Below are 56,948 nucleotides of genomic sequence, written 5' to 3' on the forward strand. Positions count from 1 at the left end.
GATGTCGGGCGAGCTGACCGTCACCGCGGCCCCCGGGAACGACACGACTCCGCCGGACACGTCGGCGTCGGTGTCGGGTACGAAGGACGCTTCCGGGAGCTACGTCGGCAGTGCGACGGTGACGGTGTCGGCTTCGGATGCGGAGTCGGGTGTGGCGAAGGTCGAGTATGCGCTCGATGGTGGGGCGTATGTGGTTTATTCGGCGCCGGTGCAGGTGGGCAGTGTGGGTGATCACACGGTGTCGTACCGGGCGACGGACGAGGCGGGTAACGCGTCGGCGGTGAAGTCGGTGTCGTTCACGGTGGTGGCGGCTCCGTCGCAGGACACGACTCCGCCGGACACGTCGGCGTCGGTGTCGGGTACGAAGAACGCTTCCGGGAGCTACGTCGGCAGTGCGACGGTGACGGTGACGGCTTCGGACTCCGGTTCGGGCGTGGCCGGTGTCGAGTACTCGCTCGACGGCGGCCCCTACCTGCCGTACTCCGCGCCGGTCGCGGTGAACAGAGCGGGCAGCCACACCTTCCTGTACCGGGCGACCGACAAGGCCGGCAACACGTCCACGGCGAAGTCGCTGTCCCTCACCGTCGTCGACAGCAAGCCGCCCACCGACTGCCCCGAGAAGGACGACCGTTCCACGGTGTTCGTCGGCTCGGTCAACACGGGCATCCCCGACCGCGTGACGACGAACGGCTGCACGATCAACGAGCTGATCGAGGACCACCGGGCCTGGAGCAGTCACGGTGCGTTCGTCTCCCACGTCGAGAAGGTCGTCGCGGCCCTCCGGCGCGAGGGCGTCGTCGACCAGCGGGAGGCCGGCCAGATCAAGAAGGCAGCCGGCCGCTGCGACGTCGGCAAGCCGGACACCGCTCGTACGGAACAGTGAGGTGACGGCGGGGGCCGCGATCCCCGCCCGATCCGTGAGGGCTCGGCGGGCGTGAGAGCGCGCCCGCCGTAGCGACCCGGGCGACGGCGATCGCAGGGCAACAGGGCCCGATGGGGTGGAGCCGGCCGGCTCCACCCCATCGGGCCTCCCCGTTGTCACGGCCGCCAGGAGCCCTCCAGCGGGTCGTGCCATGGCCGCGAGGCCCGGTACACGCTCCTCCGCAGAGGGACTTCAAACCGGCTTTGTCCATTGCGAGATGAAAGTACATCGGACTACTGCACAAGTTCTTTCGTGTTCGGTACCACGGTGCTACGGTCCTTTTGAAAGTCGCGCCCCGAAGTGCCGGGTGTGCGTACGACTCCGGCGACGACGGGAGGGGCGGCGTGAGGCGCATGACAGCTCGACCGGCCAATGTCCATCAGGCCAGGCTGCTCCGCCTGCTGCGCGACCTCGGTCCGCAGTCCCGGGTCGCTCTGGGCGACCAGGTCGACCTGTCGCGCTCCAAGCTCGCGGTCGAGATCGAGCGGTTGCTGGAGACGGGCCTCGTCGTCCAGGACGGTCTCGCCGCTTCCCGCGGCGGCCGCCGCTCGCACAACGTCCGGATAGCCCCCTCGCTGCGGTTCCTCGGCGTGGACATCGGTGCCACCTCCGTGGACGTCGCGGTCACCAACGCGGAGCTGGGCGTCCTCGGCCACCTGTCCGAGCCGCTGGACGTGCGTGAGGGCCCGGTGGCCGTGTTCGAGCGGGTGCTCGCCCTGGCCGCCAAGCTGCGCGAGGCCGGGCTGGCGGAGCACTTCGACGGCGCCGGGATCGGCGTGCCGGGGCCCGTCCGGTTCCCCGAGGGGGTCCCCGTCGCACCACCGATCATGCCCGGCTGGGACGGCTTCCCCGTCCGCGAGGCGCTGAGCCAGGAGCTCGGCTGCCCCGTCCTCGTCGACAACGACGTGAACCTGATGGCCCTCGGCGAGCAGCAGGCCGGTGTCGCCCGGTCCGTACGTGACTTCCTGTGCGTCAAGATCGGGACCGGCATCGGCTGCGGCATCGTGGTCGGCGGCGAGGTCCACCGCGGTGTCACGGGCAGTGCCGGCGACATCGGCCACATCCAGGTGGACCCGGAAGGGCCGCCCTGCGCCTGCGGCAACACCGGGTGCCTGGAGGCGCACTTCGGCGGCAACGCCCTGGTGCGCGACGCGACCACGCTCGCCGAGGCGGGCCGCTCGCCGGAGTTGGCCGGGCGGCTCGAGGCGGCCGGGCGGCTGACCCCTGAGGACGTGTCGGCAGCCGCCGGCGCCGGGGACGCCGCGGCCCTCGAACTGATCCGCATGGGCGGAAGCCGTACCGGTCAGGTCATCGCGGGCCTGGTCAGCTTCTTCAACCCGGGCCTGGTGGTCATCGGGGGAGGGCTCACCGGGCTGGGGCACACGCTCCTGGCCAGCATCCGCACCCAGGTCTACCGGCAGTCCCTGCCGCTGGCGACCGGCAACCTGCCGATCGTCCTCGGCGAGCTCGGTCAGATCGCCGGCGTCGTCGGCGCCACGCGACTGATCAGCGACCACATCTTCTCACCGGCCTGACGCGCCCCCGCGCGGCCGGAATCCGTTCCCGGTGAACGGACGCGTTCCCGCGCGTCCGTTGCCCGCGCCCATCCGCATCCCAGGAGCGCCTATGGACAGTCAGAACGGCTCGCCCACCATCGGGGTGGGCATGGTCGGATACGCCTTCATGGGCCGCGCGCACTCACACGCCTGGCGCACTGCCGCCTGTGCCTTCGATCTGCCCCTGCGCCCGGTCATGGCCGCCCTCGCCGGACGCGAGCGAGCCGCCTTGGAGGAGGCCGCCCGACGTCAGGCCTGGGCCGCGACCGAGACCGACTGGCGGGCCCTGATCGCCCGCCCCGACGTTCAGCTGGTGGACATCTGCACCCCCGGCTCCAGCCACGCCGAGATCGCGATCGCGGCGCTGCAGGCCGGCAAGCACGTGTTGTGCGAGAAACCGCTCGCCAACACCGTCGAGGAGGCGGAGGCGATGGCCGCGGCCGCGGCCGCGGCCGCGCGTCGGGGCGTGCGCTCCATGGTGGGGTTCAGCTACCGGCGCACACCGGCGCTCGCCCTCGCCCGGCGGCTGATCGCCGAGGGCCGCCTCGGCAGTCTGCGGCACGTGCGGGCACAGTATCTCCAGGACTGGATCGTGGATCCGGAGTTCCCGCTGGTGTGGCGGCTGCAGCGCGAGCACGCCGGCTCCGGCGCGCTGGGCGACCTCGGCGCCCACATCGTCGACCTCGCCCAGTTCCTCGTCGGGGAGCGGCTGTCGGGAGTCTCCGCCCTGACCGAGACCTTCGTCCGCGAACGCCCGCTGCCCACGGCGTCGTCGGGGCTGGCGGCCGTCGCCGACGGGACGGCGCCGCGCGGACCCGTCACGGTGGACGACACCGCGCTGTTCACCGGACGGTTTCCGTCGGGCGCGGTCGCGTCCTTCGAGGCCACCCGGGTCGCCGCCGGCCGGAAGAACGCCCTGCGCATCGAGATCAACGGCGACCGGGGCAGCATCGCCTTCGACCTGGAGCGCCTCAACGAACTGGACTTCCACGACCACACCGAGCCGCCCACGACGGCGGGCTTCCGGCGGATCCTGGTCACCGAGCCGGACCATCCCTATCTCGAGGGGTGGTGGCCCGCGGGCCACGGGCTCGGCTACGACCACACCTTCGTGCACCAGGTGCGCGACCTGGTGCACGCCATCACCGAGGGCCGGGACCCGGAGCCGTCCTTCGCCGACGGACTGCAGGTGCAACGAGTGCTGGCCGCGGTGGAGCGCAGCGCCGCGAACGACAGCGTGTGGACGCCCGTCGCCCCCACGGGAGTTCCGCAGACGAGGCCGACGCTGCCGGCCGGGACCGACGCCCCCGTCGTGGTCCTTCCCTGACCGTACTCCGCGACGTCGGGCCCACCCCCGTGGCCCGGCCGTCGCCGTGCACCTCGCGTAGCCGGACGCCCGCAACCGAGGTACACGTTCCCTGCGCGAAGGAGGATTCCAAGGAAACTCCCGATGGAAATCCGATCGGCCGAACAGGTTTCATGCGCCGGCCGAAAAGGCCGGTTGTGACTCAACGGTGTCAATTGCCGCACGGCGGACGCCGGAGAAATCCGGGGCGTGTTCGGCCATGCGCTCCGGAAATACCCGCCTGCCTCCTCGCGGGGTTCGCGTGCCATTCCCGTGAGGAGTTTCGCGAGCCTCCGGGGGTGCGGTGGGCCGGCCCGCGTCGGTCCCGCGTTTCCCGAGGCAGGCGGACTGCGGCCAGGGTGCGCGGCATCCCGCCGCGCCGGTGAAGGCGAACCAGGCCCCGGCATTCCCGCCGTACGCCGACGCCGATTGTGCAATGCGTTAAACAGGAGTTGCCGCTTCTGGCCACGAAGGGCTCGGAAGGTTCGTGAACCCTTCTCAAACAACGTCGCGAGAACTACCTTCCTCTCAGCCCGCCGGGCGACAGGGAAAATGTCCGACCGGAACCGTCCGAGTCCCCTCGGGGCCTCCTCGCCGAGGTCGTCCGTGAGGAAGCAACTGATAGGCGACAGCGATTAATTGACGTTCCGTCATGTGCTCTGGAGGGCCGGCGGACATCGCATCGGAGGGAGACCCATGAGTGCCCCGCTGCTCGAGATGCAAGGCGTCGTCAAGGAGTTCCCCGGCGTCCGGGCGCTCGACGGCGTCGACCTCGACGTGGTCGCCGGAGAAGTGCACTGCCTGCTCGGCCAGAACGGGGCCGGCAAATCCACGCTCATCAAGGTCCTCGCCGGCGCCCACCAGCCCGACGAGGGACACATCGCCTGGGAGGGCGAACCGGTGACGCTCCCGACCCCGACGGCCGCCATGCGCCACGGGATCGCCACCATCTACCAGGAACTCGACCTGGCCGACGGCCTGTCGGTGGCGGAGAACGTCTACCTGGGACACGAGCAGTCCCGGCTGGGGTTCGCCCAGCGCTCGCGGATGCACGACGCCGCCCGGCAACTCCTGCGCAGGCTCGGGCACCCGGAGATCCCCGTCACGCGCGAGGTGGGTGAGCTCTCCGCGGCCGGCAAGCAGCTCGTGTCCATGGCACGTGCGCTCTCGCACGAGGCGAGGCTCATCATCATGGACGAGCCGTCCGCCGTCCTCGCCCATGACGAGGTGGACAACCTCTTCCGCATCATCGGCGACCTCACCGCGGCCGGCGTGGCGGTCGTCTACATCTCCCATCGCATGGACGAGATCCGCCGGATCGGGGACCGCGTCACCGTCCTCAAGGACGGCCGCACGGTCGCCCGGGGGCTGCCCGCGCGCAGCACCCCCACCTCCGAGCTGGTCTCGCTGATGACCGGCCGCACCGTCGAGTACGCCTTCCCGCCGAGGCCCCAGGGCCCCGACCCGGACGAGCGGCCGGTGCTCCTGGAGGTCGAACACCTCAGCCGTCCGGGGGAGTTCCACGACGTCTCCTTCACCGTCCGGGCCGGCGAGATCGTCGGACTGGCGGGCCTGGTCGGCTCCGGCCGGTCGGAGATCCTCGAAACGGTCTACGGAGCCCGGCGTCCGGCCTCCGGGCGCGTCCGCGTGGCCGGATCCGCCCTCCGGCCCGGCAGCATCACCGCCGCCGTCCGGGCGGGCCTCGGACTCGCACCGGAGGAGCGCAAGAGCCAGGCGCTGTTCCTGCACTCCTCCATCGCCCACAACGTGTCCATGTCCTCGCTGCGACGGTTCGCCCGTGCCGGCCTCGTCGACGCCCGCACCGAGCTGAGCGCCACGACGGACGCGGTCCGCAGGCTCGACCTGCGGCCCCCCGACCCGACCCGGCCGGTGCGCACGCTGTCCGGCGGCAACCAGCAGAAGGCCGTCGTCGCCCGCTGGCTGCTCACCGACTGCCGGCTGCTGCTGCTCGACGAGCCCACCCGCGGAGTGGACGTCGGGGCGCGGGCGGAGCTCTACGCGCTCATCCGGCGGCTCGCCGATTCGGGAGTCGGCGTGCTCCTCGTCTCCAGCGAGGTGCCCGAGGTCCTCGGCCTCGCCGACCGCGTCCTCGTCATGCGCGAAGGGCGGGTGGTCCGCGAGGCCGGCGCCCTGGACCTCGACGAATCGAAAGTGCTCGACCTCGTCATGGAAGGGAGCTCCGTGTGAGCCAGCAGACCAGTCCCCCCGGCGGGAGCGGTCCGCTGCCCGCCACCGGCCAGGGATCCCCGGCCGGACCCGTCCGGCAGACCGGCTCGTCCCCGGGCAGGGGCAGCGGCAGACCCGCCTTCCTCGGGCACATGGGCCGGGTGCGCAACCTCGGCCTGTTCGTCGTCCTCGTCCTGCTGTGCGTCGTCGGCGCGCTGAGCTCGGACAACTTCGCGACCAGCCAGAACGCCCTGGTCATCCTCACCAGCGCGGCCGTCATCGGGGTCATCACGATCGGCCAGACCTTCGTCATCATCGGGGGCGGCATCGACCTGTCCGTCGGCGCGATCGTGGCGCTCGGATCCGTCTGGTGCACCACCGTGGCCACCCAGTCCTTCGGATTCGGCGGCATGGTCTTCTGCGCGCTCGCCGTGGGCGCGGTCGTCGGTCTCGTCAACGGCCTGATCATCGCCTACGGCAACATCGTGGCGTTCATCGTCACGATCGCCATGATGGCGAGCGCCCGCGGACTGGCCGAGCGGATCTCCGACCGGCAGTCCCAGGTGGTCACGGTCGAGTCGTTCAACTCCCTCGCCTCCACCCGGTTCCTCGGCATCCCGCTGCTGGTCCACATCCTGGCGGTGGCCGTGCTCGTCGGCTGGGTCCTGCTCAACCGCACCACCTTCGGCCGCCGGACGTTCGCCATCGGCGGCAACCAGGAGGCCGCGCGCCTCGCCGGCCTCGACGTGCGCCGCCACACCGTGATGCTCTACGCCCTGTCGGGCCTGTGCTGCGGCATCGCCGCGATCATGCTGACCGCGCGGACCACCTCCGGGGCCAGCAACCTCGGCGACCTCTACGAATTGGACTCGATCGCCGCGGTGATCATCGGCGGAACCCTGCTGACCGGCGGCCGTGGCTCGCTCGTCGGCTCGATCCTGGGCGTCCTCGTGTTCACCACGATCACCAACATCTTCGTGCTGAACAACCTCACCACCGACATCCAGCAGATCGCCAAGGGCCTGATCATCGTCGCCGCCGTGCTGATCCAGCGGCGCGGCCGGAGAACCGCCACCCCGTAGCGGCGGCGCGGACGGCGGACCGGCCCCGCTGCCGCCGCCCGCGCCGCCCCCGGCCCAGCCGCGCGGCACGTCCGCATCGACCACGGCAGGCACGACCCAGGCAGGACCCCCGTGACTGGAAGGACTGACGAGATGGACAAGCGCGGACTCGGCGGACTGGACCGCAGAAGGCTCCTCCTCGGCGGCGCCGTACTCGGCGGCGGAGCCCTGATCGCCGGCTGCACCAGCAACCAGAGCGACGCCTCCACGAGCGACGTGAACGCGGCGGGCAAGGCCGGCACCGACAACGACAAGCCGGGCAAGCCGGTGTCGATCGGCTTCTCGGCCCCGGCAGCCGACCACGGCTGGATGGCGGCGATCACCAAGAACGCCATGGCCCAGGCGAAGCAGTACTCCGACGTGCACTTCGAGGCCGTCGAGGGCACCAACGACGTCAACGCGCAGATCAGCCAGGTCCAGACGCTGATCGGCAAGAAGGTGGACGCCCTGGTGATCCTGCCCTTCGACGGCAAGGCGCTCACCGCCGTGGCCCAGCAGGCGATGGACGCGGGCATCCCCGTCATCAACGTCGACCGTGTCTTCGACACGCCCCTCGCGTACCGGTCGTGGGTCGGCGGCGACAACTTCGGCATGGGTCTCAACGCCGGCCTCTACATCGGCAGGACCCTCAAGGCCAAGGGCGTCTCGGCGCCCGTGATCGGCGAGATCGCCGGCATCGACAACCTCGAACTCACCAGGCAGCGCAGCGCCGGGTTCAGGCGGGGCCTGGCCAAGTACGGCTTCCACGTGGGGATCCGGCAGGCCGCGAACTTCACCGCGGACTCGGGTCAGCAGGTCATGAGCAACGTACTGCAGGCACGCTCGCACCTCGACGCGGTGTGGAACCACGACGACGACCAGGGCATCGGCGTCGAGGCGGCCATCAAGCAGGCGAACCGGAGCGAGTTCTTCATGGTCGGCGGCGCCGGATCCAAGCACGCCATGCAGGAGATCAAGGCCGACAACTCCGTGCTCAAGGCCACGGTCGTCTACCCGTCCAACATGTCCGCCTCGGCGGTCAGGCTCGCCCGGCTCGTCGCCCAGCACAAGGGCATGAGCGACCTCGTCGGGCAGGACCTGCCGTCCTCACTGACCCTGTTCTCCGCGACGGTGACCAAGGAGAACGTCGACCAGTACCTTCCCGGCGCCTTCAGCTGAGCCGGCATCCACCGCCCCCGAGAGCACACGAAAGGTTGATGATGTCCCGCAGAGGTATCGTCGCGCTGCTGTCGGCGGCCGCTCTGGCCCTGCCGCTCGCGGCCACCAGCGCCACCACCGCACACGCCGCGGCCCCCGCGTTCAACGTGCTGGTGTTCTCCAGGACCACCGGCTACCGGCACGCCTCCATCCCCGACGGGATCGCGGCGATCGAGAAGCTCGGCCAGGAGCACGGCTTCGCGGTCGACGCGACGGAGGACGCCACCCGGTTCAACGACGCCGACCTGGCGAAGTACCAGGCGGTCGTCTTCCTCTCCACCACGGGCGACCCGCTCGACCAGCAGTCCGAGAAGGACGCCTTCCAGCGCTACATCGAGCACGGCGGCGGCTTCGTCGGCATCCACGCCGCCGCCGACTCCGGCTACACCTGGGCCTGGTACGGCGGCCTGGTCGGCGCCTACTTCAGGGACCACCCGGCGATCCAGCAGGCGACCGTGAACGTCGTGGGCCAGGGCACCGCGGCCACCAAGGGCCTGCCGAACCGCTGGACCCGCACCGACGAGTGGTACAACTACCGCTCCGACCCCCGCCCGGACGTGCGTGTCCTGGCCACGCTGGACGAGCGGACGTACAACCCGGTCGGCTACAGCGGCGGCTCGATGGGCGCGGACCACCCCATCTCGTGGTGCCACCCGTACGACGGGGGCCGGTCCTTCTACACCGGCATGGGCCACACGTCGGAGAGCTACACCGACCCGCTGTTCCTGTCGCACATCCTCGGCGGCATCGAGATGACGGCCGGTGCGGCGAGGTTCAACTGCGACCCGGAGAGCACCGGCTGAGCGGCGGCCACGTGCCCCGGCGCGCCCGCCGCCCGAGGGGCGCGCCGGACCCGTGCCCCACCCGCGTGCCCTGACGCCGGGCGGCCGGCCGCAGGGGAGCGCACACGGGTGACGGGGGACAGCGACATCGACAGCGAGGAACGAGCAAGCGGGGCGCGACCGCGCCCGGCCGACGGAGGTGACGAGATGCCAGATGAGCGCAGTCGCACGGGTGTCTGGTTGGCGGGGGCGCGTGGATCGGTGGCCACCACGGTCGTCGCCGGCACGGCCGCTCTGCGGGCGGGGCTGGTGGGGCCGACCGGATGCGTCACCGAGCAGCCGGGGTTCCCCGACGCCGGCCTGCCCGCCCTGTCCGACCTGGTCTTCGGCGGGCACGACGTGGCCTGCACGCCGCTGCCGAAGCGGGCCGAACAACTGGTCGCGGCCGGGGTCCTGCCCCACGGGCTGCCCACTCTCGTCCACGACGACCTGGCCGCCGCCGACGCCGAGATACGCCCGGCCCCGCTCCCGGACCGCGACATGAGCCAGTCGGACGCCGCCGAGGCGATACGCGCCGACATCGACGCCTTCCGCGAGCGGCACGGCCTGGCACGGGTGGTCGTCGTCAACGTGTCCTCGACCGAACCGGTCGTCCCGGAGCACCCGGCGCACGTCTCGGCCGAAGCCCTGCGTGCCGCGCTCGCCGCCGGTGAGGACGTGCTGCCGCCCAGCTCCCTGTACGCCCTGGCCGCGATCGACGCCGGGTGCGCCCACGTCGACTTCACGCCGTCCCCCGGCATGCGGATCCCGGCCCTGGAGGAACTGGCCGAGGACGCCGGCCTGCCGTACGCCGGGAACGACGGCAAGACGGGGGAGACCCTGCTGAAGGCGACCCTCGGACCGATGTTCGCCGCCCGGGGCCTGCGGGTGCGGACCTGGTCCGGCACCAACCTGCTCGGCGGCGGCGACGGCGAGACGCTCGCCGATCCGGCCGCGATGGCCAGCAAGGCGGTCTCCAAACAGCGGGTGCTCGCGGAGACGCTGGGACACCCGGTCGAGGGCGAGGTCCACATCGACTACGTGCCCTCCCTCGGCGACTGGAAGACCGCCTGGGACCACGTGACGTTCGAGGGGTTCCTCGGGGTGCGGATGAACCTGCAGTTCACCTGGGCCGGCTGTGACTCGGCACTCGCCGCGCCGCTGGTGCTGGACCTGGCCCGGCTGGCGGCCCGGGCTCATGAGCGGGGGATCTCCGGTCCCCTCGGCGGGCTGGCCTTCTTCTTCAAGGATCCCGTCGGCAGCGGTGAGCACGCCGTGATGGGCCAGTACGAGACACTGCGGACCTTCGCCGCCGGGCTCGGGGGCCGGCGGTGATCCGCCCGTCCGCGCTCCGGTTCGGCCCGGGACCCGACCGGCGAGCGGGCGGGCACCCGGGGTCGTGCAACGACCCGGCCGGCGCCCCACGTCCCGGATCCGCGGCCCGCGCGCCCGCTCCGCCCGCGAGGCCCTCGCCGGGCCGGCGTCTGCGGGACCTGGCCGAACTGGTACGCGCCCCGGCCGCGTTCACCGTGCCGGGGGACGTCCTCGCGGGAGCGGCCGCCGGGGGCCGCCGCCCGGACACGTCCGTGGCCGGTCTGGCCGCCTCTTCGGTCTGCCTGTACTGGGCCGGGATGGCGCTCAACGACTGGGCCGACCGCGACCTGGACGCCGTCGAACGTCCCGAGCGGCCGATCCCCTCCGGCCGTGTGAGCGCACCCGTCGCCCTGGGCACCGCCGTCACCCTGACCGCGGTCTCCCTCGGCCTGGCCGCGGCCGCCGAAGGCCTCCGCGCGCTGACGGTCGCGGTGCCCCTCGCGGCGACCGTCTGGGGCTACGACCTGTGGGCCAAGTCCCGCCCGTCGGGCCCCGCGGTGATGGCGGCCGCCCGGGGACTCGACGTACTGCTCGGTGTCCGCGCGGGCCGGATGCGGCCCGCCCTCCCGGCGGCCGCGACCGTCGCCGGGCACACCCTCGCCGTCACCGCGCTCAGCCGCGCCGAGGTCACGGGAGCGGAACCGTGGCTGCCCGGGGTGACACTCGCCGTCACCGGCGCCGTCGCGGCCGTGACGGCACTGCGCCACGGCCCGGCGCGGCAGGGCAGGGGCCGCGGGCACCGACTGGCCGTCGCGGCCGGGCTCGTCACGTACGCCGCGACCGCCGGCCGCGCCCAGGCACGGGCCGTCGCCGATCCCTCGCCGGGAAAGGTCCGCGGGGCCGTCGGCGCGGGGATCCTCGGCCTGATCCCGCTCCAGACCGCGCTCACCGCGGGCGCGGGCTCCGTCCGCTCCGCGCTTCCGCTCGCCGCGGTCTTTCCGCTGGCCCGATCCCTGTCCAGGCGGGTGTCCCCGACATGACCGAACCGCGTCCTCGCGACAACACGCCCGCCGAGCCCGTCCTGCGCTACGGGTTCGGCACCAACGGCTTCTCCAACCACCGGCTGGAGGACGCGCTCGCCGTCATCGCCGACCTGGGCTACGACGGTGCGGCGCTCACCCTCGACCACCACCACCTCGACCCGTTCGCGCCCGGCCTGGCCGCGCGGACGGCGGCCCTCGCCGACCGCCTCGACCGTCTCGGGCTCAGTGTGGTGATCGAGACCGGAGCCCGATACCTGCTGGATCCCTGGCACAAGCACGAGCCCACCCTGCTCGCGGCCGAAGGACGGGAGCGCAGGGTGGACTTCCTGCGCCGGGCCGTGGCCGTCGGCGCCGACCTCGGCGCGCAGGCCGTCTCCTTCTGGGCCGGCGTCCGGCCCGCGGCGCTCGACCCGCGGACGGCCTGGGACCGGCTGGTCGCCGGATGCGCCGAGGTCGTCGAGGCGGCGGAGAAGGCGGGCGTCCTCCTGGGCTTCGAACCCGAACCGGGGATGCTCGTGGAGTCCGTCGACGAGTACACCGGGCTGGCCGCGGCGCTCGGCGACCCGGCCCCGTTCGGCCTGACCCTCGACATCGGCCACTGCCGCTGCCTGGAGCCGTACCCGGTGCCCGAGTGCGTGCGCCGGGCCGGGAACCGGCTGGTCAACGTACAGATCGACGACATGCGCCGGGGCACCCACGAGCATCTGGAGTTCGGTGGCGGCGAGATCGACTTCCCGCCCGTCCTCCGCGCCCTCGACGAGGTCGGCTACCGCGGGCTGGTCGCCGTCGAACTGCCCCGGCACAGCCACGACGCGCCGGGCGTGGCCCGCCGGTCCCTGGACTTCCTGCGCTCGTGCGACCCGGCGGTCCGTCGTGAGGAGGAGATGGCATGACACCCGACCACCTCAGAACCGCCCTGACCGAGCGGATGACCGAGGAGGGCGGACGGTGGCTCGCCGGCGCGTGCGCCTCGGTCGCCGCCGAACCCGAAGTCGTCCGCGGCCTGTTCCCCCTGGTCGGACGCCGATGCGGACGCGGCCCGCTGGACCCCGCCGTCCCGCACGGGTGGACGGTGGACGACGCGGCCCGCGCCCTGCTGCTGACCGCCGTCCCGCTGACCGGCACCCCGTTGCTGGAGGAGATCGGGGAGCTCTACCGGAGCGGTGACGCGGCGGAACGGCGCGCCGTGCTGCGCGGCCTGCCGCTGCTGCCCGTCGGCGACGGCGCGCTGCCCCTGGTACGCGACGCCCTGCGCACCAACGACACGCGGCTGATCGCGGCGGCCCTCGGTGACTACGCGACCGACCACCTGGACGCGGAAAGCTACCGCCAAGGCGTGCTCAAGTGCGTCTTCACCGGTATCCCGCTGACTGCGCTGCCCGGCCTGCCCGGCCGGGCGGACATCCAACTGGCCCGCATGATGGCCGGGTTCGCCCAGGAGCGGACCGCCGCGGGACGCGAGGTGCCCACCGACATCGGGCCGGTCCTCGCGCTCTTCCCGGACGTACGGGTGCCCCGCCACCGGGAACGCGCGGACGTCCGCTCCGCGACCACCGACCGTCCCAGCCCCCGGGAGGCGTGATGCGTATCTTCGACCCGCACATCCACATGACCTCGCGCACCACCGACGACTACGAGGCGATGCACGCGGCCGGCGTACGCGCCCTGGTGGAGCCCGCGTTCTGGCTCGGCCAGCCGCGCACCTCCGTGGGCAGCTTCCTGGACTACTTCGACTCGCTCATCGGCTGGGAGCCGTTCCGGGCCGCCCAGTTCGGGATCCGCCACCACTGCACCGTCGCCCTCAACCCCAAGGAGGCCAACGACCCGCGCTGCGCCGAGGTCCTCCAGCACCTGCCGCGCTACCTGCTCAAGGACGGCGTGGTCGCCGTCGGCGAGATCGGCTACGACTCGATGACGCCCGAGGAGGACGAGGCGTTCGCCGCCCAGCTGCAGCTCGCTCTCACCCACGACCTGCCGGCACTGGTCCACACGCCGCACCGCGACAAGGCCGCGGGCGTCGAGCGCACCCTCGCCGTGGTGAAGGAGTCGGGACTCGCCCCGGAGCGCGTCGTCGTCGACCACCTCAACGAAGTGACGGTACGTCAGGTCGTGGACTCGGGCTGCTGGATGGGGTTCTCCATCTATCCCGACACCAAGATGGACGAGCGCCGCATGGTCGCCGTGCTGCGGGAGTTCGGCACCGAGCGGATCCTCGTCAACTCGGCCGCGGACTGGGGGAGGAGTGACCCGCTGAAGACACGGCGGACCGGGGACGCCATGCTCGCCGCGGGCTTCACTCCCGACGACGTGGACACCGTCCTGTGGCGCAACCCCGTCGCCTTCTACGGCCAGAGCGGCAAGCTGGAGCTGGACGGCTCGGGCACGCCCGGCACCGACGCCACTTTCGAGGGCAACTCCGTGCTGCGCGGCGTCCGGGCGGAGGTGTAGCCGTGCGTCTGCACCACCCCGACGGCACCGTCGTCCACCTCGCGTACTGCACCAACGTCCACCCCGCCGAGGACTTCGACGGGGTGCTCGCCCAACTGGCGCGGCACGCCCAGCCGGTACGCGAGCGGCTGGGGGTGCCCGTCCTCGGCCTGGGCCTGTGGCTGGCCCGCGACGCCGCGGCGGCCCTCGCCGCGGACGACGGCGCGGTCGCGAGGCTCCGCCGGGAGCTCACCGCCCGCGGCCTGGAGGTGGTCACGCTCAACGGCTTCCCCTACCGCGGCTTCCACGACCCCGTCGTCAAGCACGCCGTCTACCGGCCGGACTGGACCACCCCCGAGAGGTTGCACTACACCCTCGACCTCGCCCGTGTGCTTGCGGCACTGCTCCCCGAGGACGCCGCGTACGGCAGCGTGTCCACCGTGCCGCTGGGCTGGCGGACCCCGTGGACGGCCGGGCAGGCGGACGAGGCCGCCCGTGCCCTCGACTCGCTGGCCGGCGGCCTGGCGGCCCTGGCCGGTGACACGGGCCGGACGATCAAGGCCGGCCTGGAACCCGAGCCGGGCTGCGTCGTCGAGACCACCGCCCAGGCTGCCCGGCACCTCGCCCGCGTGGACACCGACCGCATCGGGATCTGCCTGGACGCCTGCCATCTGGCGGTCGGCTTCGAGGATCCGGCCGCCGCACTCGCCCGCCTGGACGCGGCCGGACTCACGGTGGTCAAGACCCAGGCCTCCTGCGCCCTGCAGGCCGGCGACCCGTCCGATCCGGCGACGCGGGCGGCTCTGGCCGCCTTCACCGAGCCGCGCTTCCTGCACCAGGTCCGGGAACGAGGGGCCCCGCCCCTGGCCGTGGACGACCTGGACGCCGCCCTGGCCGGGGGACTGCCCGCCCGCGACCCCTGGCGAGTCCACTACCACGTGCCGCTGCACGCCGACCCGGAACCCCCGTTGACCACGACGCGCCCCGAACTGGAGGCGACCCTCGCCGCCCTGCTCGGCCAGGACACCGCCCGCACCGCGCACGTGGAGGCCGAGACCTACACCTGGGGGGTGCTCCCCGAGGATCGCCGGCCGGAGGGCCCCGGAGCCCTCGCCGACGGCATAGCCGCCGAACTGGCCTTCACCCGCGACCACCTGGTCTCCCTCGGCCTGAAGGAGGTCGCCCCGTGAGCCCCGCACCCCTGCTCGTCCTCGACGTGGTGGGTCTCACCCCCCGGCTGCTCGCCCACATGCCCCGGCTGCGCGCCCTGGGCGAGTCGGGCTTCACCGCACGTCTGGACACCGCGTTCCCCGCCGTCACCTGCACCGTGCAGTCCACCCTGCTCACCGGGCAGCCCGCCACCGGCCACGGCATCGTCGGCAACGGCTGGTACTTCCGCGACCTCGGCGAGGTGCTGCTGTGGCGGCAGCACAACGCGCTCGTCGGCGGGGAGAAGCTGTGGGACGCGGCACGGCGCGCCCATCCCGGCTACCGCGTCGCCAATGTCTGCTGGTGGTACGCCATGGGCGCCGACGTCGACCTCACCGTCACCCCGCGGCCGATCTACTACTCCGACGGCCGCAAGGAGCCCGACTGCTACACCCACCCCCCGCAGCTGCACGACGAACTCACCGCCAAGCTCGGCACCTTCCCGCTGTTCACCTACTGGGGGCCGACCGCCTCCATCACCTCCTCCCGATGGATCGTCGACGCCGCCCGGCACATCCTCGCCACCCAGGCACCCGACCTCAGCCTCGTCTACGTCCCCCACCTCGACTACGACCTGCAGCGCCACGGACCCGACGATCCTCGTGCCGCCGCGGCGGCGGCCGAGGTCGACCGGGTCCTCGCCCCGCTGCTGGACGACGCGGCCGAGCGCTCGGTCACCGTGGTCGCCCTGTCCGAGTACGGCATCACCGACGTCTCCAGGGCGGTGGACGTCAACCGGGTGCTGCGCCGGGCCGGGCTGCTGCACGTCCACACCCAGGACGGCATGGAATACCTCGACCCGTGGACGTCGGCCGCCTTCGCCGTCGCCGATCACCAGGTCGCCCACGTCTACGTGGCGGACCCCGCCGACACCGAACGCGTCCGCGAACTGCTGGCCGGCACCGACGGCGTGGCCGAGGTGCTCACCGAGGCCGGCAAGAAGGCGTACGGCGTCGACCACCCGCGCGCGGGGGACCTCGTCGCCGTCGCCGAGCCCGACGCGTGGTTCACCTACTACTACTGGCTCGACGACGACCGCGCCCCGGACTTCGCCCGCCTGGTCGAGATCCACCGCAAGCCCGGTTACGACCCGGCCGAGCTGTTCATGGACCCGAAGGACCCCAAGGTGAAGCTGCGCGCCGCCGCCGCGCTCGCCCGGAAGAAGCTCGGCCTGCGCTACCGCATGAGCGTCGTCCCCCTCGACCCGTCCCCGGTACGCGGCAGCCACGGCCGCCTGCCCGACCGCCCCGACGACGGCCCCGTGCTCCTGTGCTCCCAACCGCGCGAGGCGCGCGACCACTACGACGCGACCGAGGTCAAGGACCTGCTGCTGCGCCTGGCCGGGATCACCCCGAGCGCCTCCCCGGCTCCCTGACACTCCACGACCGCCCCACCGACGAACCCACCGGAGGAACCGATGCCACGCCCGATCACCCTGTTCACCGGTCAGTGGGCCGACCTGCCGTTCGAGGACGTGTGCCGGCTGGCGGCGAAATGGGGGTACGACGGGTTGGAGATCGCCTGCTGGGGCGACCACTTCGAGGTCGACAAGGCCCTGGCCGACGAGGACTACGTTCCCCGCCGCCGCGCCCTCCTGGAGAAGTACAACCTGCGCTGCTGGACACTCTCCTGCCACCTGACGGGCCAGGCCGTCTGCGACCACCCCATCGACGAGCGCCACCGCGGCATCCTTCCCGCCCGCATCTGGGGCGACGGCGAACCCGAGGGCGTCCGGCGGCGCGCCGCACAGGAGATCAAGGACACCGCGCGCGCCGCCGCCGCGTTCGGGGTGAAGACCGTCGTCGGCTTCACGGGATCCTCGATCTGGCACACCGTGGCGATGTTCCCGCCGGTTCCACCGGAGATGATCGAGCGCGGCTACGCGGACTTCGCCGAGCGCTGGAACCCCATCCTCGACGTCTTCGACGAGGTCGGCGTGCGCTTCGCCCACGAGGTCCACCCCTCCGAGATCGCCTACGACTACTGGACGACCGTGCGCACCCTGGAGGCGATCGGCCACCGGGAGGCCTTCGGGCTCAACTTCGACCCGTCCCACTTCGTCTGGCAGGACCTGGACCCGGTCGGCTTCCTGTGGGACTTCAAGGACCGCATCTACCACGTGGACTGCAAGGAGTCGGTCAAGCGGTTCAACGGGCGCAACGGCCGCCTCGGCTCCCATCTGCCGTGGGCGGACCCGCGTCGCGGCTGGGACTTCGTCTCCACCGGGCACGGGGACGTCCCCTGGGAGGCGTGCTTCCGGATGCTCAACTCGATCGGGTACGACGGGCCCATCTCGGTGGAGTGGGAGGACGCCGGCATGGACCGCATGGTCGGTGCCCCCGACGCCCTGCGGTTCATCCGCGCGCTCGGGGCGATCGAGCCGTCGGCCCGGTCCTTCGACTCGGCCTTCTCCTCCGGAGACTGACGGTTTCCCTGCCAGGGCGTCACCTTCGCGGTCGGCCGGACGGCCCCTCCCGGTCGGCCCACGGCCGGGAGGGGCCGCCGGCCGGCCGCGGCGCGTCATGGATGTCCTCACGGCGCTCGTCGACCTGTCGACCGCACCGGCCGGGACGCGCGCGGGCGGCCCGCGCGGACGGTTCGCGGGGACATTCGTGCCGCCCCTGTGAAGACATGAGGGACTTGGGGCACGGGTCTTGCCCTCGGGGCCGGCGCGAGATCACGATGTGGCGCCTGCTGACTGGTGAGTAACAAACGCCCGTCGCCGCCGCAACCGGAAGAGGGTCCCGCCATGGCTTCGTTCCCCCGTTCCGCCGTCGTGGGCCTGGCCGCGCTGACGATGTCGGCGCTCGGCGCGGCGCCCGCCGAGGCCTCGGGCCCCGTCACCGGCTACACCGATCCGGCGTTCGGGGCGCAGTGCGCCTTCCACCGGTTCGGCGAGGGAGAGACACCTCCACTGAGCCTCATGGAGGCCGACCCGCTGTGCGTGGAGTACGCCAAGCGGGACATCACCGTGAGCAACGGCGGCGCGCTGCGGTTCCTGCTGGCCGAGCCCGCGCGCTTCGCCGTCGCCGTCCCCGCCTGCCGCTACTGGCAACTCGACCACTGGAGCGTGCAGGTGCGCCCGCACGGCACCGAGCTCGTGGGCTGGAACGGCAGCTACTGGTTCGACAAGAGCACCGGGACCGCCGCCGCGCGGCTGCGCAACCTGACCGTCGCGGGACAGCCCGCCACACCCGCGCACGCGGCCCGGGTGCTGCGGCCGTACGACGCGCGGCTCGCCGACGCCGTCGAGCACGCGACCCTCGGCACGAAGGTGCAGCTTCCCGCCGGCCTGCCCTGCACCGCCGCGCGCCCATGAGCGGTCACCCGACACGGCGGCAGCTGGTCACGGCACTGACGGGGGCGCTCGCCGCGGTGGCCACCGGCGGTGTCGCGCACGCGGCCCCGGCGGCGTCGGAGCCACTCGCGGGCGGCACCGTCGCCACCCTGGAGGCCTTCGCCGACACCATGGTCCCCGGTGAGAAGCGGTACGCCTCGGACCGGGCCGTCGCCGGTGCGGCGCCCGGTGCCGGAGCGGTACAGGCCGGCGCGATCGCCCTGCTGCGGCTGCCCGACCTCGGGCTGGGACCGCTGCTGCCCGAACTGGCGCTCCTGCTGAACACACGGGCCACGGCCTACGCCCTCTCCAAGGGCCGCGTACTGCTGCCGACCCAACCGCCCTTCGTCGCGCTCGACTTCGCCGACCGGACCGAGCTGGCCACCACGCTGCTGCGCCCCACCGGGGCGGACCAGCGGATCTGGATCCTGCTGGCCCTGTTCAGCGCGGCCGCCTTCGACACCGCCGCCCAGCTGCACACCGTCGAGGCCGTGAAGGAGCGTCATCCGGGCCTGGCCTGGCTGCGCTTCCCGTCGCCGGACGCGGACGGGCTGTGGCGGTTCCCCCAGTACTCGTACGGCAGACGACTCGCGCGGGAACACCCGCGTACCACCACGGGAGGCAGCCCCGCATGAGCGTCACCGAACGTACCGACGTGCTGGTCGTGGGCAGCGGCTTCGGCGGCTCCATCCCCGCCTACCACCTGGCGGCCGGCGGAGCGCGGGTCGTCGTCCTCGAACGCGGACCGCATCTGGGGTCCCAGGACTTCGCCCACGACCTGCGCATGGGGAGCTACACCCGGACGGTGGACCTGGTGGAGGGCGACGGGATCACCGTGGTCGCCGGCAACTGCGTCGGCGGCTCCAGCGTGGTCTACTTCGCGGCCTCGCTGCGCGCCCCCGGCTTCGTCTTCGACCGCCAGGGCAGTCTCGGCCACCGGCTGTGGCCCTCGTCGCTGACCCGCGCGTCGCTGGACCCCTGGTACGACCGGGTCGAGGAGACGCTGCCGGTGTCCCTCCCGCGATGGGACCAGGTCCCCTACCCGGGCGGCCTGTTCGCCGCCGCCTGCACCCGTGCCGGACGCACCTGCAATCCGGTCCCGGTCGCCGTCGACCTGGACCGCTGCACCAACTGCAACTGGATGCTGAACGGCTGCCACTTCGACGCCAAGCGCTCGATGCTGCTCAACTACCTTCCGGCCGCCACCGCGGCGGGCGCCGAGATACGGGCCCTGCACGAGGCGCAGACGATCGCGCCCGCCACCACCCCCGGCTACCGCTACCGGGTCGCCTACACGGTCCTCGACGGGGACGACTACCGGGTGCCGGTGGGCGCGGGCACCATCGAGGCCAAGGTCCTGGTGCTCGCCGGCGGCGCCCTGGGCACCCCCGTGCTGCTCCAGCGTTCGGCCGCGCTGCTCGGTGGCGTGCCGAGCGCGGTGGGCCGGTACTTCTCGGGCAACGGCGACCGGGTCTCCATCGCCGACGTCGACGAGTCGAAGGTCCGCGAGCTGCTGGGCCTGCAGCGGGCACCCGGCGTGGCGTACGAGGGCTTCCCCGTGGGCAAGCCGATCGGGTCGATGTCCTTCGACCGGCTCGATCCTCAGGACCCCGAGTTCACCCGCTTCTCCCTCCAGCAGATCTACTTCCCCGGCATCACCAACATCCTGGCGCAGGCCACCGACCGTCCGGACTCCAGCTGGTTCGGGGTGGCGAAGAAGGACCTGCGGTCCCGGTGGCGTTCCTGGCTGTCGGTCCTGGCCATGACCGAGGACGACAACGAGGGCGTGTTCGGCCCGCCGCCCGCCACCGGAAGCTTCACCCGGGTCGCGTCCTCGGTGGGCCTGTCGACCCTGCGGCACCGGCCCACCGCCCACACCCTCCGCGGCTGGGCCGCGGCCGACGCCGAGGCGCGAGCGGTGCTCGAACGCGACGGGCTGGCCCGGGTACGCCCGTGGAGCGAGACCGTCGGCTCGCTCACCGCCCATCCCCTGGCCTCCTGCCGCATGGGTGACGACCCGGCGACCTCCGCCCTGGACGACCACAACGAACTGCGCGGCCACCCGGGCCTGTTCGTCACGGACGCGGCCGCCGTGCCCACCTCCCTGTGCGTCAATCCGTCCCTCACCGTCGCCGCGCTGGCCGAACGGGCCTGCCCGCACATCGTGGACCGCGCGGCCGAAGCGGGCGTGGCGGTGCGCTACGGGGCGCCGGCACCGGACGGGGCGACCTCGGGGCGCCGGGGGGTGCTCGGACAGGCGCGCTGAAGGAAGGCCGGTGAACCGCGGCCGGGACGCCGTCGCCCGCCTGCGCCCACCGCGGCCGCGGGGCGGCAGCCCGGGGCCCGGACCGCCGGGCCCTCCGTCTCGCTGTCCGTCCGAGGCCGCCCGGGCCGGTCCCTCCGTGCCCGACGGCTGCGGCGTGTGCCTCGACCGCTGACGCGGCCGTCCGCGTCCGGCCGGTCCGGCACCGGGGAGAGACGGCCTACCGGTCGCCGCCCTCCGCCAGGGTCTTGATCCCCGCGAGGGTGGCTTCCATTCCGGTCCGGAGGTCCTCCACGCGGAAGGCGACGATCTCCTCCTCCCGGTCCGGGTGGCTCGCGATGGCCCGGGTGAGTCCGCTGGGGCCGGGGCCGAGGAGCGCGGTCTGCCGGAGGCGGGTGCCGCCGTCCTCGGGGGCGAGGTCGTAGCGCCAGGTCGCCAGGGGCTTGGCAGGGTCCGTCGACGCGTCCCCGTAGAGGCCGCCCTCGGGGGCGGTGACGGCCCAGGCGAACGCCCGCTGGTCGTCGACCTCGATGACGTGCGAGACCGTGCGCCACTCGCCCACCAGCGTGTTGCGGTTGTGGCCCTCGAAGCGCGCGCCGACCCGGGGTCCGTCCGCGCCGTCGAGCCACGCGGTGCGCTGCAGCTCAGGGCTGAGCCGGGCCGGCAGACCGATGTCGGTCACCAGGTCCCAGACCCGCGGTACCGCCGCCTCGATGTGCACGTCGCACTGCACGCGCGGACCGTCGGCAAAACGCATTCCGTCCCCCAGGGTGTCGCTGCTGTCCGTGAACCCGATCGATCCTTCACGACCCCGGTCCACCGCCGCAACCGGTGCGGGGTGTAGCGGGGATCACCACGCCGTGCCGGCCCGCGGGAGTCCCGGGCCCCGCCCCCGCCTCCCGTCCTGCCCCGAGCCCGGTATCCGTCCGCGAGCGGGCCGCTGCACGGCTCGGCCGGTGTCCCCGGTCGCCCGGCGGCGGCGCTCCGCGGCCCCGCGGCAGTGCCGGGTGCCGTGACGGGCGACCGCGCCGCCGCCCGTCGGACACGTCCGGGGAAACGTGCCCCGACCGCCTGTCGCAGGAGAACACCGGCCCCTCCCCGCGCACCGACCGCGGGAAAGGGCCACCGTGTCCGGCCTACGGATACGACACCACCGTGGACGGCGTCGTCGACGTGCCCGACGTCGGCGCGCCCGTCTCGTTGATCACGTGCTCGTACTGGCCGTTGCCGCCCAGCGACACCACCAGCAGGTCGTGGAACCTCACGCCCGGCGTGTCCGGTGCCTCGAAGCCGTGGTGCTGCACGATCGTGGGGTCGACGTCGTAGTAGCAGTAGCTGCCCAGGCCCCACGCCTCGTGGGCGGTGACCCGGTCGCCGACCTTGTACGCCGCGTATCCCTTGGTCGGGCCGTTCTGGACCGCCGCCTGGTTCGGGGCGTCGTACGCCTTCTCGTTCTGGAAGAAGACGGTGCGGCCCCGCTGGCCGTACCACTGCACGTCGTACTTGTTGAAGTGCTCCACGAACAGGCCCGTGGCCACCACGTCGTCGCCGTGGACGACGAGGCCGTAGTCCGCGCGGTTGGTGTCCCAGCCGACGCCGGTCCCGTGGTCGGCGCGCCAGAGCCAGGTGTGGTCGACGACGGTGTGGCGGTTGTTGATCACCATGCTGGTCGTGGCCCTCGCGGCACCCGCACCGCCGATCCGGACGAACACGTCCTGCACGGTGGTCGGGTCGGCCGAGTGGTCCTTCGACGCGCCCGGCGGGCCGACTTCGAGAAGTGTCGCGGAGGCGGCCGGTCCGGCGTCGATCAGGAATCCGGCGAGCCGTACGCCGTCGACGTCGGCGACCTTGATCACCGTGGTGCCGTTGTCCGGCACGAGGGTCGCGAAGCCCAGGCCCAGGACGACCGTCCCGGGGCGGTCCACGCGCAGCGGCCGGTCGAGGTGGTAGACGCCCGGCGTCAGCAGCAGGTGGAGCCCCTGGGCGAGGGCCTGGTCGAGGGTGGCCGCGCAGACGCCGGGCCGGGCCACGTAGAACCGCGTGAGGGGCAGCGACGTGCCCCGCGGTGTGCCGTTGCCCCAGGTGACCCCGCGCGCGCCGGTCCGCTTCTCCGGCAGGAAGACGCGGAACTCGTCGCCGTCGACGTACAGGAAGGGCTTCTCCCGGGAGACGGGCGTGGTGGCCAGGGTGGTGTACGGCGGGTTCGGGAAGCTCTGCGCGGGCGCGCCGTCGACGCCGGAGAACACCATGTTCCACACGCCGTTGAGCCAGCCGCCGACCGCGCTGTCGCGGGTGTACCACTGCTGCTGCGAGTACGGGCCCACCTGGCCGTCGATGCGGCTGTCGGCGATGTAGCCGCCGCTCGCCCAGCCGTAGCCGGACGGTGCGAGGTCGAGGCCGCCGCGGACGTGCATGCGGCGGAAGGGCGCCGCCTGGGCCACGGCCCAGCGGTCGGTGCCGTTGGCCGGGACGAGGGCGAGGTTCTCGGCCGAACGCCAGAAGTTCTGCGTGGCGTTGCCGTTGAACCAGCCCGCGTCGACCGTGACGTCCCCGTTGATCGTCGTGTCGTCGGGGGAGAGGCCGAGCCCGGCGATCGAGGTGTAGAAGCCGAGTTGGGCGTTCAGGCCGTGGTAGGTGCCGGGCTTGAACAGCAGTGCCCACCGTCCGGTGCCGAACTGCGCGGACTCCTGCTGCCGGAAGACGTCGTCGAGCCGGGCCTGGATGCCGGGTGTGGAGGGGTCGAACACGAGGACGTGGGGGCCGAGGTCGCCGCCGCCGGGGAGGGCGCGCGGCCGTCGGTGTACCGGCGCGGGGTGCGCGCGGCGGCCGGTGGCCGCGGCGGACGGGGCCGTCAGTCCCACCAGGGCGGGGGCGGCCAGCGCGGCGGCGCCGAGGACGGCTCTGCGGCCGGGCGTGGACGGCGGCGAGCCGGGGGATTCCGCGGAGCCGGGTCGGTCGGGGCGGTCCGCGGCACCGGAACGGCCTGGGGAGTCAGGGGGCATGGGGCGGCTCTCCTGGTTCAGGAAGTGAACGACGGGGAGTGCGAGAGCGCTCTCTTGCCGCTGAATGGTTCATCGGCGTGAAGACATCGTCAAGACGTGCGACCGGACTTCCCCGCAGGGCACTTGATGAGGCATCAGGTGAGGCGTGTGATGGCCGGAGGCCGAAAGGGTGGGGGAGCGGTGGCCGATACCCAACCGTTGCGGAGAGGGTCCCGGATGCCCGGCGCCCCTCCCGCCGCAGGTCACCCGTCCGTCCGTCGGCGGTCGGCGGGGACCGGCGCGCACCGCCCGCCGGCGACCGCCGCGGAACCCCTGCCGCATCCCTTGACGGGCCCTTCGGCGACGGTTTAACTCACGTCCTAAATTAAGCCGTGAGGGTTTTGGGAGCCGAACGGGGACCCGCCTCCCGAGCCTTCTCCGGCGCCCTCGACTCCCGGAAAGGGACACCAGGAGCCATGCGCAGCATCCGAGCCGCGGCCGTAGGCGCCGTCACCCTGTCTCTCGCCCTCGCCGCCTCGGCCTGCGGCGGCGGTACCTCCACCGGGGGCGGATCCGACGACTCGTCACCGAGGACGCTCACGTACTGGGCCTCCAACCAGGGCGCGAGCATCGAGGTCGACAAGAAGGTCCTGCAACCCGAACTCGACAAGTTCCAGAAGCAGTCGGGCGTGAAGGTGAAGCTGGAGGTGGTCCCCTGGTCGGACCTGCTGAACCGCATCCTCACGGCCACGACCTCCGGCCAGGGCCCCGACGTCCTCAACATCGGCAACACCTGGAGCGCCTCCCTCCAGGCCACCGGCGCGCTGCTGCCCTGGGACGCGAGGAACTTCGCCGCCGTCGGAGGCCGGAACCGCTTCGTCGACTCCGCACTCGGCTCGACCGGCGCACCGGGCAAGGACCCGGCCGCGGTCCCGTTGTACTCGATGGCCTACGCGCTCTACTGGAACAAGAAGATCCTCGCCGACGCCGGCATCGCCAAGCCCCCGGCGACCTGGGACGAACTCGTCGCCGACGGCGCGAAGATCCGGGCCCGGGGCAAGCAGGTCCTCGGCGCCGAGGGCTCCAACCTGTCGGAGAACATCCACCACGTCTTCGTCTTCGCCCGGCAGCACGGCGCCTCGTTCTTCACCCCCGACGGCAGGCCGGACTTCGCCAACCCCGGTACGGTCGCCGCGGTGCAGCAGTACGTCGGCCTGATGTCCAAGGACAAGGTCATCCCGCAGGGCAACGCCGAGTACGCGCAGAACCAGTCGGTGAGCGACTTCGCCAAGGGCCGTACCGCGATGCTCCTGTGGCAGTCGGCGTCGGCCAACCTGACGTCGCAGGGCATGGGCGGGGACGCCTACGGCGTCGCCCCCGTCCCGGTGCAGTCGGGCACCCCGGGCCCCGGCACCCAGGTCGACTCCATGGTCGCCGGCATCAACGTCGCGGTCTTCAAGAACACCCACAACCTGAACGGCGCACGGCGGTTCGTGAAGTTCATGACGAGCGACACCGAGCAGAAGATCCTCAACAGGGCCTACAGCTCGATCCCGCCGGTCAGGTCCGCCCAGCAGGACCCCGCGTTCGGCGCACCCGCCGACACCGTCCTCCGGAACACCCTCGCCACCAGCTCCGCCGCACTGCCCCAGGTCGCCGACGAGTCGCAGTTCGAGACGACGGTCGGCACGGCCGTCAAGGAACTCTTCGCCGACGCGGCCGCCGGACGCGCGGTCACCGCCGCCTCGGTGAAGGCCGCGCTGACCAAGGCCCAGCAGCAGATGCCCGCGACGTGAGCACGGGCACCCCGATGACGACCACCGTCCCCACCGGCCCCGGCACGGGCGCGCCGCCGGCCGGTGCACACACCCCCGGGGCGGCGCGCGGCCCGCGCCGCCCCGGGCGGATCCGCCGCGGCGCGCTGCCTTACCTGCTGCTCCTGCCCGCGCTGGTCCTCGAACTCCTCGTCCACCTGGTGCCGATGGCGATCGGCGTCGTGATGAGCTTCAAGCAGCTCACCCAGCTCTACATCCGCGACTGGGGCACCGCCCCCTGGTCCGGCCTCGGCAACTACCGGATGTCGGTGGACTTCGACGCCCCCGTCGGCCAGGCGCTGCTGCACTCCTTCCTCGTCACCGTCGTCTTCACGCTGCTGTCCGTCGCCCTGTGCTGGCTGATCGGCACGGCCGCCGCGATCTGCATGCAGGACTCCTTCCGCGGCCGCGGCCTGCTGCGCGCCCTGTTCCTGGTGCCGTACGCGCTGCCCGTCTATGCGGCCGTCATCACCTGGGTGTTCATGTTCCAGCACGACAACGGTCTGGTGAACCACGTCCTGCACGACCAGCTGCACCTCACCGGCCGGCCCACCTTCTGGCTGATCGGCGACAACAGCTTCGTCGCCCTGCTGACCGTGTCGGTGTGGAAGGGCTGGCCGTTCGCCTTCCTCATCGTGATGGCCGGGCTGCAGAACATCCCCGGGGAGCTGTACGAGGCGGCCGCGCTGGACGGCGCCGGCCTGTGGCAGCAGATCCGCCGCATCACCCTGCCGTCCCTGCGCCCCGTCAACCAGGTCCTCGTCCTGGTGCTGTTCCTGTGGACCTTCAACGACTTCAACACGCCGTACGTGCTGTTCGGCCGGGCCGCGCCGGAGGCCGCCGACCTCATCTCGGTCCACATCTACCAGGCGTCCTTCGTCACCTGGAACTTCGGGGCCGGCTCCGCGATGTCCGTGCTGCTGCTCCTGTTCCTGCTCGTGGTGACGGGCGGCCACCTGCTGCTGACCTCGAGAGGACGGAGGAGCGCCGATGTCTGACACCGTCCGGTCACCCCGACCAGCCGCATCATCCTCTCCGAGCGGCCGTTCGCCGACGGCGCCGCCGCGCTCCTTCCTGTGGACCCGGCGCGTGCTCCTCACCCTGCTCACCGGCTTCGTCCTGGTGCCGGTGTACGTCATGGTCTCCAGCTCGCTGAAACCGCTGCCCGACGTCACCGGCGGCTTCCGCTGGCTGCCGAGCGGGCTCACCCTCCGCCCGTACGTCGACATCTGGTCGACCGTGCCGCTGGCCCGGTACTTCGTGAACTCGCTGATCGTGGCGGGCTCGGCGACCGTCTGCTCGGTGGTCGTCGCCGTCCTCGCCGCCTACGCGGTCAGCCGGTACGCCTTCCGCGGCCGGCGCGTCTTCACCGTCACGGTGCTGTCCACCCAGATGTTCCCCGGCATCCTGTTCCTCCTGCCGCTGTTCCTGCTCTACGTCAACATCGGCAACGCCACCGGCATCGCCCTGTTCGGCTCCCGCGGCGGGCTGGTCCTGACGTACCTGACCTTCTCGCTGCCCTTCTCGATCTGGATGCTCATCGGGTACCTCGACTCGGTGCCCCGCGACCTGGACGAGGCGGCGCTGGTCGACGGCTGCGGACCGCTCGGCGCGCTCTTCCGCGTGGTGGTGCCCGCCGCGGTCCCCGGCATCGTCGCCGTCGCCGTCTACGCCTTCATGACCGCCTGGGGCGAGGTGCTCTTCGCGTCCGTCATGACCGACGACGCCACCCGCACCCTCGCCGTCGGCCTCCAGGGCTACTCCACGCAGTACGACGTGTACTGGAACCAGATCATGGCCGCCTCGCTCGTCGTCAGCGTGCCCGTGGTCGCCGGCTTCCTGCTGCTCCAGCGCTACCTCGTCGCCGGGCTCACCGCCGGAGCGGTGAAGTGACCGGCTCCCCCATCCCCGAGAGGACTTCCGTGTCCGACGCCATCGACCTCGCCGCCCTCCCGCACGACTTCCTGTGGGGCACCGCCACCTCGGCGTACCAGATCGAGGGGGCCGTCGCCGAGGACGGCCGCGCACCGTCGATCTGGGACACCTTCGCGCACACCCCCGGACGCATCGACCACGACGACCACGGCGACGTCGCCTGCGACCACTACCACCGCCGCCGCGACGACATCGCCCTGATGCGCCGCCTCGGCACCAACGCCTACCGGCTGTCGATCGCCTGGCCACGCGTGGTGCCCGCCGGTGACGGCCCGCTGAACCCCCGGGGCCTCGCCTTCTACGACGCGCTCGTCGACGACCTGCTGGCGGCCGGCATCACCCCGTCGGTCACCCTCTACCACTGGGACCTGCCGCAGGCCCTGCAGGACCGCGGCGGCTGGCCCGAGCGCGCGACCGCCGAGCACTTCGCCGACTACGCCGGAGCCGTCGCCGCACGCCTCGGGGACCGGGTGTCGCACTGGGCGACCCTCAACGAGCCCTCCTGCTCGGCCTGGATCGGCCACCTGGAGGGCACCATGGCCCCGGGCCTCACCGACCTCACCGCCGCGGTCCGCGCCTCCTACCACCTGCTCCTCGGCCACGGACTCGCCGTCCAGGCCGTGCGGGCCGCCGCATCCGGAGCCGAGGTCGGCATCGTCAACAACCTGTCCACCGTCCACGCCGCCACCGACCGCCCCGAGGACCGGGCCGCCGCCCGCCGCCACGACGGACACGTCAACCGCTGGTGGCTCGACCCGGTGCACGGCCGCGGCTTCCCCGCGGACATGCGCGAGGTCTACGGCGTCGAACTCCCCGAACGCGCGGGCGACGCGGAGACGATCGCCGCCCCGCTGGACTGGCTGGGCCTGAACTACTACTTCCCGGCCACCGTCGCCGACGACCCCACCGGACTCGCCCCCCGGGCCCGCTCCGTGCGCCGCCCCGGAGTGCCGCGCACCGGCATGGGCTGGGAGATCGACGCGAGCGGCATCGAGACCCTGCTGATGCGCCTCACCGAGGAGTACGGCGCGCAAAGGATCCACGTCACCGAGAACGGCTCGTCCTTCCCGGACACCGTCCGCCCCGACGGCACCGTCGACGACCCCGAGCGACGTGACTACCTGGAACGCCACCTGGCCGCCTGTGCGTCGGCCGCCCGCCGCGGCGCCCCCCTGCACGGCTACTTCGCCTGGTCGCTGCTCGACAACTTCGAATGGGCCTACGGCTACGACAAGCGCTTCGGCCTGGTCCACGTCGACTACCCCACCCAGACCCGCACCATCAAGGCCAGCGGCCACCGGTACGCGGAGATCGTGCGCGCCCACGGGGAGCTGGGGAGGAGGGCGGCCTGAGGGCCTCCCGGCCGGCTCCCCGCGAGCGTCCGGCCGGTCGCGCACGGAGGAGCGACCGCGTGCGGGGAGGGGAGGGGCCGGGGCGGTGCCGAGCCCGCCGGCTCGCCTACTCCGGCGGAGTAGGCGTTTCCGGAGTGCGGTACATCGCCTGGACGTCGAGCTCCAGCTGGACGGTCGGACCGACCACCGCGATACCGCGGGCGAGCATCGAGCGCCAGTTGAGGGTGAAGTCCTCCCGGTGCAGCTCGGCCTTGGCGAGGGCCGCGCAGCGCAGCTCCTGGTCGTAACCGCCGTTCACCGTCCCGAGGTACGTCGTGTCGAGCCCGACGGTGCGGCTGGTGCCGTGCATGGTGAGCGTGCCGTGCAGCGTCCACTTCGAGCCGCCGCGGTAGACGAACCGGGTGCTGACGAAGTCGATGAAGGGAAAGCGCTCGACGTCGAGGAAGTCGCCGGAACGCAGATGGTTGTCGCGGGTCCTGTTGCCCGTGGAGATGCTGGACGCGTCGATGCGCACCGAGATCTGGGAGTCGGCCATGTTCTGCGCGACGCGGATGCCGCCGTCGAAGCGGGTGAAACGGCCGTGGACGTGCGCCATGCCGACGTGCTTCGCGATGAACCGGATCGCCGTGTGCGGCGGGTCGAACAGCCAGGTGCCGGGCGGCGGAAGCTCCAGCTGACGGGCGGGCAGCAGGGGGACCCGCGTGAGGGGAAGGGCGACGTCGGCGGCTATGTCGACCTGCTTGCGGGCGGGGGACAGCCCGTCGGCAGCGGTCATCACGCTGTAGGTGCCCGGTGGCAGCGTCGCCATGAACAGGCCGTACGGGTCGGTGGTGCCGCGGGCCACGACGCGGTGGCTGTCGAGCGCGGTGACCGTGACCTCGGCCCCCCTCATGGGCTGTCCCGTGGGGTCGACGACCTCGCAGCCGAACGCCCCCGCCCCGGGTGGCAGGGAAACCGAAAGGCCCGGCGCGGCTCCGGAGGCGCCTCGGGGACGCCGACGCCGGAGTAGTCCGAGAGCCATGGTGTTCACCTTTCTGCATACGTCAATGTCGCGCGGACCCGCTCGACGGATGGTGTTCGCGGTTGCCAAGCGGATCGGAGGGAGGGAAGGGGGTGGCTCGCGAACGATCATAAAGTAGACGAGGAGGGGGGAGTGATCACCGGTCCCGGTCCGGGTGGTGGCCGTTCCTGGTTGACCGCCCGATGGCGCAGTTCAGCGCACTTTTCAGGCGGCACCGGGCCGCTCACTGCTCCACGCTTCGCGTCAGCGCTGTGGTGAAGGACACCCGCAACGCATCGGCGTTCACCAGACGTTCGCATTCGCACCACTCGCCCGACGCGCCGGGCGTTGTGCCGGAGAGGCAGAAGGGGTTCGCCGCGAGGCGGCACGCCGAGTTCGCACCCGAGGGCGCACCTGCCTCAGCGCGCCTACCGGGCCATGGTTGCCTGAATGCTCACTCGCCGTTTCCCAGGAGGGGAGGACTGCCGTGGGGGACGAGAGCCGTCGGCGACGGAGTTCCTGACGTCGGAGTCCCGGGTGCGGGGGACGATGCCCGGACGGGCGCTGGTCAAGGGCACGTGGCGACTCCTGTCCCGCTCCTCGGCGGGCGCAGGGCCGACGGTGTGCGTACGCCCGAGCATGCAGCGTCGCGCGCGACGGGGAGACGCTGCGGCTCGTTCCGTGACGGCTCCAGAACCGTGTGCGTCGAGGGCGAGTTCGGCCAGGACGGACGTGCCGCTCGGCGGATACGGCTCCGCGCCCCAGCGGTCGGCCAGGGCGGTGACGAGGAGGAGGCCGCGGCCCGACGGCTCCGGGGTCTCGGCCCTGCCGCGCCCCGGCCGCGGGACCGCCTCCGCTGCCCGACGCCGATCGGCTGAACGGCCCGGCTCCGCCGCGCGTACCTCTCCTCCGTGGGAGGATCCCTGACCATGAGCGCGTCGCCGGCGGTCCGGGGTCTGCGCGCCGGGGTGTTCGCCGCGGTGTGCGTGCTGCTCGCTGCCGCCGGACACGGGCTCTCCATGGGCGACATGCCGCCGTTGTGGGCGGACGGCGCCGGGTTCCTCGGCGTCTTCGCCGCCGGATGGCTCCTCGGTGGCCGGGAGCGCACCCTGCCGGGGATCGGCGCCGCCATGCTCGCCACCCAGGCGCTGCTGCACCTCGCCTTCGACGCCGCGCAGGCCCACGCGGCCGCGGCAGGCCCCGGAGTACCGGGGACCGTGATGCGTGCCGCCATGGCCGGGATGCCGGGAATGGCGGGCGCGCCGGGCGGAGCCGCCCTCGCACAGGCAGCGGCCGGCCACCCGCACACCCTCCCCCCGCACGCGGCCGCCGCACACGTCCTCGCCGCGCTCGTCGCCTCCTGGTGGCTGCGGCGCGGGGAGGCCGCGCTGTGGTCGCTGCTGCGGCGGGCCGTCGCCTGTGTGCCGGGGCTCGTCGCCTGGTGGCGTCCTGCGCCCCCGCTCCCGCGGTCCACCCCGGCCGCCGCCCACGGCGCGGCCCCGGCGCTCCCGCCCCGGCAGCTCCTGCTGCGCCACGCGGTCAGCCGGCGCGGACCCCCGGCCCGGATCCCGTACCCGGCCTGACAGCACCTCCCACACACCCGTACGGAGATCCACGCACCCATGTCCCGAACCCGCACCGCCCTGCGCCGCGCCGGCCTGGCCACCGCCCTCGCGGCGGCCGGCGTCCTCACCGCCGCCGGGGCCGCCTCCGCCCACGTGACCGTCCACCCCGAGAGCCTGCCGAAGGGCGCCACGGACGGCCTGCTGACCTTCCGCGTCCCCGACGAGGAGGACGGCGCGAGCACCACCAAGGTCGAGGTCCACCTGCCCACCGACCACCCCGTCCTCGGGGTGCTGGTCCACCCGCAGGACGGCTGGACCGCCAAGGTCACCACCACCAGGCTCAGCACGCCGGTCAAGACCGACGACGGGTCCATCACCGAGGCCGTCTCCGAGATCACCTGGACCGGTGGAAGGATCGCCCCGGGGCAGTACCAGGACTTCGACGTCGCCTTCGGCCAGCTCCCCGAGGACGGAAGCCAGTTGGCCTTCAAGACGCTCCAGACCTACTCCGACGGCAAGGTCGTCCGCTGGATCGAGGAGCCGACCGGCGACGACGAGCCGGAGAACCCGGCGCCCGTCCTGAAGCTCACGGCCGGGGACGGCGAGACCTCCGCCGCCTCCGCCGCCAAGCCCGCGGCCGCCGCCCCGTCCACCTCCACCGGCGACTCCACCGCCCGCGGCCTCGGCATCGCCGGCCTCGTCGTCGGCGTCCTCGGCCTGGCCGCCGCCGCGTTCGCCGTGGTGCGCACGCGCTCGGCACGGTCGTAGTCCCGCATCCCGCACGAAGGAGGGCCCGGATCACGGAGGTGATCCGGGCCCTTCCGCCTTCCACCGCTCTCTGAGCAGACGGACGCCAGTCGCCCCTGCAGGCTCCAGCGGTACGCCCGCAATGGTCGGCAGGTCCGGACCCCGTCAGCGGGGGAACGGCGACAGGACGACTGTCACTGCCGCCGGGTATCCTCAGACCGTCGTCAACGCGGCCCGACGGGCTTCCGCTCCACCCCGGTGGAGTTTCGAAGGACACGCCCCCACCCGCACGAGTCTCTTCGTGCTGCCCGGGGGAAGACCTTGCTGTTCCGCGCGTCCGCGAAAACGGTCGCCGTCATGGCCTTCGACGGTTCGCTGTTCCTGCACCTCACCGACAATTTCGTCCACATGCACGGCTATCGGCCCGGCACCTCGGAGCTGCGATCCTGGGAGCGCAGCATCCCCGTCCTTGCCACCGCGCTCAACGACGCGGGCCTGGGCGACGTGGAGGTCATGTTGGAGTACACGCTCCCGTTGAACAGCAAGCGCGCCGACGTCGTCCTCGCCGGAGTCCACCCGACAACGGGGGAGCCGTCGTACGTCGTAGTGGAACTAAAGCAGTGGAGCCAGGCACTTCCCCACGAGGACGACACCACTCTCTGCCACGTCGATGCCTACGCTCACCCGGTCCTCAACCCGATCGAGCAGGTGCGCCGATATTGCGAGTATCTCGTCAACTTCAACGGGGCGGTGTCCGAGTACGCCCATCGGGTCAACGGGGTGGCGTTCCTGCACAACGCCACTGAGTTCGGTGTGGCCGGGCTGAGGGAGATCGAGCGCGACGGCCGCGGTCTGCTGTTCACCGGGGAGAGCCGGGGCGCCTTTCTCGCTCACCTCCGTACGGTGCTGAGCGAGAAGCACCCCGGGGCAGGGGCGGCGGACGAACTGTGCGCAGGCGTCGCCGTGCCGTCGAAGCAGTTGATGTCCGTGGCCGCCGAAGAAGTGCGGGACCGCACGCAGTTCGTGCTGCTCGACGAGCAGCAGGTCGCGTACCGCATGGTGCTCAACGCGGTGCAGAAAGCGAAGAAGGCCGACCGCAAGGAAGTCGTCATCGTCACCGGAGGCCCCGGCACAGGGAAGAGTGTGATCGCCCTTCAGCTGCTCGGAGAGCTGTATCGACGCGGCATACCGGCGCTGCACGCCACCGGCTCCCAGTCCTTCACCAAGACGATGCGGAAGGTCGCCGGGGCCCGTAAGCGTGAAGTCCGGGACCTGTTCAAGTACTTCAACAGTTTCATGAGCGCCGCGAAGAACAGCCTGGGCGCCTTGATCTGCGACGAGGCCCACCGTGTCCGGGAGACCTCTGCCAACCGGTACACCCGCGCCGAGCACCGGACCGGCAGGGCCCAGATCGACGAACTCATCGACGTCGCCTACGTGCCCGTCTTCTTCCTCGATGAGCACCAGGTCGTGCGCCCCGGTGAGATGGGCACTGTCGCCGACATCAAGGAGGCGGCGGCGAAGCGGGACATCCCGTGCCACGTAGTACCTTTGGACAGCCAGTTCCGCTGCGGCGGCAGTGACGCCTACCTGCGCTGGGTGGTCCGACTCCTCGGACTCGAGCCCGGCGGACCGGTCACCTGGGAGCCCGACGGCCGCATGCAGCTCCAGGTCGCCGAGAGCCCTCGGGAGATGGAGGCGTTCCTGGAGGCCCGGCGAGCCCAGGGCTACGGCGCCCGCATGTCCGCCGGCTACTGCTGGCGCTGGTCCCCGGAGCCCAGCCCCGGCGAGCCGCTGCCACCCGACGTCGTCATCGGTGACTGGGCCCACCCCTGGAACCTGCGCGGTGACCGCTCCCTCTCCGGCGCGCCTCCGGCAGCCCTGTGGGCGACAGACCCGGCCGGCTTCGGCCAGGTCGGCTGCGTCTACACCGCCCAGGGCTTCGAGTACGACTGGTCCGGCGTCATCATCGGGCCCGACCTCCTCTGGCGAGACGGCCGCTGGGTCACAGACCGCACGGCCTCGAAGGACCCGGTGTTCAAGAGGTCCACCTCCGACGCTGACGTGGACCGCCTGATCCGCAACACCTACAAGGTGCTGCTGACCCGGGGCATGGTTGGCACTGTTGTGTACTCGACCGATTCGGAGACCCGGGCGAAGCTCAGGGAACTCGTGAGTGTTTCAGCGCGGGAACGGCTCGGGTACAGGCGTGACAGTCGAACGCACGACCGGAGAGCGCCCTGGTCGTGAACCGGCCGACCCATTGCGTCGAACAGGCCGCCGCTCACCTGTGACCGCGATACGAGGAGGCCGGTGTTCGGGGCATGGGTGAGGCCGGGGTGGGAAGGGCCCGTGGATCCGGGAACTCGATCTACGGCTGCTGCGAAGCAGGGTCACGTTCACGGCCGATGTCAGGTCCATACGCGTAACGGCGGCGGAGATCGACGGACTCATCCCGGACACGACGATCTCCGTCGCCACGAGCCACGACCTCGGTCTGTCGTTCGACGCGGGCGGTCGGCGCGGCTTCGCCACACTGATCCCCAGGTACTCGACCCTGCCCGCACGAGGCACCCGTAGTGCCATGCCTTCAGTCCGAGGGGCCTCGAAGGTGATTCTGGAGATCGTCGAGGGGGACGGACAGGGTGCCGCGGACGACGAGCGCACGTTTCCGCTGGCCCGACTGGAACTCCCGGTTCCCCAGCCCAATGCCGAGCCGTCGAGCAGCGTGTTCGACGTCGACTACCACTACGACCGCAGCGGCATCCTCAAGATTCATGCCAAGTCCCGTCACTCGGGCACCGTCATTCTCGACGAGGAACTGGATTGCTTCGGCCCCGACGGCACGCCCATCGCGCAGGGAATTGCAGCGGCTGCTGCGGCGCATCGACGAGCCGGCGGTACTTCCATCCGCCGGAGTCCCGTCACCTCACGCGGTGACATCGACTCTCAGAGAGAGCAGCGAGCCGGAGGGGCAGACCAAAGGCAGCGACACTCCGGTTCTCGTGGTCGACGGCCGGGGCATCATGACCGCCGGACGTACCCCCGCCTCACCACGACCCCCGAGCATGCGGTTGTTGGGTTCAGCACTCGCGGACATCAGGCGTCGCTTCCAAGACCGGCACGTCGTGACCGTCATCGGTACCGACCTCGTGGATGCCGTCGAGCACGACGAGCAACCGATCCTGGACAAGGCGATCGAAGAAGGACTGGTCGTGACCGTACCCTCCTCCTCGCCCCAGGCCGTCCTCAGCGTGGCCCAGCAGCTCGATGCCGTGGTTATCTCCATGGACGACCTGACTCGACTGCGCGTCCCACATTCTTGGTTGGCACAGAAGGGGCGCTTCGTGAAACTCGCCCGGGTCGAACGCAACTGGGTCTTCGTGTAGGTGATCGACGCGTGGCTGGGATCACATACCTGCGATCCCAGCCCTCCGCCGTCCCCGGACGTCACGCCGCCCGCGCCGGCTCCAACTGATCCTCCACCGCAACCGGCAGTCGCACGGGCGACTGCCCCGTGTCCCCGGTCGCGCCCGCCCGTGCCCGCGGGTGCGACGTCCGGTACAGCCACAGCACGTCCCGGCCGAACGACCACACCAGGAGGCCCAGGGCGAGCAGCACCACGGCGAAGTTCCCCGCCGCGGGCAGCAGGTCGGCGCCCGCCAGCAGCAGGAGGACGCCCTGGAGCGCGGCGACGGTCTTGCGGGCCGTGCTCGGGGGGAGCTGCCCGTTCAGCCAGGGCAGGACCCGGGCCGCGGCCACGAAGGCGTACCGCATGCCGCCGATGAGGAGCACCCACGGGCCGAGGCTCATCGCGACGTAGACGCTGAGCACCAGGATGAGGAAGGCGTCGACCTCCATGTCGAAGCGGGCGCCCAGCGCCGTCGACGTGCCGGTGCGTCGGGCCACCTTGCCGTCCACGCCGTCCAGGATCAGTGCCACCGCCGTCAGGCCGACCAGCAGCGACACCGGCGGGGAGCTCTCGAAGGAGTCGGCGACCAGGGCCGTCACACCGCCGACGAGGGTGGCCCGGCCCAGGGTGACCCGGTTGGCGGCGCCGAACGTGCGCAGCCGCGACCGGTGCAGCGCCCGGGAGAGCACCGCCCAGGTGGCGATCGCGAACACCAGCCCGGTCAGCCAGCCGGCCGGGCCCATCCCGATCGCCGTGCCGAGCAGGGCCAGCAGCAGGATCTGCACGCCCGCTCCCACAGCGGGCTCCTGCTGGACCGGCCTTGCGTCGTAAGTGTTGTTCAGGGCCACCGCACACCCTCCGGCCGAGTGACAGAGTCGATCATCGCCGCGTACCTTGTGCGCGGCCTGTGCACATCTCCGTACGTGAACAGCTTCCCGATCGTTCAGGAGGACGACGATGAACCACCCCGCCCGTGCCTTCTGGCTCGGTTCGCCCGGCCAGGGCGAGATACGTGACCTGCGCGTTCCCGACCCGGCCGACGGCGAGGTGCTGGTGCGCACGCTGTGGTCCGGGGTGAGCCGCGGCACCGAGACCCTCGTGTTCCGGGGCGGTGTGCCCGCGAGCCAGTACTCCGCCATGCGGGCGCCGTTCCAGGACGGCGACTTCCCCGGCCCGGTCAAGTACGGCTACCTGAACGTCGGCGTCGTCGAGGAGGGGCCGGCCCACCTGACGGGCCGCACGGTCTTCTGCCTCTACCCGCACCAGACGCGCTACGTCGTCCCCGTGGCCGCGGTGACCCCGGTGCCCGAGGCCGTGCCCGCCCACCGGGCCGTGCTCGCCGGGACCGTGGAGACCGCGGTGAACGCCCTGTGGGACGCCGCACCGCTGGTCGGCGACCGGATCGCCGTGATCGGCGGCGGCATGGTCGGCTGCTCGGTGGCCGCGCTGCTCGCCCGCTTCCCCGGGGTTCGGGTGCAGTTGGTGGACGCCGATCCCGCGCGGGCCCAGGTCGCCGCCGCACTCGGTGTCGGGTTCGCCCTGCCGGCCGACGCGCTCGGCGACTGCGACCTGGTGGTCCACGCCAGCGCCACCGAGGAGGGCCTCACCCGCGCCCTGGAGCTGCTCACCCCCGAGGGCACCGTCCTGGAACTGAGCTGGTACGGGGACCGCCGGGTCGCGCTGCCCCTCGGTGAGGCCTTCCACTCGCGCCGGCTGGTCATCCGCAGCAGCCAGGTCGGCACGGTCTCCCCGGCCCGCGCCGGCCGCGGCTACGCCGACCGGCTCGCCCTCGCCCTCGACCTGCTCGCCGACCCGGCGCTGGACGCGCTGATCACCGGGGAGAGCGCCTTCGAGGAACTGCCCGGGGTCATGCCGAAGCTGGCGTCGGGTGAGATTCCCGCCCTGTGCCACCGGATCCGCTACGAGGGCTGAGGCCGGGCGGCGACGCGCGTAACCGGCGGCGACGCGCGTACCGGCGGGGTGCCTGCCGACCGCGGCGGCAGGGCCGTTCGATCCTCAACCGTCCCCGGCAGGGTGCGAGCGCCTGACCTCAGAAAAGGGAGCGGAAGGTCTGAACAACGGGAAGCGGGCACACGTACTACACGGCACCCCGGGAGGATCAGCCGGGGACCAGACGCGCCGCACCTGGAGGGTCGTCCGTTGTTCAGCATCACCGTCCGCGATCACATCATGATCGCCCACAGCTTCCACGGCGAGGTGTTCGGGCCCGCGCAGCGACTGCACGGCGCCACGTTCCTCGTGGACGCCACCTTCCGCCGCGAGCAGCTGGACGACGACAACATCGTCGTCGACATCGGCCTGGCCACCCAGGAGCTGGGCGCCGTCGTCAGCGAGCTGAACTACCGCAACCTCGACAACGAGCCGGACTTCGCCGGGGTCAACACCTCCACGGAGTTCCTGGCGAAGGTCGTCGCGGACCGGCTCGCCGAGCGGATCCACAAGGGAGCCCTCGGCGAGGGGGCCAAGGGACTCGCTGGCCTCACGGTCACCCTCCACGAGTCGCACGTCGCCTGGGCGAGTTACGAGCGTGCCCTGTGACCGACACGACCGTCGACCGGGCCGCGCCCCTCACCTACCTGCCCGTGCAGCGCGCGGGCCTGGAGCCCGTCGGGATCATCCCCATGTCCCTGCGCACCGTGCACTTCGTCATGCCGGGCGGCGTCGACGACCCGGCGACCCCCAGCGGCGGCAACGCCTACGACCGGCGCGTCAGCCTCGACCTGCCCGGCTTCGGATGGCACGTCCGCGGGCACGCGGTGGACGGCGCCTGGCCCCGGCCGGACACCGCGGCCCGCACCGAACTCGCCCGTCTGCTGCACGAGCTGCCCGACGGTGCGGTCGTCCTGCTGGACGGGCTGGTGGCCTGCGGCGTGCCCGAGGTCGTCGTCCCGGAGGCCGCCCGGCTGCGGCTGGCCGTGCTGGTGCACCTCCCGCTCGGCGACGAGACCGGCCTGGATCCCGCGGTGGCCGCCGAACTCGACGCCCTGGAGCGCACCGTGCTGCGGACGGTCTCCGCCGTCGTCGCCACCAGCGACTGGGCGGTCCGCCGCCTGGTCTCCCACCACGGCCTCGCCCCAGAACGGGTCCATGTCGCCGCGCCCGGCGCCGACATCGCACCGGCCGCCCCCGGTACCGACGGCGTCTCGCGGCTGCTCTGCGTCGCCTCGGTCACCCCGCGCAAGGGGCAGCACCGCCTGGTGGAGGCGCTCGCCTCCGTGACCGAACTGCCGTGGACCTGCGTGTGCGTCGGCGGCCTCACCCACGACCCCGGCTACGTGTCCCGGCTGCGCGGCCTGATCCGCACGCACGGCCTGGAGGACCGCTTCCACCTGGCCGGGCCGAAGACGGGCGCCGACCTCGACGCCGCCTACGCGGCCGCCGACCTGATGGTCCTCGCCTCCTACGCCGAGACCTACGGCATGGCGGTCACCGAGGCGCTGGCCCGCGGCATTCCCGTGCTGGCCACCGACGTGGGCGGCGTCCCGGAGGCGGTCGGCCGCGCGCCCGGCGGTGGGGTGCCCGGCATCCTCGTCCCGCCGGAGGACCCCGCGGCCCTCGCCGCCGAACTGCGGTGCTGGTTCGGCGAGGCCGACGTGCGCCGCCGGCTGAAGGCCGCCGCACGGAGCCGGCGCGCCGCGCTCGGCGGCTGGGCGACGACCGCCCGCAGCCTCGCCGGCGTCCTGGGCCGGCTGTCCGACGAGCCCCGGAGGGCGGCATGACGAACACCACGGCGTCGACCGGGTCCGCCCACCGCGAAGGGAGCGCGCCCACCGGGCCGGGTCCGCACGACGCGAGCGGCCCCGGCGCGCACCCCGGGGGCGGCGGCCGGGACCCCCTGCCGGCCGGCCCGCAGCCCGTGCCGGCCGCCGCCGACGAGGCGCCCGCCGACGTGATCCCGGGCGCCGGGCCCTCGGTACGGCCGGGGGAGCGGGCCACCCTGCGGCTGCGCGAGGACGGGCCCGACGAACCGCCCCGCTACGCCCCCGAGTGGCTCCAGCTGCGCGAGGTCGCGGACGCGGCCGCGCGCGCCCCGGAACTGGTCGACGTGCTGCGGACGCGCCTGGCCGGTTTCCCCGGCGCCCCCGGCTCCCACGGCGGGACCGTCGTGCACGACCTGGGCTGCGGCACCGGCTCCATGGGCCGCTGGCTCGCCCCGAGGCTGGACGGCGCGCAGCACTGGATCCTCCACGACCGCGACCCCTACCTGCTGCACTTCGCCGCCGTCGGCTCCCCGCGCGCGGCCGCCGACGGCAGCCGGGTCAGCGTGGAGACCCGGCGCGCGGACGTGGCCCGGCTGACGCCGGACGCCCTCGACGGCGCGTCCCTGGTGACCGCCTCGGCCCTGCTGGACGTGCTCACCCGGGAGGAGATCGACACCCTCGCCGCCGCCTGCGCCGCGGCCGGCTGCCCGGCCCTGCTGACGCTGTCGGTGCTCGGCCGCGTCGAACTCACCCCCGCGGACCCGCTGGACGCGGAGATCACCGAGGCGTTCAACGCCCACCAGTGCCGCGACGGCCTGCTCGGGCCCGGCGCGCTCGCCGCCGCCGGCGAGGCCTTCGCCCGGCACGGGGCCGCCGTACGGCTGGAGCCGAGCCCCTGGCGACTCGGCCCCGACCAGCGCGAGCTGACCGCCCAGTGGCTGCGCGGCTGGGTCGGCGCGGCCGTCGAGCAGCGCCCCGAACTCCGGGCGCGGGCCGATCGGTATCTGACGGAGCGTCTCGCTGCTTGTGCCGCAGGCGAGTTGGAGATCGTCGTCCACCACAGCGACCTGCTCGCGCTGCCCGGTCCGGCGGGCGGTGCCGCATGAGCGTGGACACCCTGGACACCGTCGCCGCCCCCGCACGGCCCGCGGACGCCCGGCGGGCGGACGCGGAGGGGTGCTCCGGGGGCGGCCGGGCCGGCGAGGGGGCCGTCCCGGCGGGGCGGCCCCTCACCCGCACCCTGCGCACCCACGGCGGCACGGTCGCCGGCGCCGCCATCCTCGCCGTCCTGCTGTGGCGGCTGGGCACCGGCGTCTTCCTGGACGGACTGCGCAGGATCGACGGGCCGTCGCTCGCGACGGCGCTCGGCGTCGGCGCCGTCACCACGGTGCTGAGCGCCTGGCGCTGGCAGCTCGTCGCCCGCACCCTGCGCATCCGTCTCCCGCTCGGCCCGGCCGTCGCCGACTACTACCGGGCGCTGTTCCTCAACGCGGCGCTGCCCGGGGGCGTCCTCGGCGACGTGCACCGGGCCGTGCGGCACGGGCGGAGCGCCGGGGACATCGGCCGCGGCGTGCGCTCCGTGGTGCTGGAGCGGGTCGCCGGGCAGATCGCGCTCGCCGTCACCGGCACCTCGGTGCTGCTCGTGCTGCCCTCCCCGGTCCGCGCCGACGTCCGGCACGCGGCACCGGCCCTCGCGCTCGCGGCCGTCGGGGCGGGCGCGGTCGCGCTCGCGCTGCGCATGAACCGGGCGCCGTCGCGGCGCGGGGCGGCGCTGCGCCGCACCCTCGCCGAGGTGCGGGAGAGCCTGCTGTCCCGTCGCAACGGGCCGGGCGTCGCCCTGTCCTCGGCCGTGATCCTGGCCGGCCATGCGGCGATGTTCGTCGTCGCCGCCCGCGTCGCGGGCTCGGAGGCCCCGGTCCCGGTCCTGCTGCCGCTCGCGGTGCTCGCGCTGATCGCCATGGGGCTGCCGCTGAACATCGGCGGCTTCGGCCCCCGCGAGGGCGTCACCGCCTGGGCGTTCGGGGCCGCCGGCCTCGGCGCGAGCACCGGGCTGGCGGTCGCCGTCGTCTACGGCGTGCTGAGCCTGGCGGCGAGCCTGCCCGGCGCACTGGTCCTCCTCGTCCGCTGGTACACCGGCCTCCGCCCCGGGTCCGGTACCGCCGAGACGGCACCGGAGCCCGGCCTCCTGCCCGGCGGCTACGCGGACCCGGCGGCGGCCGCGTCCCGCCCGGGGCCCGCGGACTTCCCCGGAGCGTCCCCGGAGGTCAGCAGCGCGAAATACGGGCCGAAGGAGGCGGCGAGGCTCGCCAGGAGTTCCTTCCCCTTTTCCGCGGAACCGAGGGAAGGACGGCCGATGACGCCCGACGCGGTATAGGCGGACATTCCCACGGTGAGGAGATGACGCCGGTCGTCCGCGGTGAAATCCGCGGACTCGTAGCCGGCCCGGACCATTTCGGGATGAGCGTGCAGAAGAATGGAGGTCTCGATTTCTCCCGCGTGCATGTCGGTGAGCAGCGAGGTGCGCACTCCGGCCCGTTCCCGGGCCGTCTCCCAGTCCTCGGCGGCCGGGAAGAGCGCCGCGTTCTCGCCGCGTGCGGAGGACTCCTGCACCACGTTGCCCAGGACGTAGTTCCCGCCGTGCCCGTTGACCAGCACCAGCGCGTCGACGCCGGACCGGCGCAGGGACTCGGCGACGTCCCGCACCACCGCGTGGAGGGTCACGGAGGAGATGCTGACGGTTCCCGGCCAGGCCGCGTGCTCGTGCGAGCAGCCGATGGCCACCGGCGGAAGGAGGTGCACCGGGTACGCCTCGGCGATCTCCCGGGCGATGGCGCAGGCGACCAGGGTGTCGGTCGCCAGAGGAAGGAACGGACCGTGCTGCTCGAAGCTCCCCACGGGGAGGACCGCGACCTGCCGTGAGAGGCCCGCCCCCCGCGTCCGCACGTCCTCCGTGGTGTCCGTCGGCAAGGGACCGTACGCCGCCGGCCGCTTTCCCGAACCACTCATAGTTTTCCGGCCTTTCGTCTCTGCTTAGGATCCAGATCATGACAGACAACCTCGGTGTTCTCGGCAAGAAGTCCCCGCGGCGCTCGGGCGCGGAACGCGTCGTGAATGCGCCGCTGCCCACCGTGTACGGGCATTTCCAGGCGGTCGGTTATCTCGACCACGACCGCGGTGACGAACAAGTCGCCCTGGTGTACGGGGAGATCGGCGCGGAGAACGTCCTCACCCGGCTGCACTCGGAGTGCCTGACCGGTGACGCCTTCGGCTCCCAGCACTGCGAGTGCGGCGACCAGCTCGCCGCCGCGCTGCGCGCGGTCGTCGCCGCCGGCAGCGGCGTCGTCGTCTACCTGCGCGGCCACGAGGGCCGCGGCATAGGCCTGCTGGCGAAGCTGCGGGCGATGGCGCTGCAGGCGGAGGGCCTGGACACCGTGGAGGCGAACCTCGCCCTCGGCCTGCCCGTCGACGCCCGCGACTACGGCGTCGCCGCGCAGATGCTGCAGGACCTCGGGGTGCGTTCGGTGCGGCTGATGTCCAACAACCCGCGCAAGCGGGAGGCGTTGGTGCAGCACGGCATCGAGGTCACCGAGCAGGTGCCGCTGCTCATCCCGCCGTGCGAGAGCAACATCACCTATCTGCGGACCAAGCGGGAGCGCCTGGACCACCACCTGCCGCACCTGGACGCGGTGGCGCACCTGTCCTGACCGCCGGCTGGGAGCCCCCGAAGGGGCGAGGGGCGGGGCGCCGCCCTCCCCTCGCCCGCCGGCCGGTGCCCGCGGCCGCCGGGGCTCAGTCCCGCAGCGCCTCGTGCAGCAGGCGCTTCAGCTCCGGGTAGAGCCGCAGGGAGCTGCGGGGACGGACCTGGGTCATGAACTGGAAGGTCAGGTCGCGGCCCGGGTCGACCCAGAACGTGGTGGTGGCCACCCCGCTCCAGCCGAACTGGCCCCGGCCGGTGGGGGCCTGGGTGCGGGCCGGGTCGATGACGACGGAGACGCCGAGGCCGAAGCCGACGCCGTCCTTGCTCGGTTCGTCGTGGGCGGGGCTGCCGAAGGACCGCAGGTCGGCGCCGCCGGGCAGGTGGTTGCGGGTCATCAGGCCGACGGACCGCTCGGACAGCAGCCGGACGCCGTCGAGTTCGCCGCGCCGGCGCAGCAGTTCCATGAAGCGGTGCACGTCGTGCGCGCTCGCCACCAGGCCCCCGCTGCCGGACAGGAAGCGCGGCCGCCCGCGCAGCGGCAGGCCGGCGATCGGCTCGAGACCGCCGTCGTCGGTCTGGCCGTACAACTCGGCCAGCCTTTCGCCCTGTTCTCCGGTGACCTGGAACCCGGTGTCCGTCATGCCGAGCGGTCCGAGGATCCGCTCGGCGAAGAACGCGTCGAGCGGCTGCCCGGACACCACCTCCACCAGGCGGCCCAGGACGTTGCTCGCCACGGAGTAGTTCCACTGCGTGCCCGGGTCGAACTGCAGCGGCAGGCCCGCGTAGACCTCCACGGTCCGGGTGAGGTCGGCGCCCGCGGGCACCGACGACTGGAGCCCGGCCGCCCGGTAGAGGGCGTCGACGGGGTGGGCGTGGTAGAAGGCGAAGGTCAGCCCGGCGGTGTGGGTGAGCAGGTGCCGTACCAGGATCGGCCCGGCGGCCGGCCGGGTGCGCACGTCGTCGCCGGAGCCCCCGGTGTACACCCGGGGCGCTGCGAAGACGGGCAGGTGCCGCTCCAGCGGGTCGTCCAGGGACAGCAGCCCCTCCTCGGCCAGCATCAGCACGGCCACCGCGGTGACCGGCTTGGTCATGGAGTAGATCCGCCACAGTGTGTCCGGCCGGACGGGCAGCCCGGCCGCCACGTCGCGCCGGCCGTACGCGGTGAGGTGCGCGACCCGGCCGCCCCGCGCCACCGACACCAGGAACCCGGGAAGCCGCCCCTCGTCGACGAGTCCGGCGACATGCCGGTCGAGGCGGTCCAGGGCCTTCGCGTCCAGTCCGGCCTCGTCCGGATCGACGTCCTGCCGCAGCTGTGCCATCGCTCTCCTCGGGTCGCACGTCCGGGTGCGCGGGACCGCTCCGGCCCGCCCGGACCCGGCCCCGCGGGGATCATGGTCGCGCAGTGACGGGGGTGCGGTCCCGCGGATCAGCAGGATCGCCGGAGGCGCCGGGGCCGCCCGGGTCGCCGGGAGCGCGGTGGCCGTCGTGGGCGGTGACGCCGGCGGCCGCCCGCCGCGGCAGGGCACGGGTGGCCGCCGCCCCCGCCGCGGCGCCGAGGCGAGCACCGTCAGCGGCAGCAGGGTCCCTCCGCCGAGGCCGCGCAGCGTGGCCGCCGCGGCCACGCCCAGCGCCGGGCCCACGTTCGGCGCGGTCTGCTGCCACCCGCCCTCCACTCCGGCGGACTCCACCTGCGCGGCCCGTACGGCGACCCGGGCCGCCGCCACCCGCACCGTGCCGAACCCGGCCCCGAGCAGTGCGAACCCACCGCACATCGGCAGCGCCCGCGGCGTGGTCGCGGGCACCACGGCACCGCGCGAGCAGCTCCGGGCGCCTACCGCCGTGCGCCGCTCCTCGACCCGGCGCACCAGGAGTGAAGGGACGGTGTCTGCGCAGGCGGTGTGCCGGGAATGCCGCGGGCGGCGCCCCCGTTGCACCGGACATGACGGACGACACACGCGGTACCGCGGCGCACGACCCGGCACAGGACGCCCTGCTCGGACTGCTCTCCGAGGGGAACGGCGGGGTGCTCGTCACTCTCAAGCGGGACGGGCGGCCCCAGCTGTCCAACGTCGTGCACGCCTGGGACCCGGACGAGCGCATCCTGCGGGTGTCGCTCACCGACGACCGCGCCAAGACCCGGAACCTGCGCCGCGACCCGCGCGCCTCCTACCACGTCACCAGCCCCGACCGGCGCGCCTACACCGTCGCCGAGGGCACCGCCCACCTCACGCCCGTCGCGGGCGACCCGTACGACGACACCGTCGAGGAACTCGTCCGCCTCTACCGCGCCGTCATCGGCGAGCACCCCGACTGGGACGACTACCGCGCGGCCATGGTGCGCGACCGCCGCCTGGTGCTGCGGCTGAAGGTCGACCGCGCCTACGGCATCCCGAGCGGTCCGGGCGAGGGGTGACGTTCCTCGGCCTGCGCCGTCGTACGGGACTCGATCGCCCGCAGTACCGCCACCATGTCCTCGCCGCCGTGCCCGAGGGCCACCGTCTCCCGGTACAGGGCGTGGCACACGTCCAGCAGCGGTGAGGCGGTGCCGGACGCGCGGGCGGCCTCGGCGATGAGCCGGTTGTTCTTCAGCACGTCCAGCGCCGCCGCCTGCACCGCGAAGTCCCCGGCGAGCAGCTTGGGCGCCTTCGTGCGGGAGACCGCGCTGGCCATCGGGCCCGCGCCCAGCACGTCCAGGAACAGACGCCGGTCCAGACCCTGCCGGCCGGCGAAGTGGTACGCCTCGGTCAGCCCGGTCACCAGCGTGATCAGGAACAGGTTCACCGACAGCTTGGTCAGCAGCGCGTGCGGGGCGGGCCCGCACCGGAACACCTCCCGGCACATCGGGGCGAGCAGCGGCCGTACCCGGTCCACGGCCGTGTCCTCCCCGGCCAGCATGGCCACCAGGTCGCCCTGCTCCGCCGGGACGCGGGAGCCGGAGACCGGCGCCTCGACGTAACTCCCGCCCGCCGCGCGGACCTCCGCCTCCAGGCCGCGTGAGTACTCCGGCGCGGTCGTGCCCATCGGGACGACGACCCGGCCGGCGACCCGCCCGGCGAAGGCCGGGGTGCCACGGCCCAGTACGGCGTCGAGCGCCGGGCCGTCGGTGAGCATCAGCAGCACCACGTCCGCGCGGGCGAACACCTCGCCCGGGTCCGCCGCCACCGCGGCGCCGGCCACCCGCAGCGGGGCGGCGCGCTCCGCCGTGCGGTTCCACACGACCAGGGGAGTGCCGGCCCGGGCCAGGCGGAGCGCCATGGGCTGCCCCATGACTCCGAGACCGATGAATCCGACGTGCACGCGGGACCGCCCTCCACCCGGAACGGACTATGACACCGGTCATAGTAGCGCTGTTCATGACGACGGTCATAGGCTGGCGGCCGGAACGACGACCGTGACCGGCACGAAGGCAGGTGCCGGGACGGACCGGGACCGGGACGGACGCCGGGAGGCCGAGGATGACGACGGAGTCCCAGCGGGGACCACGGGAGCGGATGGTCTTCAGCGCCGCCCAGCTCATCCGGCGCGACGGCGTGGGTGCGACCGGCATGCGGGACGTGGCCGCCCACGCCGGGGCGCCCCGCGGATCGCTCCAGCACTACTTCCCCGGCGGCAAGGAGCAACTGGTCGGCGAGGCCGTCGCCTGGGCCGGGCGGTACGCGGGCCGACGGGTCGCCCGCTTCCTGGCGGGGCTGGACGAGCCGACGCCCGGCGGCCTGTTCGCCGCGATGGTGCGGCAGTGGACCGACGAGTGCGAGGCACAGGGGTTCACGGCCGGCTGCCCGGTCGCCGCGGCGACCGTCGACGCCTCCTCGGCCGGTGCCTCCACCCGGGAGAACGCGGCCGCCGCCTTCGCGGCCTGGCGCGGGCCGGTCGCCGAGGCCCTCGCCGGCATGGGCGTCCCGGCCGACCGCGCGGCGTCCCTGGCCACCCTGATGATCAGCGCGCTGGAGGGCGCCCTGCTCATGGCCCGCGCCGAACGCGACACCCGCGCCCTGACGACCGTCGTCCGCGAACTGGGCCCCCTGCTGGACGCGGCGGTCCCCGCCTCCTGACTCCGGCGGACCCGCACGGCACCACCTGCTCCGGCGCCCGGCCCGCCGCCGAGCGCCGGCTGCTGCCGCGAGGGACCCCGCCCGGACCGCCCTGCTCCTGACCGCGCCGGTCCGCCGCATGCGCGGAGGCCGGGGTGCGCTGCGGGCGCACCCCGGCCCCGGGGTTCCGGACGCGCCGCCGCGGGCGGCCGGTCGCGGTGCGGTGCGGCGGGGCCGCACCGCACCGCGCGGTCACGCGGACCGCGGGCGGATGTTCCACTCGGCGACGACGGGCCGCCCGTGCTCGGTCGACAGCCGGCCGACCGTGGCGGTGGAGAGCTGGAACAGGCGCCCCTCGGCGGGCGGCAGCCCCAGCCGGCGGGCGGTCAGCACCCGCAGGACGTGGCCGTGCGCGAAGAGCAGCACGTCTCCGGCGTCCTCCGCGAGGGCGGCGTCGGCACGGGCCAGCACCCGGTCCACGCGCCGCCCCACGTCGGCCGCCGACTCGCCGGGGCTGCCGTCCCCGGACGCCGGTGTCCCGTCGGTCCACAGGTCCCAGCCGGGGCGGGAGCGGTGGATGTCCGGCGTGGTGATGCCCTCGTAGGCGCCGTAGTCCCACTCGTGCAGGTCGGCGTCCGGCAGCGGGCCGGTGACGCCCGCGAGTTCGGCGGTGCGCACGGCCCGCGCGAGCGGGCTGGTGAGCACCAGGGCGAAGCTCCTGCCGGCGAGCAGCGGGGCGAGGGACTTGGCCTGCTCCTCGCCGTGCTCGGTGAGGGGCAGGTCGGTCCGGCTGGTGTGCTGTCCCGACCTGCTCCACTCCGTCTCGCCGTGACGGACCAGCAGCAGGTCTCCCACGGTGATCAGTCCTTCTGCGCGGATTCGACGGCGTGGCCGCCGAACTGGTTGCGCAGCGCGGCGATCATCTTCATCTGCGGCGAGTCCTCCTGGCGGGAGGCGAACCGCGCGAAGAGCGAGGCCGTGATCGCCGGCAGCGGCACGGCGTTGTCGATGGCGGCCTCGACGGTCCACCGGCCCTCGCCGGAGTCCTCGGCGAAGCCGCGCAGCTCGCCCAGGTGCTCGTCCTCGTCGAGGGCGTTGACCGCGAGGTCGAGCAGCCAGGAACGGATGACGGTGCCCTCCTGCCAGGAGCGGAAGACCTCGCGGACGTTGTCCACGGAGTCGACCTTCTCCAGCAGCTCCCAGCCCTCGGCGTAGGCCTGCATCATCGCGTACTCGATGCCGTTGTGGACCATCTTCGCGAAGTGGCCCGCACCGACCCGGCCCGCGTGGACGTAGCCGTAGGGGCCCTCGGGCTTGAGCGCCTCGAAGATCGGCTGGAGGCGGTCGACGTGCTCCTTGTCGCCGCCGACCATCAGGGCGTAGCCGTTCTTCAGGCCCCAGACGCCGCCGGAGACGCCGGCGTCGACGAAGCCGATCCGCTTGATGCCCAGCTCGGCCGCGTGCTTCTCGTCGTCCGTCCAGCGGGAGTTGCCGCCGTCGACGACGGTGTCGCCCGGCTGGAGGAGGTCCTTCAGCTCGTCGACGACGGTCTGGGTGATGGTGCCGGCCGGCACCATCACCCACACCACGCGGGGGGCCTCCAGCTTCTCGACCAGTTCGGCGAGGCTGCTGACGTCGGAGAGCTCGGGGTTGCGGTCGTAGCCGATGACGGTGTGGCCGGCGTTGCGGATGCGCTCGCGCATGTTCCCGCCCATCTTGCCGAGCCCGACGAGACCGATCTGCATGTCAGTTCACTTCCTAAGCGTGCGGTAGGCGGTGACGAGGGCCTGGGTGGAGGGGTCGAGGCCGGGGACGTCGGTGCCCTGGGTCAGGGCGGGTTCGACGCGTTTGGCGAGGACCTTGCCCAGCTCCACGCCCCACTGGTCGAAGGAGTCGATGTTCCACACCGCGCCCTGCACGAACACCTTGTGCTCGTACAGCGCGACGAGCTGGCCGAGGACCGACGGCGTCAGCCCCGCCGCCAGGACCGTGGTGGTGGGATGGTTGCCCCGGAACGTCTTGTGCGCGATCAGTTCCTCGGGCACACCCTCGGCCCTGACCTCCTCGGGCGTCCTGCCGAAGGCCAGCGCCTGCGTCTGCGCGAAGAAGTTCGCCATCAGCAGGTCGTGCTGCGCCGCCAACTCCCCGCCCAGCTCACCGACCGGATTGGCGAAACCGACGAAGTCCGCCGGGATCAGCTTGGTGCCCTGATGGATCAGCTGGTAGTAGGCGTGCTGCCCGTTCGTGCCCGGCGTGCCCCACACCACCGGACCCGTCTGCCAGTCCACCGGCCGCCCGTCACGCTGCACCGACTTGCCGTTGGACTCCATGTCCAACTGCTGCAGATACGCCGTGAACTTCGACAGGTAGTGCGAGTACGGCAGCACCGCATGCGTCTGCGCGTCGAAGAAGTTGCCGTACCAGATCCCCAGCAGCCCCAGGACCAACGGCGCGTTCGCCTCCGCCGGCGCCGTGCGGAAGTGCTCGTCCACCACCCGGAACCCCTCCAGCATCTCCCCGAACGCCTCCGGACCGATCGCGATCATCAGCGACAGCCCGATCGCCGAGTCGAAGGAGTACCGCCCCCCGACCCAGTCCCAGAACTCGAACATGTTGTCCGCGTCGATCCCGAACGCCGTCACCTCCTGCGCGTTCGTCGACAGCGCCACGAAATGCCTCGCGACCGCCTTCTCGTCCCCGCCCAGACCCGCCAGCAGCCACGACCGCGCCGACGTGGCATTGGTGACCGTCTCGATCGTCGTGAACGTCTTCGACGCCACCACGAACAACGTCTCGGCCGGATCCAGGTCCCGCGTCGCCTCGTGCAGATCTGCTCCGTCCACGTTCGACACGAAACGCACCGTCATGTCCCGGTCCGTGAACGCCCGCAACGCCTCATAGGCCATCGCCGGACCCAGATCCGATCCACCGATGCCGATGTTCACCACATTGCGGATCCGGCGCCCGGTGTGACCCGTCCACGCGCCCGAACGCACCCGCTCCGCGAAATCGGCCATCCTCCCCAGCACCGCACGGACCTCGGGGACCACATTGCGCCCGTCGACCTCCACCACCGCGTCCGGCGCCGCCCGCAACGCCGTGTGCAGCACCGCCCGCCGCTCGGTGACGTTGATCCGCTCACCACGGAACATCGCGTCCCGCAGCCCGAACACATCCGTCGCCACCGCCAGTTCCCGCAGCAACGCCAACGTCTCGTCGGTCACCAGATGCTTGGAGTAGTCGATCAGCAGATCACCCACCCGCACCGTCAGGCGCTCCGCGCGGCCGGGGTCCGCGGCGAACAGCTCGCGCAGGCTCGGTTCGCGGAAGGCCTCGGCGCGGTGGTCCTTCAGGGCGGTCCACTCGGGCCGCCGGGTGAGTTCCGGGGTGTCGGACATGTCAGACGGTCTCCTTGGTGCCCTCGCCGCGCAGGGCGACGGCGTACATCTCGTCGGCGTCGAGGCGGCGCAGCTCCTCGGCGATGAGTTCGGAGGTGGAGCGCACCTTCAGCGCGAGGGTGCGCGAGGGCTGGCCGGGCAGGCTGAGCGTGGCCAGGGGGCCCTCGGGCCGGTCGATGACGACCTCGCCGCCGGCGGTGCCGAGGCGGACCGCGGTGACGACCGGGCCGGCGGTCACGACGCGGTCGACCGTGACGCCCAGCCGGGCCTCCAGCCAGCGGGCCAGCAGCTCCGCGCTGGGGTTCTCGGCCTCGGCCTCCACGGCGGCCGAGGTCACCTTCGCGCGGGCCTGGTCCAGGGCCGCGGCGAGCATCGAGCGCCACGGGGTGAGCCGGGTCCAGGCGAGGTCGGTGTCGCCGGGGGCGTAGGAGCGGACGCGGGTCTGCAGGACCTCCAGCGGCCGCTCCACGGCGTACAGGTCGGTGATGCGGCGCTGGGCGAGGGTGCCCAGCGGATCCTTGGCCGGGTTCTCCGGCGCGTCCACCGGCCACCACACGACGACGGGGGCGTCGGGCAGCAGCAGCGGCAGCACCACGGAGTCGGCGTGGTCGGACACGTCGCCGTAGGTGCGCAGCACCACCGTCTCGCCGGTGCCGGCCTCGGAGCCCACCCGCACCTCGGCGTCGAGACGCGAGGAGGTGCGGTCCCGCAGGGTGCGGGCGTGCCGCTTGATGACCACCAGGGTCCGCGAGGGGTGCTCGCGGGACGCCTCCTCGGCGGCCTTCAGCGAGTCGTAGGCGTTCTCCTCGTCCGTGACGATCACCATCGTCAGGACCATGCCCACCGCGGGGGTGCCGATGGCGCGGCGGCCCTGCACCAGCGCCTTGTTGATCTTGCTTGCCGTGGTGTCGGTCAGGTCGATCTTCATGGCCTGCGCCAGCTCCGTCCGTCTCGTGCGAGCATCTCGTCGGCCTCCCGCGGACCCCACGTGCCCGCGGGGTACTGCGCGGGACGGCCGTGCCCGTCCCAGTACTCCTCGATCGGGTCGAGGATCCTCCAGGACTGTTCCACCTCCTGGTGGCGGGGGAACAGGTTGGCGTCGCCCAGCAGCACGTCCAGGATGAGACGCTCGTACGCCTCCGGGCTGGACTCGGTGAACGACTCGCCGTAGGCGAAGTCCATCGACACGTCCCGCAGCTCCATCGACGTGCCCGGCACCTTGGAGCCGAACCGGACCGTCATGCCCTCGTCGGGCTGGACGCGGATGACGATGGCGTTCTCGCCCAGCTCCTCGGTGGCCTCGGCGTCGAAGGGGGAGTGCGGGGCGCGCTGGAAGACCACCGCGATCTCCGTCACCCGGCGCCCGAGCCGCTTGCCGGTGCGCAGGTAGAAGGGGACGCCCGCCCAGCGGCGGTTGTCGATCCCCAGCTTCACCGCGGCGTAGGTGTCGGTCTTCGACTTCTTGTCGATGCCGTCCTCGTCGAGGTAGCCGATGACCTTCTCGCCGCCCTGCCAGCCGTCCGCGTACTGCCCGCGCACGGTGTGGGCGCCCAGGTCCTCCGGCAGCCGCACCGACTTGAGCACCTTGAGCTTCTCGGTGAGCAGTGCCTCCCCGTCGAAGGCGATGGGCTCCTCCATCGCGGTCAGCGCCATCAGCTGGAGCAGGTGGTTCTGGATGACGTCCCGGGCTGCGCCGATGCCGTCGTAGTAGCCCGCGCGGCCGCCGATGCCGATGTCCTCGGCCATCGTGATCTGCACGTGGTCCACGAAGGACCGGTTCCAGATGGGCTCGTACATCTGGTTGGCGAAGCGCAGCGCCAGGATGTTCTGGACGGTCTCCTTGCCCAGGTAGTGGTCGATGCGGAAGACCTGCTCCGGATCGAACACCTCGTGCACGATCCGGTTCAGCTCAATGGCGCTGGCGAGGTCGTGGCCGAACGGCTTCTCGATGACCGCACGGCGCCAGGAGCCCTCCGGGCCGTCCGCCAGGCCGTGCTTCTTCAGCTGCTGCACGACCTTGGGGAAGAACTTCGGCGGCACGGACAGGTAGAAGGCGAAGTTGCCGCCGGTGCCGCGGGAGGCGTCCAGCTCGTCGACGGCCGCACGCAGCTGCTTGAAGGCCGTGTCGTCGTCGAAGTCGCCGGGGATGAAGCGCATGCCCTCGGAGAGCTGCTGCCAGACCTCCTCGCGGAACGGCGTCCGCGCGTGCTCCTTGACCGCGTCGTGCACGACCTGGGCGAAGTCCTCGTGCTCCCAGTCGCGCCGGGCGAAGCCGACGAGCGAGAAGCCCGGCGGCAGCAGCCCGCGGTTGGCCAGGTCGTACACGGCCGGCATGAGCTTCTTGCGGGAGAGGTCGCCGGTGACCCCGAAGATGACCAGGCCGGAGGGGCCCGCGATCCTCGGCAGCCGGCGGTCCCGCGGATCCCGCAGGGGGTTGACCCAGTCGGGTGAACCGGGCTGCTCGGCGCCGCCCTTTACGACACCCGCGGCCGGCTTCCCGGCCGCTCCGGCCGCCGCGCCGGCGGGCGCCGCGGGGGCCGGAGCGCCGGAGCCGTCGGCCTCCGGCGCCCGCGCTGCCGTCGCCTCGGCAGGCTTCTTCGTCATTCCGCGTCAACTCCCTTGCTGTCCAGGGACTTCGTGACCGCGTCCAGCAGGTCCTGCCAGGCCGCCTCGAACTTCGCGACGCCCTCGTCCTCGAGCTGCTGCACGACCTCGTCGTACGAGATCCCGAGCCGCTCGACGGCCGCGAGGTCGGCGCGCGCCCGGTCGTAGCCGCCGGTGACGGTGTCACCGGTGATGTCGCCGTGGTCGGCGGTGGCGTTCAGCGTGGCCTCCGGCATGGTGTTGACCGTGCCGGGAGCCACGAGCTCGTCCACATACAGGGTGTCCTTGTACGACGGATCCTTCACCCCGGTGGAGGCCCACAGCGGACGCTGCCGGTTCGCCCCGGCGGCGGCCAGGGCACCCCAGCGCTCCCCGTCGAACACGCCCTCGTACGCCTCGTAGGCCAGCCGTGCGTTCGCCAGTGCCGCCCGGCCCTTCAGGGCGAGCGCCTCGTCCGTGCCCAGCAGGGTCAGGCGCTTGTCGATCTCGCTGTCGACGCGGGAGACGAAGAAGGAGGCGACGGAGTGGATCCGCGACAGGTCCAGGCCCGCGGCCCGCGCCCGCTCCAGGCCGGCGAGGTAGGCGTCCATGACCTCGCGGTAGCGCTCCAGCGAGAAGATCAGCGTCACGTTGACACTGATACCCAGGCCCACGACCTCCGTGATGGCCGGCAGGCCCGCCCGGGTGGCCGGGATCTTGATCATGACGTTGGGGCGGTCGACCAGCCAGGCCAGCTGGCGGGCCTCGGCGACGGTCGCGGCCGTGCGGTGCGCCAGGCGCGGGTCCACCTCGATCGAGACGCGGCCGTCCAGGCCGCCGGTGGCGTCGTGCACCGGCCGCAGGACGTCCGCGGCGGCCCGTACGTCGGCCGTGGTCATCATGCGCACGGCCTCGTCGACCGTGACGCCCCGGACCGCCAGGTCGGCGAGCTGCTCCTCGTAGCCTCCCCCACTCTCGGCTTCGCTCGAGCGGGGGGACCCCCACACGGAGCCGATGGCGGCCTGGAAGATCGACGGGTTGGTGGTCACGCCCACCACGTGCCGGTTCGCCACCAGCTCGGCCAGGTTCCCCGAGGTGATCCGCCGGCGCGACAGGTCGTCCAGCCAGATGGAGACGCCCGCGTCGGAGAGGCGCTGGAGTGCTTCCGCGGTCGCGGTTGCTTCGGTCACAGTGATCATCTTCCTTGTTGCGTTCGGATCATGCGCGTGCGGCGGCCAGCGAGGAGCGGGCGGCCGCGACGACGTTCTCGGGGGTGAAGCCGTACTCGGCGAAGAGCGTTCCGGCGGCCGCGGAGGCGCCGAAGTGTTCGAGGGAGACGATGCGTCCCGCGTCGCCCACGAAGCGGTGCCAGGTCAGGCCGATGCCCGCCTCGACGGCGACCCGCGCCCGCACCGACGGCGGCAGCACGTCGTCGCGGTAGGTCCGCTCCTGCTCCTCGAACCACTCCACGGACGGCATCGACACCACCCGGGCGCCGACGCCCTCCGCCGCGAGCTGCTCGCGCGCGGCCACGGCGAGCCGGACCTCGGAGCCGGTGGCGATCAGGACCACGTCCACCGTCCCGGTGGGGGAGTCCAGCAGCACGTAGCCGCCGCGGGCCGCGTCCGGGTTCGGCGCGTACACCGGCAGGCCCTGGCGGCTCAGCGCCAGGCCGTGCGGGGCGGGGCGGGTGCCGTGCCGGCGGAGGATCTCGGCCCACGCGGTCGCGGTCTCGTTGGCGTCGGCCGGGCGGACCACGTTCAGGCCCGGGATGGCGCGCAGCGAGGCCAGGTGCTCGACCGGCTGGTGGGTCGGGCCGTCCTCGCCCAGGCCGATGGAGTCGTGCGTCCACACGTACGTCACCGGCAGCTGCATCAGCGCGGACATGCGGACGGCGTTGCGCATGTAGTCGGAGAAGACCAGGAAGGTGCCGCCGTAGATCCGGGTGTTGCCGTGCAGGGCGATGCCGTTCATCTCCGCGGCCATGGAGAACTCGCGGATGCCGAAGTGGACGGTGCGGCCGTACGGGTCGGCCTCCGGCAGCGGGTTGCCCGCCGGGAGGAACGACGACGTCTTGTCGATCGTCGTGTTGTTGGAGCCCGCCAGGTCCGCGGAACCGCCCCACAGCTCCGGCAGGACCGGGCCCAGGGCCTGGAGCACCTTGCCGGAGGCCGCCCGGGTGGCGACGGAGGTGCCCTCCTCGAAGACGGGCAGGGAGTCCTCCCAGCCGTCGGGGAGCAGCCCGGCGACCACCCGGTCGAAGAGCCGCGCCCGCTCGGGCCGCGCCGTGCGCCACTCGGCGATCCGCTTGTCCCACTGCGCGTGGGCCTCGGCGCCGCGGTCCAGGGCCCGGCGGGTGTGCGCGAGCACGTCGGTGCCGACCTCGAAGGACTGCTCCGGGTCGAAGCCCAGGACGCGCTTGGTGGCCGCGACCTCGTCGCCGCCGAGCGCCGAGCCGTGCGCGGCCTCGGTGTTCTGCGCGTTCGGGGCGGGCCAGGCGATGACGGTGCGCATCGCGATGATCGAGGGGCGCCCGGTGTCGGCCTGTGCCGCGCGCAGCGCGGAGTGCAGGGCGGCCGGGTCGACGTCGCCGCTCGCGGCGGGCTCGATCCGCTGGGTGTGCCAGCCGTAGGCCTCGTACCGCTTCAGCACGTCCTCGGAGAAGGCGGTGGCCGTGTCGCCCTCGATGGAGATGTGGTTGTCGTCGTAGAGCAGGACCAGGTTGCCCAGCCGCTGGTGGCCGGCGAGGGAGGATGCCTCCGCGGAGACGCCCTCCTCCAGGTCGCCGTCGGAGACGATCGCCCAGACGGTGTGGTCGAAGGGGGACTCGCCCTCGGGCGCGTCCGGGTCGAACAGGCCGCGCTCGTAGCGGGCGGCCATCGCCATGCCCACCGCGTTGGCGACGCCCTGGCCGAGCGGGCCGGTCGTGGTCTCCACGCCGGCGGTGTGCCCGTACTCGGGGTGTCCCGGCGTCCTCGAGCCGTGGGTCCGGAACGCGCGCAGGTCGTCGAGCTCCAGCTCGTACCCGGCGAGGAAGAGCTGGGTGTAGAGCGTCAGCGAGGTGTGGCCGGGCGAGAGGACGAAGCGGTCACGGCCCGTCCACTCCGGGTCGGCCGGATCGTGACGCATCACCTTCTGAAAGATCGTGTACGCCGCGGGGGCCAGGCTCATGGCGGTGCCGGGGTGGCCGTTGCCCACCTTCTGCACGGCGTCGGCGGCCAGAATGCGGGCGGTGTCTACGGCACGCCGGTCCAGGTCGGTCCACTCGAAGCCGTCGGATGTCTGCGTGCTCATCTTCAAGAAATCCTCGAAAAGTCGCTGGTTTGCTGCCGGACGTGTTCAAACTTAAAAGTCAGACTTTTTTCGAGGAAGGTCTCGCTGTGTCAGTCTGTGGTGAAAATGGGACACCTTGCAGGGCCTGCAGGCCCTGAAGGCCGAGCGGGCTCGGTGGACGATCGGGACGGCACGAGACGGACATGGTGGACAGAACCATCCAGGGCGCGGACGGCGGCGCGGACGGCGGAGACGGGATCAGAACGTTCCCCTTCCCTGTCGACCTCAGCGTCGGAGGCGTCGGCATGCAGATCGGCCCCATGGGCATCGGGCGCACCTGGCACTCCGAGGCGCCCCTGCACCGGGTCCACCGGATCGACTTCCACGTGGTGATGCTGTTCAGTCATGGCCCGGTGCGGCACATGATCGACTTCACCGAGCACGAGGCCGGCGCCGGCGACGTGCTGTGGATCCGGCCCGGGCAGGTGCACCGCCTCGCGGCGCCCGGCGACTACCGCGGCACCGTCCTGACCATGCAGCCCGGCTTCCTGCCCCGCGCCACGGTCGAGGCCACCGGCCTGTACCGCTACGACCTGCCGCCGCTGCTGCACCCGGACCCGGCCCGGCTCGAGGCCCTCACGGCCTCGCTGGAGTACCTGCGGCGCGAGTACGAGGACACCCGGACCCTCCCGCTGA

General features: G+C 72.8%; 49 protein-coding genes and 1 pseudogene (1 of these 50 running past the window's edge). 35 read left to right on the forward strand and 15 right to left on the reverse strand.

Features of this window, described 5'->3' with window-relative positions; translation table 11 throughout:
* The 18 genes from P3H78_RS26080 to P3H78_RS26165 all read left to right on the forward strand — a co-directional run.
* Nucleotides 1-883 (forward strand): OmpL47-type beta-barrel domain-containing protein (locus tag P3H78_RS26080; RefSeq protein WP_276111605.1); only part of this gene is annotated, 883 nt, incomplete at its 5' end.
* A gap of 392 nt (nucleotides 884-1,275) precedes the next feature.
* Nucleotides 1,276-2,457, forward strand: a complete 1,182-nt coding sequence (locus P3H78_RS26085; RefSeq protein WP_276111606.1) for an ROK family protein — start codon at nucleotides 1,276-1,278, stop codon at nucleotides 2,455-2,457.
* A gap of 91 nt (nucleotides 2,458-2,548) precedes the next feature.
* Nucleotides 2,549-3,805 (forward strand): Gfo/Idh/MocA family protein, encoded by a 1,257-nt coding sequence (locus P3H78_RS26090; RefSeq protein ID WP_276111607.1) that lies wholly within the window; start codon nucleotides 2,549-2,551, stop codon nucleotides 3,803-3,805.
* 714 nt (nucleotides 3,806-4,519) lie between these two features.
* Nucleotides 4,520-6,031 (forward strand): sugar ABC transporter ATP-binding protein, encoded by a 1,512-nt coding sequence (locus tag P3H78_RS26095; protein ID WP_276111608.1) that lies wholly within the window; start codon nucleotides 4,520-4,522, stop codon nucleotides 6,029-6,031.
* A complete protein-coding gene (locus P3H78_RS26100; protein ID WP_276111609.1) occupies nucleotides 6,028-7,092 on the forward strand; it encodes an ABC transporter permease in 1,065 nt (354 codons plus the stop codon). The genes P3H78_RS26095 and P3H78_RS26100 overlap by 4 nt, the downstream gene beginning before the upstream one ends.
* 132 nt (nucleotides 7,093-7,224) lie before the next feature.
* Nucleotides 7,225-8,289 (forward strand): substrate-binding domain-containing protein, encoded by a 1,065-nt coding sequence (locus P3H78_RS26105; RefSeq protein ID WP_276111610.1) that lies wholly within the window; start codon nucleotides 7,225-7,227, stop codon nucleotides 8,287-8,289.
* 41 nt (nucleotides 8,290-8,330) lie between these two features.
* Entirely contained in the window at nucleotides 8,331-9,131 is an 801-nt protein-coding gene (locus P3H78_RS26110) for a ThuA domain-containing protein (RefSeq protein WP_276111611.1), read from the forward strand.
* A 186-nt stretch (nucleotides 9,132-9,317) separates the two neighbouring features.
* A complete protein-coding gene (locus tag P3H78_RS26115) occupies nucleotides 9,318-10,484 on the forward strand; it encodes an inositol-3-phosphate synthase (protein WP_276111612.1) in 1,167 nt (388 codons plus the stop codon).
* 194 nt (nucleotides 10,485-10,678) lie between these two features.
* The gene (locus P3H78_RS26120) at nucleotides 10,679-11,503 is read left to right on the forward strand and encodes an SCO3242 family prenyltransferase (RefSeq protein WP_313884427.1); all 825 of its coding nucleotides are present in this window, start codon (nucleotides 10,679-10,681) and stop codon (nucleotides 11,501-11,503) included.
* Nucleotides 11,500-12,399 carry a sugar phosphate isomerase/epimerase family protein gene (locus P3H78_RS26125; protein WP_276111613.1) on the forward strand — a complete coding sequence of 300 codons (900 nt, stop codon included), beginning with the start codon at nucleotides 11,500-11,502 and terminating at the stop codon, nucleotides 12,397-12,399. The genes P3H78_RS26120 and P3H78_RS26125 overlap by 4 nt, the downstream gene beginning before the upstream one ends.
* Nucleotides 12,396-13,088 carry an EboA domain-containing protein gene (locus tag P3H78_RS26130; RefSeq protein WP_276111614.1) on the forward strand — a complete coding sequence of 231 codons (693 nt, stop codon included), beginning with the start codon at nucleotides 12,396-12,398 and terminating at the stop codon, nucleotides 13,086-13,088. Before P3H78_RS26125 ends, P3H78_RS26130 begins: the two co-directional genes overlap by 4 nt.
* Nucleotides 13,088-13,954, forward strand: a complete 867-nt coding sequence (locus P3H78_RS26135; protein WP_276111615.1) for a TatD family hydrolase — start codon at nucleotides 13,088-13,090, stop codon at nucleotides 13,952-13,954. The genes P3H78_RS26130 and P3H78_RS26135 overlap by 1 nt, the downstream gene beginning before the upstream one ends.
* A 2-nt stretch (nucleotides 13,955-13,956) precedes the next feature.
* On the forward strand, nucleotides 13,957-15,123 hold the full coding sequence (gene eboE, locus P3H78_RS26140) for a metabolite traffic protein EboE (RefSeq protein ID WP_276111616.1): 1,167 nt from the start codon (nucleotides 13,957-13,959) through the stop codon (nucleotides 15,121-15,123).
* A complete protein-coding gene (locus P3H78_RS26145; RefSeq protein WP_276111617.1) occupies nucleotides 15,120-16,517 on the forward strand; it encodes an alkaline phosphatase family protein in 1,398 nt (465 codons plus the stop codon). The genes eboE and P3H78_RS26145 overlap by 4 nt, the downstream gene beginning before the upstream one ends.
* 42 nt (nucleotides 16,518-16,559) lie before the next feature.
* Nucleotides 16,560-17,567 (forward strand): sugar phosphate isomerase/epimerase family protein, encoded by a 1,008-nt coding sequence (locus P3H78_RS26150; RefSeq protein WP_276111618.1) that lies wholly within the window; start codon nucleotides 16,560-16,562, stop codon nucleotides 17,565-17,567.
* A 324-nt stretch (nucleotides 17,568-17,891) separates the two neighbouring features.
* On the forward strand, nucleotides 17,892-18,461 hold the full coding sequence (locus P3H78_RS26155; protein WP_276111619.1) for a hypothetical protein: 570 nt from the start codon (nucleotides 17,892-17,894) through the stop codon (nucleotides 18,459-18,461).
* A complete protein-coding gene (locus P3H78_RS26160; protein WP_313884425.1) occupies nucleotides 18,458-19,114 on the forward strand; it encodes a DUF5987 family protein in 657 nt (218 codons plus the stop codon). The genes P3H78_RS26155 and P3H78_RS26160 overlap by 4 nt, the downstream gene beginning before the upstream one ends.
* Nucleotides 19,111-20,745 (forward strand): GMC family oxidoreductase N-terminal domain-containing protein, encoded by a 1,635-nt coding sequence (locus tag P3H78_RS26165; protein ID WP_276111620.1) that lies wholly within the window; start codon nucleotides 19,111-19,113, stop codon nucleotides 20,743-20,745. Before P3H78_RS26160 ends, P3H78_RS26165 begins: the two co-directional genes overlap by 4 nt.
* 217 nt (nucleotides 20,746-20,962) lie before the next feature.
* Here P3H78_RS26165 and P3H78_RS26170 read toward each other — a convergent pair whose 3' ends face one another.
* A complete protein-coding gene (locus P3H78_RS26170; RefSeq protein ID WP_276111621.1) occupies nucleotides 20,963-21,475 on the reverse strand; it encodes an SRPBCC family protein in 513 nt (170 codons plus the stop codon).
* Nucleotides 21,476-21,878: 403 nt separating this feature from the next.
* Nucleotides 21,879-23,744, reverse strand: coding sequence for a pectate lyase-like domain-containing protein (locus P3H78_RS26175; RefSeq protein ID WP_276111622.1), 1,866 nt, complete (start codon nucleotides 23,742-23,744; stop codon nucleotides 21,879-21,881).
* 455 nt (nucleotides 23,745-24,199) lie between these two features.
* Between P3H78_RS26175 and P3H78_RS26180 the strand changes: the two genes are divergently transcribed.
* The 4 genes from P3H78_RS26180 to P3H78_RS26195 are packed head-to-tail and all read left to right on the forward strand — an operon-like array spanning nucleotide 24,200 to nucleotide 28,824.
* Complete coding sequence (locus tag P3H78_RS26180) at nucleotides 24,200-25,519, forward strand: ABC transporter substrate-binding protein (protein WP_276111623.1); 1,320 nt, start codon at nucleotides 24,200-24,202, stop codon at nucleotides 25,517-25,519.
* Between the two features lie 14 nt (nucleotides 25,520-25,533).
* Entirely contained in the window at nucleotides 25,534-26,535 is a 1,002-nt protein-coding gene (locus tag P3H78_RS26185; protein ID WP_276111704.1) for a carbohydrate ABC transporter permease, read from the forward strand.
* Nucleotides 26,528-27,430, forward strand: coding sequence for a carbohydrate ABC transporter permease (locus P3H78_RS26190; RefSeq protein WP_276111624.1), 903 nt, complete (start codon nucleotides 26,528-26,530; stop codon nucleotides 27,428-27,430). The genes P3H78_RS26185 and P3H78_RS26190 overlap by 8 nt, the downstream gene beginning before the upstream one ends.
* A 29-nt stretch (nucleotides 27,431-27,459) precedes the next feature.
* A complete protein-coding gene (locus P3H78_RS26195; protein WP_276111625.1) occupies nucleotides 27,460-28,824 on the forward strand; it encodes a GH1 family beta-glucosidase in 1,365 nt (454 codons plus the stop codon).
* Nucleotides 28,825-28,930: 106 nt separating this feature from the next.
* Here the strand turns inward: P3H78_RS26195 and P3H78_RS26200 are convergent, their stop codons facing one another.
* The gene (locus P3H78_RS26200) at nucleotides 28,931-29,845 is read right to left on the reverse strand and encodes a YceI family protein (protein ID WP_276111626.1); all 915 of its coding nucleotides are present in this window, start codon (nucleotides 29,843-29,845) and stop codon (nucleotides 28,931-28,933) included.
* Between the two features lie 908 nt (nucleotides 29,846-30,753).
* Here P3H78_RS26200 and P3H78_RS26205 point away from each other — a divergent pair.
* The 3 genes from P3H78_RS26205 (at nucleotide 30,754) to P3H78_RS26215 (ending at nucleotide 34,386) form a co-directional block, all read left to right on the forward strand.
* Nucleotides 30,754-31,407 (forward strand): hypothetical protein, encoded by a 654-nt coding sequence (locus P3H78_RS26205; protein WP_276111627.1) that lies wholly within the window; start codon nucleotides 30,754-30,756, stop codon nucleotides 31,405-31,407.
* 39 nt (nucleotides 31,408-31,446) lie between these two features.
* Nucleotides 31,447-32,157: a YcnI family copper-binding membrane protein gene (locus tag P3H78_RS26210; RefSeq protein ID WP_276111628.1), complete on the forward strand. Its 711-nt coding sequence runs from the start codon at nucleotides 31,447-31,449 to the stop codon at nucleotides 32,155-32,157.
* Nucleotides 32,158-32,457: 300 nt separating this feature from the next.
* Nucleotides 32,458-34,386 (forward strand): DUF2075 domain-containing protein, encoded by a 1,929-nt coding sequence (locus P3H78_RS26215; protein WP_276111629.1) that lies wholly within the window; start codon nucleotides 32,458-32,460, stop codon nucleotides 34,384-34,386.
* Nucleotides 34,387-34,726: 340 nt separating this feature from the next.
* Here P3H78_RS26215 and P3H78_RS26220 read toward each other — a convergent pair whose 3' ends face one another.
* Nucleotides 34,727-34,915: a hypothetical protein gene (locus P3H78_RS26220; RefSeq protein WP_276111630.1), complete on the reverse strand. Its 189-nt coding sequence runs from the start codon at nucleotides 34,913-34,915 to the stop codon at nucleotides 34,727-34,729.
* Between the two features lie 157 nt (nucleotides 34,916-35,072).
* Here P3H78_RS26220 and P3H78_RS26225 point away from each other — a divergent pair, with 157 nt between their 5' ends.
* On the forward strand, nucleotides 35,073-35,525 hold the full coding sequence (locus P3H78_RS26225) for a hypothetical protein (RefSeq protein ID WP_276111631.1): 453 nt from the start codon (nucleotides 35,073-35,075) through the stop codon (nucleotides 35,523-35,525).
* A 61-nt stretch (nucleotides 35,526-35,586) separates the two neighbouring features.
* On the opposite strand, the gene P3H78_RS26230 is transcribed toward P3H78_RS26225, so the two are convergent.
* Nucleotides 35,587-36,396 carry a CDP-alcohol phosphatidyltransferase family protein gene (locus tag P3H78_RS26230; RefSeq protein WP_276111632.1) on the reverse strand — a complete coding sequence of 270 codons (810 nt, stop codon included), beginning with the start codon at nucleotides 36,394-36,396 and terminating at the stop codon, nucleotides 35,587-35,589.
* 109 nt (nucleotides 36,397-36,505) lie between these two features.
* On the opposite strand from P3H78_RS26230, the gene P3H78_RS26235 reads away from it, so the two are divergent.
* The 5 genes and pseudogenes from P3H78_RS26235 to P3H78_RS26255 form a co-directional block, all read left to right on the forward strand.
* Nucleotides 36,506-37,480 (forward strand): zinc-dependent alcohol dehydrogenase, encoded by a 975-nt coding sequence (locus P3H78_RS26235; protein ID WP_276111633.1) that lies wholly within the window; start codon nucleotides 36,506-36,508, stop codon nucleotides 37,478-37,480.
* Between the two features lie 228 nt (nucleotides 37,481-37,708).
* Nucleotides 37,709-38,107 carry a 6-pyruvoyl trahydropterin synthase family protein gene (locus tag P3H78_RS26240; RefSeq protein WP_276111634.1) on the forward strand — a complete coding sequence of 133 codons (399 nt, stop codon included), beginning with the start codon at nucleotides 37,709-37,711 and terminating at the stop codon, nucleotides 38,105-38,107.
* On the forward strand, nucleotides 38,104-39,288 hold the full coding sequence (locus tag P3H78_RS26245; protein ID WP_276111635.1) for a glycosyltransferase family 4 protein: 1,185 nt from the start codon (nucleotides 38,104-38,106) through the stop codon (nucleotides 39,286-39,288). Before P3H78_RS26240 ends, P3H78_RS26245 begins: the two co-directional genes overlap by 4 nt.
* Entirely contained in the window at nucleotides 39,285-40,376 is a 1,092-nt protein-coding gene (locus P3H78_RS26250; protein WP_276111636.1) for a class I SAM-dependent methyltransferase, read from the forward strand. Before P3H78_RS26245 ends, P3H78_RS26250 begins: the two co-directional genes overlap by 4 nt.
* A pseudogene (locus tag P3H78_RS26255) lies at nucleotides 40,373-41,302 on the forward strand (lysylphosphatidylglycerol synthase transmembrane domain-containing protein); the annotation flags it as partial. The gene P3H78_RS26250 and the pseudogene P3H78_RS26255, both read left to right, overlap by 4 nt.
* A 164-nt stretch (nucleotides 41,303-41,466) precedes the next feature.
* Here P3H78_RS26255 and P3H78_RS26260 read toward each other — a convergent pair.
* Nucleotides 41,467-42,276, reverse strand: coding sequence for a creatininase family protein (locus P3H78_RS26260; protein WP_313884426.1), 810 nt, complete (start codon nucleotides 42,274-42,276; stop codon nucleotides 41,467-41,469).
* 38 nt (nucleotides 42,277-42,314) lie between these two features.
* On the opposite strand from P3H78_RS26260, the gene ribA reads away from it, so the two are divergent.
* Nucleotides 42,315-42,974: a GTP cyclohydrolase II gene (ribA, locus tag P3H78_RS26265; RefSeq protein ID WP_276111638.1), complete on the forward strand. Its 660-nt coding sequence runs from the start codon at nucleotides 42,315-42,317 to the stop codon at nucleotides 42,972-42,974.
* An 85-nt stretch (nucleotides 42,975-43,059) separates the two neighbouring features.
* Here ribA and P3H78_RS26270 read toward each other — a convergent pair whose 3' ends face one another.
* Entirely contained in the window at nucleotides 43,060-44,286 is a 1,227-nt protein-coding gene (locus P3H78_RS26270) for a serine hydrolase domain-containing protein (RefSeq protein WP_276111705.1), read from the reverse strand.
* 620 nt (nucleotides 44,287-44,906) lie between these two features.
* On the opposite strand from P3H78_RS26270, the gene P3H78_RS26275 reads away from it, so the two are divergent.
* Nucleotides 44,907-45,380 carry a PPOX class F420-dependent oxidoreductase gene (locus tag P3H78_RS26275; protein WP_276111639.1) on the forward strand — a complete coding sequence of 158 codons (474 nt, stop codon included), beginning with the start codon at nucleotides 44,907-44,909 and terminating at the stop codon, nucleotides 45,378-45,380.
* On the opposite strand, the gene P3H78_RS26280 is transcribed toward P3H78_RS26275, so the two are convergent.
* Nucleotides 45,347-46,264: an NAD(P)-dependent oxidoreductase gene (locus tag P3H78_RS26280; protein ID WP_276111640.1), complete on the reverse strand. Its 918-nt coding sequence runs from the start codon at nucleotides 46,262-46,264 to the stop codon at nucleotides 45,347-45,349. The two genes, P3H78_RS26275 and P3H78_RS26280, sit on opposite strands and share 34 nt — an antisense overlap.
* Before the next feature lie 158 nt (nucleotides 46,265-46,422).
* Between P3H78_RS26280 and P3H78_RS26285 the strand changes: the two genes are divergently transcribed.
* Entirely contained in the window at nucleotides 46,423-47,019 is a 597-nt protein-coding gene (locus P3H78_RS26285) for a TetR/AcrR family transcriptional regulator (RefSeq protein WP_276111641.1), read from the forward strand.
* A gap of 231 nt (nucleotides 47,020-47,250) precedes the next feature.
* Here P3H78_RS26285 and P3H78_RS26290 read toward each other — a convergent pair whose 3' ends face one another.
* Genes P3H78_RS26290 through tkt form a run of 7 tightly spaced genes read right to left on the reverse strand, consistent with a single transcriptional unit; the run spans nucleotide 47,251 to nucleotide 56,273 of the window.
* Entirely contained in the window at nucleotides 47,251-47,853 is a 603-nt protein-coding gene (locus P3H78_RS26290) for a histidine phosphatase family protein (RefSeq protein ID WP_276111642.1), read from the reverse strand.
* 5 nt (nucleotides 47,854-47,858) lie between these two features.
* Nucleotides 47,859-48,743 carry a phosphogluconate dehydrogenase (NAD(+)-dependent, decarboxylating) gene (gene gnd, locus P3H78_RS26295; protein WP_276111643.1) on the reverse strand — a complete coding sequence of 295 codons (885 nt, stop codon included), beginning with the start codon at nucleotides 48,741-48,743 and terminating at the stop codon, nucleotides 47,859-47,861.
* A gap of 6 nt (nucleotides 48,744-48,749) precedes the next feature.
* Nucleotides 48,750-50,396, reverse strand: a complete 1,647-nt coding sequence (gene pgi / locus P3H78_RS26300; RefSeq protein WP_276111644.1) for a glucose-6-phosphate isomerase — start codon at nucleotides 50,394-50,396, stop codon at nucleotides 48,750-48,752.
* Nucleotide 50,397: 1 nt separating this feature from the next.
* Complete coding sequence (gene opcA, locus P3H78_RS26305; protein ID WP_276111645.1) at nucleotides 50,398-51,324, reverse strand: glucose-6-phosphate dehydrogenase assembly protein OpcA; 927 nt, start codon at nucleotides 51,322-51,324, stop codon at nucleotides 50,398-50,400.
* Nucleotides 51,321-53,000, reverse strand: a complete 1,680-nt coding sequence (zwf, locus tag P3H78_RS26310) for a glucose-6-phosphate dehydrogenase (protein ID WP_276111646.1) — start codon at nucleotides 52,998-53,000, stop codon at nucleotides 51,321-51,323. The genes opcA and zwf overlap by 4 nt, the downstream gene beginning before the upstream one ends.
* Nucleotides 52,997-54,178 (reverse strand): transaldolase, encoded by a 1,182-nt coding sequence (gene tal / locus P3H78_RS26315; RefSeq protein ID WP_276111647.1) that lies wholly within the window; start codon nucleotides 54,176-54,178, stop codon nucleotides 52,997-52,999. Before tal ends, zwf begins: the two co-directional genes overlap by 4 nt.
* Before the next feature lie 19 nt (nucleotides 54,179-54,197).
* The gene (gene tkt / locus P3H78_RS26320) at nucleotides 54,198-56,273 is read right to left on the reverse strand and encodes a transketolase (protein WP_276111648.1); all 2,076 of its coding nucleotides are present in this window, start codon (nucleotides 56,271-56,273) and stop codon (nucleotides 54,198-54,200) included.
* A 182-nt stretch (nucleotides 56,274-56,455) separates the two neighbouring features.
* Here tkt and P3H78_RS26325 point away from each other — a divergent pair, with 182 nt between their 5' ends.
* Nucleotides 56,456-56,948 carry the 5' portion of a helix-turn-helix domain-containing protein gene (locus P3H78_RS26325; RefSeq protein ID WP_276111649.1) on the forward strand. The gene runs 416 nt beyond the window's last position, so only the first 493 of its 909 coding nucleotides appear in the window; it begins with the start codon at nucleotides 56,456-56,458; its stop codon lies beyond the right edge, outside the window.

Source organism: Streptomyces tropicalis (assembly GCF_029269835.1).
GTDB classification, from domain to species: Bacteria; Actinomycetota; Actinomycetes; order Streptomycetales; family Streptomycetaceae; genus Streptomyces; species Streptomyces tropicalis.

Excerpts from the sequence above, each read along its gene's own strand:
- P3H78_RS26250 (WP_276111636.1), top strand. The coding sequence starts at position 39,285 with ATGACGAACACCACGGCGTCGACCGGGTCCGCCCACCGCGAAGGGAGC.
- P3H78_RS26090 (WP_276111607.1), top strand. The coding sequence starts at position 2,549 with ATGGACAGTCAGAACGGCTCGCCCACCATCGGGGTGGGCATGGTCGGA.
- P3H78_RS26175 (WP_276111622.1), bottom strand. The coding sequence starts at position 23,744 with ATGCCCCCTGACTCCCCAGGCCGTTCCGGTGCCGCGGACCGCCCCGAC.
- tal (WP_276111647.1), bottom strand. The coding sequence starts at position 54,178 with ATGATCACTGTGACCGAAGCAACCGCGACCGCGGAAGCACTCCAGCGC.
- P3H78_RS26205 (WP_276111627.1), top strand. The coding sequence starts at position 30,754 with ATGAGCGCGTCGCCGGCGGTCCGGGGTCTGCGCGCCGGGGTGTTCGCC.
- P3H78_RS26210 (WP_276111628.1), top strand. The coding sequence starts at position 31,447 with ATGTCCCGAACCCGCACCGCCCTGCGCCGCGCCGGCCTGGCCACCGCC.
- P3H78_RS26270 (WP_276111705.1), bottom strand. The coding sequence starts at position 44,286 with ATGGCACAGCTGCGGCAGGACGTCGATCCGGACGAGGCCGGACTGGAC.
- P3H78_RS26165 (WP_276111620.1), top strand. The coding sequence starts at position 19,111 with ATGAGCGTCACCGAACGTACCGACGTGCTGGTCGTGGGCAGCGGCTTC.
- ribA (WP_276111638.1), top strand. The coding sequence starts at position 42,315 with ATGACAGACAACCTCGGTGTTCTCGGCAAGAAGTCCCCGCGGCGCTCG.
- P3H78_RS26260 (WP_313884426.1), bottom strand. The coding sequence starts at position 42,276 with ATGAGTGGTTCGGGAAAGCGGCCGGCGGCGTACGGTCCCTTGCCGACG.
- P3H78_RS26130 (WP_276111614.1), top strand. The coding sequence starts at position 12,396 with ATGACACCCGACCACCTCAGAACCGCCCTGACCGAGCGGATGACCGAG.
- P3H78_RS26135 (WP_276111615.1), top strand. The coding sequence starts at position 13,088 with ATGCGTATCTTCGACCCGCACATCCACATGACCTCGCGCACCACCGAC.
- P3H78_RS26285 (WP_276111641.1), top strand. The coding sequence starts at position 46,423 with ATGACGACGGAGTCCCAGCGGGGACCACGGGAGCGGATGGTCTTCAGC.
- zwf (WP_276111646.1), bottom strand. The coding sequence starts at position 53,000 with ATGACGAAGAAGCCTGCCGAGGCGACGGCAGCGCGGGCGCCGGAGGCC.
- P3H78_RS26150 (WP_276111618.1), top strand. The coding sequence starts at position 16,560 with ATGCCACGCCCGATCACCCTGTTCACCGGTCAGTGGGCCGACCTGCCG.
- P3H78_RS26200 (WP_276111626.1), bottom strand. The coding sequence starts at position 29,845 with ATGGCTCTCGGACTACTCCGGCGTCGGCGTCCCCGAGGCGCCTCCGGA.
- P3H78_RS26275 (WP_276111639.1), top strand. The coding sequence starts at position 44,907 with ATGACGGACGACACACGCGGTACCGCGGCGCACGACCCGGCACAGGAC.
- P3H78_RS26180 (WP_276111623.1), top strand. The coding sequence starts at position 24,200 with ATGCGCAGCATCCGAGCCGCGGCCGTAGGCGCCGTCACCCTGTCTCTC.
- P3H78_RS26115 (WP_276111612.1), top strand. The coding sequence starts at position 9,318 with ATGCCAGATGAGCGCAGTCGCACGGGTGTCTGGTTGGCGGGGGCGCGT.
- opcA (WP_276111645.1), bottom strand. The coding sequence starts at position 51,324 with ATGAAGATCGACCTGACCGACACCACGGCAAGCAAGATCAACAAGGCG.
- P3H78_RS26190 (WP_276111624.1), top strand. The coding sequence starts at position 26,528 with ATGTCTGACACCGTCCGGTCACCCCGACCAGCCGCATCATCCTCTCCG.
- P3H78_RS26110 (WP_276111611.1), top strand. The coding sequence starts at position 8,331 with ATGTCCCGCAGAGGTATCGTCGCGCTGCTGTCGGCGGCCGCTCTGGCC.
- P3H78_RS26235 (WP_276111633.1), top strand. The coding sequence starts at position 36,506 with ATGAACCACCCCGCCCGTGCCTTCTGGCTCGGTTCGCCCGGCCAGGGC.
- tkt (WP_276111648.1), bottom strand. The coding sequence starts at position 56,273 with ATGAGCACGCAGACATCCGACGGCTTCGAGTGGACCGACCTGGACCGG.
- P3H78_RS26160 (WP_313884425.1), top strand. The coding sequence starts at position 18,458 with ATGAGCGGTCACCCGACACGGCGGCAGCTGGTCACGGCACTGACGGGG.
- P3H78_RS26095 (WP_276111608.1), top strand. The coding sequence starts at position 4,520 with ATGAGTGCCCCGCTGCTCGAGATGCAAGGCGTCGTCAAGGAGTTCCCC.
- pgi (WP_276111644.1), bottom strand. The coding sequence starts at position 50,396 with ATGTCCGACACCCCGGAACTCACCCGGCGGCCCGAGTGGACCGCCCTG.
- P3H78_RS26085 (WP_276111606.1), top strand. The coding sequence starts at position 1,276 with ATGACAGCTCGACCGGCCAATGTCCATCAGGCCAGGCTGCTCCGCCTG.
- P3H78_RS26105 (WP_276111610.1), top strand. The coding sequence starts at position 7,225 with ATGGACAAGCGCGGACTCGGCGGACTGGACCGCAGAAGGCTCCTCCTC.
- gnd (WP_276111643.1), bottom strand. The coding sequence starts at position 48,743 with ATGCAGATCGGTCTCGTCGGGCTCGGCAAGATGGGCGGGAACATGCGC.
- P3H78_RS26125 (WP_276111613.1), top strand. The coding sequence starts at position 11,500 with ATGACCGAACCGCGTCCTCGCGACAACACGCCCGCCGAGCCCGTCCTG.
- P3H78_RS26155 (WP_276111619.1), top strand. The coding sequence starts at position 17,892 with ATGGCTTCGTTCCCCCGTTCCGCCGTCGTGGGCCTGGCCGCGCTGACG.
- P3H78_RS26185 (WP_276111704.1), top strand. The coding sequence starts at position 25,534 with ATGACGACCACCGTCCCCACCGGCCCCGGCACGGGCGCGCCGCCGGCC.
- P3H78_RS26220 (WP_276111630.1), bottom strand. The coding sequence starts at position 34,915 with ATGAATCTTGAGGATGCCGCTGCGGTCGTAGTGGTAGTCGACGTCGAA.